Below are 57,382 nucleotides of genomic sequence, written 5' to 3'. Positions count from 1 at the left end.
GGACCGGTGAGGAGACCAGCGACGATCACCGGCAAGGCGTAGGAGAATCCGAAGCCCATGTTGGCCGGGCGGATCGGCCCGCTCAGCAGTCCCGGTTCCTGGAAACGGATAGTGCTCGCTGTGATGCCTGGCGGCCACTGCGCAGTGATCTTGATGGGACGGATGATGTCGGAGGCCCAGGTCTCCACCTGTGTGCGCAAGGTCGTGACGTTGTGGGTGTTACGGGTCGTCGGGTGGAGCAGCGGCTCACGCACCGCCCGGGTCTCGTGCAGGGCGAGTAACTGCGCGGTGTACTGCCCCTGCACACCGACTCCGATGAGGTCGGGATGCTCGGCGGAGACGCCGAGTTGGTCGCGGGGACCGAGGCGCTCGGCGCACAGATAGGTGAACGCGGCTCCTTGGCCTCGCAGTTCCGCCGGTGGTGGCCCGCTGTCATCGGCCACCCGCAGGTAGAGCGCCTGCTCGTCGGGGACCGTGAAGCGGTGCACACTCGGCACCTGCGTGCCGTCACCGCCGATCTGGATCTCGATGGTGGAGTCGGGAGCGTCGGGGTGAAGCACCTCGTGTGCTTCGCCCAGCGCGAGTCCGTAGGGTCCGTTGAGCTGTACCACCCGGCCGGCCGACGCGTCAGCGAGCTGGCGGGTCAGCAGCAGGCTCTGGATGGTGGTGCTCTTGCCCGTGCCGTTGAGTCCGGTCAGCACGGTGAGGGGGCGCAGGGCGAAGGACGCGTCGGTGAAGCGTTTGAAGTGCCGGACGCGCAGAGAGGTGATCACTTACCAGCCTCCGCAGCCTGGGCGGTGACGTCGAACCGGAGCATCACCCGGCGGACGTCACCCGTCGAGGAGGTGATGGCTTCCAGGTACTGGTAGTCGTTCGTCATCAGGAAACGCGCGGCATCCACGATCGCCTCGCGGCGCCGTTCGAGGTCTGCGGTCTCGTACTTGGCGAGGGTGATCGACCAAGCCTCGAAGAGTGCCCGGTTGATCGGGTTCCGGCCGGACGAGTCCAGCGGCCATTTACGGAACGCCTGCTCGTCGAAAACCAGACGGGCGTTCGCCATGGCCTTGCGGAACGCCTCCAGGAGGTCTCCTACCCTGGCGTCGTTCACGTCCTTCACATTGTCCAGCATGATGGTGGTGCGCTGGAGGAAGGGGTCCATCGCGGCATACTTCGCGTAGCCGTCCGTACCCATCAGCCAGAATGCGGCAAAGCGCAGGGCCATCTCCCGGTCGTTCATCCGGATGTGGCCGCCCATGTTGTTAGTCGCCGCATTGAACTCCGCGGTGGAGGTCATCACCCGCAGTATGGTCCGGCTGCGCTCCCTGCTCATGCAGTGCCGGATCTCCTGCGCGTTCAGCGGCGTACCGCCCGTGTTGATGCGCTTGAAGATGTCGTACATGACATCCGACGGCGTCGTCGGGTCGATGACGTTCGTGACGATTTGGGTGTTGTAGATGCGCCGCTTCCACGGGGCGGGAAGGTCCTCGAAACGCTTGCCCTCCACTGCGCTCTGGAGGTACTCCAGGCCCTTCAGCTCGAATCCGCGCTCGTCTCCCCCGCGGACGAAGTCGCGGATGGTCGACAGGCGCTGGAGGCCGTCGACCACGCGCATGAGCCCGTCCGTGTCCTCGGCGAAGTAGAAGGCGGGAAGCGGGATCTGCAGTAGCACCGACTCGATGAGCCGGGACTTCTGCACCGGCTTCCATACGATGCCGCGCTGGAAGTCCGGGGCCAGCTCAAGGGACCCGTCCTCGATCATGTCCAGTGCGTTACGCAGCGAGAACTGCTTGGTGTTGACCCGGATCTGTTCCGGATTCCACGGCCGGGCGATCTCCGGTGGCGCGTCCTCCGCCTCGGTCTCCGCCTCGACTCCGGTACCCGTGTCGAGGAAGTGTTCCTCCGTGATCTTCGGCGGCTTTGGGATGTCCGAGGTCGTCATGCGGCGATCGTAGCCGGGCGGCTCGCTCGGACGCGTGGGGAATCAGGCAGGGCCCCAGCCCATGTTCAGGCCCGTGGAGTCCTTGAGGACCTTGTTCAGCGCTTCAACCTCTCCGCGGTCCTCGAAATGGGCACGGGGAAGGTGTTCCGACGCGAGAGGGCCGGTGCCGTGCAGGACGTCGTCGTACGCCGACGCCGCGGCGGTGCCCAGCAGGAGGTCCGTGGCCTGGTCGAAGTGCACGTGCTCCGCCGGCCATCGGTAGTCTCCTCGACTCCCCTCGAACACGGGAAACAGCCATCACATGTCCCGGTCGGGGTCGAGGAACCTGACCGCCCGGTCGCCCAGGAAATTGACTAGGTGCAGCACGTCCGGGCGGGCATCTCCCTCAAGGCGCTTGGTGCGCAGTTGGGCTACTCCCGTTGCAGCATCGCCTCGTCCGGTCAGGGGGAGAGGCCGGCTTCGGAAGTGGGAGCCGCCTGGGACTTCCGGCCGCAGCAACGGGCACGATCGTGCAACAGTCGAAAGGTCATTCGCCCAGGTCAGCGACCCGCAGCTGCCCATCGACGCAGGTTACAGGACCAGCTGATCTCTCCCGGGACATCTGAGTCCCGGTCAGAACCGGAGCCGCCGTACGGCCTTGAGCTGCTGACATGCATGCCAGAAGGAAGTGCGGCGGCTCCAGGGATTCTGTGGGGCTTTGAGGCCTTCTTGCCCCATGCTCCGCCGCACGGGCGCCGTGCGAGATCGGCCTCGACGATCTCGTCCACACCCAGGTCGGCCACCCTTTGGCGCCCGGCCGGCCCGTGCACCACGGCTCGGACCCGCAGGGGCGCCCACCGAGAGGCCTCCAGCAGGGACGTACCGCAGATCCCGGCCGCGCCCCCACGACCGCGAGCAAGGGCAGCTCCTCACCGCGCACCGTTTCCGATCCGGACCATGCCTCGTCTCCTCTCACTGGCGCCGCAGGGAGTCGTCGGTCGGATCGACGGCTGGATCACGTGACGAGGACGATCTTCCCCGTGGTGCGGCCGGTCATGATCTGCCGATGGGCGGCAGCGGCTTCGCGCAGCGGGTGGGTGCCGGCGACGAGGACGCGCAGTCGCCCCGTCTCCGCGGCTTCGGTGAGCCGTAGGCGCGCGGCGGCGCGGATGTCCGTGCCGGGGTCCGCGCCGGGCCCACCGCCCAGGAGCTTGATGCCGGCCCGGGCCCCGCGTTCGAACGCCGCGACGGTCGCGACACGGGACCGGTCCGCCACGAACTCCACCGAGACGTCCACGGCCTCGTCGGTGCCCACCAGATCGGCCGCCGCGTGGACGCCCTCCGGCGCTGCCGCACGTACCCGGTCGGCCAGACCGGGCCCGTACGCGATCGGAATCGCCCCCAGCTCGCGCAGCAGGTCGTGCTTGGCCGGGCTCGCCGTGCCCAGCACCGTGGCGCCACGCTCGACGGCCAGTTGCACGGCCATCAGGCCGACGCCTCCCGCGGCGCCGTGGATCAGCACCGAGTCGTTCTCGCGCAGGCCGATGGCTTCGAGAACGTGCACCGCCGTGACGCCGGCGACCATCAGCCCGCCGGCCTGCTCCCAGGAGAGGCCGGCGGGCTTCGGCACCACAGACGTGGCCGGGACGACGAGTGCGGCGGCGTACGCGCCGGGCGCTCGGTAGGCGATCACTTCGTCGCCGACCTCGATCGGGCCGGCGGGACCGGTCGCGCCGGCGCCCACCGTGGTCACCACACCCGCGGCTTCGGCACCGAGTCGCATCGGCAGGTTCGCCGGATCGGTTCCGAAGGCGCCGCTGTACACCTTGTGATCGAACGGGTTGACGCCGGCGGCGCGGACCTCGATACGCACCTGGCCCGGCCCGGGCTCGGGTACGGAGACATCGGTCACCGACAGCACTTCGGGACCGCCGTAGGCACGCGCTATCACTGCTTCGCTCATGCCGGTGGACAACCCGGTGCCGGAGGGGCTTGATTCCCCCTCGCGGGTAAGTTTTTGAGCGGAGCGCTCCGCTCCGATAAGTTGGCGGAGGGGGATCACGCCGACACGGAGGACACATGAACGCCACGACGAAGCCGACGGCCCTGGTGAGCGGCGGCAGCCGGGGAATCGGCGCTGCCACCTCGCGGGAACTCGCGGCTCGCGGCTACCGCGTCGCCGTCAACTACTTCTCGAACCGTGAGGCGGCCGACCAGGTGGTCGAGCTCATCGAGGCCGACGGCGGTGAAGCCTTCGCCGTGCAGGCCGATGTGTACGACCCGGTTCAGGCGGCCGGACTGCTGGAGCGCTCGGCGACCGACGGGCGCCTGGACGTCCTGGTCTGCAATGCCGGTGCCCGCTTCACCCCCACCCCCGTGCAGTCCCTCGCCTGGGACGACTTCAGGGCGAAGGTGACGGACGAGCTGGCTTCCGTCTACACCCTCACCCAGCGGGCACTGGGGCTCATGGGCGCCCGGAGGCAGGGCCGCATCGTGTATGTCTCCAGCGCGGTGGCCGACGGTCCGCCCGCCCCGGGCATGGCCGCCCATGGCGCCGCCAAGGCCGCCCTGAACACCTTCGCGCGCTTCGTCGCGTACGAGGCAGGGCCGCTCGGCATCACCGTCAACGTCGTGGCGCCGGGGTACGTCCGCACCGAGAGCAGCGCGCGCATGCCGCAGGAGTTCCAGCGGCGGCTGGCGGAGAACACCCCTCTGGGGCGGGTCGCGGAACCGGACGACGTGGCCCGGGCGATCGCCATGCTCGTCGGTGAGGAAGCGGGCTTCGTCACCGGCGAGGTGCTCACCGTCGACGGTGGGCACGGCGTGGCACGACGGTAGGGGAGAATGCGTGTCCATGGGTGACACGCAGACCGGCAGGCCGCGCGGCCGACGACAGGAGGCGGACCGCAACGACGCCCGTCTCATGCGGGCCGCGCGCGAGGTCTTCGCCGAACTCGGCTGGGACGCCCCCGTCTCGGAGATCGCCCGTCGGGCCGGCATCGGCATGGGCAGTCTCTACCGGCGTTACCCGAGCAAGGAACTGCTGGCTCAGCGGATGCGCATCGCGGGGATGGAACAGCTCGTCGCCCAGGCACGCGCGGCCCTCGCCGAGGAGCCGGACCCCTGGGCGGCGTTCACCCGCTTCCTGCGGGACGCGCTCTCGGCCCAGGGTGCGGGCGGTCCGCTGCTCCCCCTGGTCGGCGGCCGGCTGCCGGCCACGGACGAGATCGTGGCCGCCGCCACCCAGCTCCGGGCCGCCCTCGACGACCTGGTGGACGGCGCGCACCGCGCCGGAGTCCTGCGCGCCGACTTCAGCTCCGCCGACATCCCCTTGCTGCTCGAACACCTCACCGCGCGCATCCCTGTCACCGACGAGCGCGCCACCGCGCTCCACCTGCGGTACCTGGACCTGGTCCTCGCCGGGCTGCACACCTCGGCCCCCGACCGAGCCGTCGCGTTGCCGGGCCCGGCACCGGACTGGGCCGAACTGCGCGGGTTGTGGAACGCGTCTGAGGAGTGAGGGCGCGGGGGCGACCCCGGAAGCGGCGCAGCAGAGAATGCGTGCAGCTTCCGGGCAATCACCCTCCAGCGTCTCCCCCCGTCAGCTCCGGAGGGGAAAGCGAGTTACGGCATGCTGCGGCCTCGCCCCCCGGCCCGCCCCCGTGCGCCTCGGAAGGGGTGCGGTGGCATTTCGCGGGGCATTCCGTGTGCGTTCAGTGGCCGGGGCCACGGGCGGTGGGCCGCCGTTCGGGTGAGCCGTCGGGGGCCGGGGGCGCGCGGAATCCAAAGGGATACGCGCCCGTGGCGGCTTTCTCGCGGGCGAGAGGACCGATGCGAAGTGGCAGCCTGCTGTCCGCCTCGCCAGACTGAAACCGATGGTTCCTGATCAGGAACGATCCGGTCGACCATTGGCGATCCATACGTCCTCAGGAGATGGAATGGTGGAGCAGTCCTCCGAGGTCCCCATATCCAGGCCCGACGAACCTGCCGTCACCCTGAGCGACACCGGGCCGGACAGGACGCGGACCGAGCTGAAACTCGCGGAAACACTGGCCGAGGTGACCGGCTGCGACGACGTTCCGGCCGAAAGTCACTTCTTCAACGACCTCGGTGCGAATTCCCTGGTGATGGCCCAGTTCTGCGCGCGGCTGAGGAAAAATCCGGATCTTCCCTCGCCGTCCATGCGGGACATCTACCGGCATCCCACGATTCGGAGCCTGACGGCGGCCCTCGTACAGGCCGCTGCCGCCGATACGGCCGCGCCCTCACCGGAGCCCACGGCGCCCCCCGCTCCGGTGGCGCGCGCGAGCCGCGCCCACCATCTGTTGTGCGGGACGGCCCAGCTACTGATCTTCCTGGTGTATTCCCTCGTCTGGGGATTCGTCACCGCCCGGGGGTACGACTGGATAGCGGCCGGTACCGGGTTCGTCGGCATCTATGTGCGGTCGCTGCTGTTCGGCGGCATCGGTTTCCTCACCCTGTGCATATTTCCGGTCATCGCGAAATGGCTGCTCGTCGGCCGCTGGAAACCGGGTGAGTTCCCCCTCTGGGGGCCGGCGTATCTGCGTTTCTGGTTCGTGAAGGTGCTGCTGCACGCGAATCCGATGGTGTTCTTCGTCGGGACCCCTCTGTATGTGCTGTATCTGCGGGCCCTGGGCGCGCGGATCGGCAAGGGCGTCACGATCCTCTCCCGTTCCGTCCCGGTCTGTACCGACCTGCTGACGATCGGCGCCGGGACGGTGATCCGCAAGGACTCGTTCTTCCTGTGCTACCGGGCCCACGCCGGCCGGCTCCAGACCGGCCGGGTCACGCTCGGCCGGGACGTGTACGTCGGCGAGAAGACCGTCCTGGACATCGACACCTCGCTGGGCGACGGCGCACAACTGGGCCACTCCTCCGCGCTGCACAGCGGCCAGGCGGTGCCGGACGGCGAGCGCTGGCACGGCTCCCCGGCGGAGCCCACCGAGGTCGACTACCTGCGGGTCGCGCCGGCCAGGTGCGGCACCGTGCGCCGGGCCTGGTTCGGCGGCCTCACGCTGGTGCAGACGATCTTCCTGTACATACCGCTCACCCTCGGCGGCGTGTACATGGTGTTCACCGAGATCCCGGCGATCGGCAAGCGGCTCGATCCGCAGACGGCGGTGCTGACCCGGCCGGAACTGATTCCGGACGCGCTCGGCGTCTCGCTGGCCCTGTTCTCCGGCTTCCTCGTCCTGGGCCTCGTCGCCCTGTACACCGTTCCCCGTCTGCTGGGTCTGTTCGTCAAACCCGACCGGGTGTATCCGCTCTACGGATTCCACTACACCCTGCACCGGGCGGCGGCGCGTATGACGAACATCAAGTTCTTCCCCTGGCTCTTCGGTGACAGTTCGTACATCGTGCATTATCTGCGCGGGCTCGGCTACAACCTGTCACGGGTGGAGCAGACCGGTTCAAATTTCGGCACCGAGATGCAGCACGAGACGCCTTTCATGGTCACGGTCGGCAGCGGAACGATGGTGGCCGACGGACTCTCCGTCATCAACGCCGACTATTCCAGCACGTCCTTCCGGGTGTCCCGGGTGGAGATCGGGCCGCGCAATTTCCTGGGAAACAACATCGCCTATCCCGTGGGCGGCAGGACGGGTGAGAACTGCCTTCTCGCCACCAAGGTGATGATTCCCCTCGACGGCAGGGTACGGGAAGGCGTAGGACTGCTCGGTTCGCCGTGTTTCGAGATTCCCCGCTCGGTGGAACGGGACGCCCGGTTCGATCATCTGCGGGAAGGCGACGAACTGCACCGCCACCTCAGCGCGAAGAACCGCTACAACCTGCGCTCGATGGCCCTGATGCTGTGCGTGCGCTGGTTCCTCGTCTTCGCGCTCACCCTGTTCGGACTCGTCTCCGTGGACCTGTACGGCGTGGTCGGACACGTGGTGATCGCCCTGTACCTGGCCATGACGCTCGCGTTCTCCACCGGCTATTACATCCTCGTGGAGCGCTGCCTGACGAGGTTCCGCGCACTCAGCCCCCAACTGTGTTCCATCTACCACCCGATTTTCTGGTGGCACGAGCGCGTGTGGAAAATGCCGAGCCATTATCTCAACATCTTCAACGGGACTCCTTTCAAGGCCTTGGTCTGGCGACTTCTGGGAGTGCGCATCGGCCGCCGCGTGTTCGACGACGGCTGCTACCTGACCGAACGCACCCTGGCCACCATCGGTGACGACTGCACGCTCAACGCCGGAAGCAAGATCCAGTGCCACTCCCAGGAGGACGGCACGTTCAAGTCCGACGTCAGCACGCTCGGCAGCGGCTGCACGCTCGGCGTCGGCGCCCATGTGCACTACGGCGTGACCATGGGCGACGGCTCGGTGCTGGCACCCGACTCCTTCCTCATGAAGGGCGAGGAAGTCCCCCCGAACGCGCAGTGGGGCGGCAACCCGGCCGTGGACATGCCGGGGATCGGCAGCCGGCCCGGCTGCGCGGGCCGGGCCCTGGAAACGAACGACGCCCCCGCGTCCGTCACGAGGTGAGGAAGGCCATTCGATGGAAACGCGCGTGGAAGCGGTGGAAGCGGACCGGGAGTTCTGGAGCCGTGTGCTGACCGCAGGCGGCGGCACCGCCGTACCGCGGTGGGTCCGCGAGCCGGCCCGGGGAGCCTCGGAGCAGGAGACGCCGGTCCCGGACGACGTGGTGACCTCGGTACGCGCACTGGTGCGGCGGTCGGGAATGCCGCTCAGCGCGCTGCTGCTGGCGGCGCACGCCAAGGTGCTGGCCGCGCTGTCCGGCGAGCCGGAGGTCGTGACGGGGTACACCGCCGGAGTGCGCGGCGAGCCGCTGCCGTGCCGCCTGACCGTGCCCCCGGGGTCCTGGCGGGCCCTGGTGTCGGCCGCCGAGCGCGTCGAGGCGGAGGTGCTGGCGCACCGGGAGTTCCCGGTGGCGGAGCTGCGGCGGGAGCTGGGGCTGACCGAGCCGTCGTACGAGGTCGTGTTCGGCGCGATGGGCGCCGAGGAGGACCACGCCGACGACGGTGTGCTGCATGTGCGCTGGTGCGACCGGGGCGGCCGGCTGAAGCTGCGCCTGCGGTACCGCACGGACGTGCTGGACGCGGAGAGCGCGGACCGTATCGGCGGCTACCACCTGAGGGCGCTCCGGCTGCTGGCGGCCGATCCGGACGCCGACCACACCCAGCAGAGCCTGCTGTCGGCCGAGGAGGTGCGGGAGCAGCTGGAAGGGCTGGCGGGGCCGCCCCGGGCGCTGCCGGACGCACGCGCGCACGAACTGTTCGAGCAGCGGGTGCGGGCGCGTCCAGAGGCGGTCGCCGCGGTGCACGGCGAGCGGGAGTGGACGTACGGGGAGCTGAACGCGCGCGCCAACCGGCTGGCCCGGGCGCTGCTGGCCCGCGGGCTGGGCCGGGAGGACGTGGTCGCCGTCGTCACCGAACGCAACCTCGACTGGCTGGCGGCGACGCTGGCGGTGTTCAAGGCGGGCGGGGCGTATCTGCCGATCGAGCCGCACTTCCCGGCCGGCCGTATCGCGGCGACGTTGTCGCGGGCGGAGTGCCGGCTGGTCCTGACCGAGTCCGGCAGCACCGAGACCCTCGACCAGGCGCTGGCCACCGTACCGGGAACCGAGAAGCTGCTGGTCGAGACGGCGTACGCGGAACCGCACGCCGATGACGACCTCGGTGTGCGGGTCGATCCCGGCCAGCTGGCCTACATCTTCTTCACCTCCGGCTCCACCGGCGAGCCGAAGGGCGCGATGTGCGAGCACGCGGGCCTGCTCAACCACCTGTACGCCAAGATCGACGACCTGGGGATCGGCGAGGGCTGCGTGGTGGCGCAGACGGCCCCGCAGTGCTTCGACATCTCCCTGTGGCAGCTGGTGTCCGCGCTGCTGGTCGGCGGGCGGACCCTGCTGATCGGCCAGGACGTCGTCGTGGACGTGGAGCGGTTCGTCGACACGCTGGTGCGGGGCCGGGTCGCCGTGACCCAGCTCGTGCCCTCCTACCTGGAGGTCGTGGTCTCGTATCTGGAGCAGCACCCGCGGGCGTTGCCGGACCTGCGGTGGGTGTCGGTGACCGGTGAGGCGCTGAAACGGGAGCTGGTGCAGCGCTGGTTCGCCCTCCAGCCGGAGATCAGGCTGCTGAACGCCTACGGACTCACGGAGACCTCGGACGACACCAACCACGAGGTCCTGGACGGCGTACCCGACCGGGTGCTGCTGGGGCGCGCGGTCAACAACGTGCGCGTGTACGTCGTGGACGAGCAGCTCGCGCTGGTGCCCCTGGGCGCTCCCGGGCTGATCGCGTTCTCCGGCGCCTGCGTGGGCCGGGGGTACGTCAACGATCCCGAGCGGACCCGGGAGGCCTACCGGACGGACCCGTACCGGCCCGGGGAACGGCTGTACCTGGGCGGTGACTGGGGCCGCTGGCACCCCGGCGGCAAGCTGGAGTTCCTCGGCCGCCGGGACAGCCAGGTCAAGATCCGCGGCTTCCGGATCGAGATCGGCGAGATCGAGAACACCCTGCTGCGGGTGGACGGGGTGCGGGACGGTGCGGTGGTCGTCGTCGAGCGGGGCGGCGGGAACACGCAGCTGATCGCCTTCCACACCGGCCGGCGTCACGAGCCGGACGTGCTGCGCGAGGCGCTCGCGGCGGCGCTGCCCGCCTACATGGTCCCCGCCGCCTTCCACTGGCGGGAGGGCCTGCCGCTGACCGCCAACGGCAAGATCGACCGGAAGGCCCTGACCGCCGAGGCCACGCGGACGGACACCGAACCGGGCGCGGCGGAGAGCGAGGACAGGGACGCGCTCAGCCCGACCGAGCGGCGGCTGGCGGCGGCCTGGGCCGAGCTGCTGGGCGTGCCCGAGCACCGGATCGGCCGGACGGACCACTTCTTCGACTCGGGCGGCACCTCCCTGTCGGCCGTCAAGCTCAGCATCGCCCTCGACCGCGCGGTCTCCCTGCGGGACATCACCCGGCACCCCGTGCTCGCCGACCTGGCCGCCCTCCTCGACGGCGCCGCCCGGCAGCGCCCGGAGCTGCTCCAGCCCCTGTCGGAGGCGGGCGGCACGCCGGAGTGCGCGCTGGTCTGCTTCCCCTACGCGGGCGGCAACGCGGTGAACTACCGGCCGATGGCGGCCGCCCTGGCGGGCAGCGGCCTGGCGGTCCTCGCGGTGGACCTGCCCGGCCATGACCTGGCGGCCCACCAGGAGCCGTTCGCGTCGATCGCGGACGTCGCCGGGCAGGTCGCCGACGAGATCACGGCGCGCGGCCTGACTCGGGTCATGCTGTGGGGCCACTCGTCGGGCGCCGCGCCGGCCCTGGAGACGGCCAGGACGCTCCAGGAGCGCGGTGTGCGGGTGACGCGGGTGTTCCTCGGGGCGCAGCTGCTCGGCACGGCCGCCGAGCGCGCCGCCGCCGTCGCCGAGCTGACGAGCCTGAGCGACGCGGAGATCGCGGCGCGGCTGACCGCGGACAGCGGCTACACCGAACTCGCCGAACTGAACGCGCGGCACGCCGAGCACATCGGTGCCGCCTACCGGCACGACTGCGTCTGTGCCCACCGCTACTTCCAGGCGGTCCTGGAAGCCCCGCCGCCGGTGAAGCTTTCCGCGCCGGTCTCGGTGGTGATCGCCGCCGACGACCCGCACACGACCGGCCACGCCGACCACCACCGTGACTGGCTGCTCCTGGCCGAGCACGTGGATCTGCACGAACTGGCCGACGGGGGCCACTACTTCCTCCGCACCCGTCCGGCCGAGGCCGCGCACGCCGTCCAGAGCGCGGCCGTCCCCCTGGCCTCCACCTGACCCGTACGTCCACGCGACGGGCGACCGAAAGGAAACCGAGATGCCGTCCTCATCCCTTGCAGCACCACTCGAGGTGGAGCTGCGGCCGGACAGACCCGCGCTGCTGCGCGTCGACCGGCCCACCGACGCCGCGAGCTGGGCGGCCGCGCACCGCGAGGCGTTGCGGGCACAGGTCACCGAGCACGGGGCGCTGCTCGTGCGCGGGCTCGGCCTGAAGGACGCGGACCAGGCCGGTGCCGTCTTCGCACGGCTGGCCGGCACGCTCATGCCGGAGCGGGAGGCGTTCGCCCCCCGGGAGTCCCACGGGCAGGGCCTGTACTCCTCCACGCCCTGGCCGGCCAACCAGCCGATGTGCATGCACCACGAGCTGAGCTACCAGCTGGAGGTGCCCGGCCTGCTGATGTTCGCGTGCCTGACCGCGCCGGAGCAGGGCGGGGCCACCGCGGTCGCCGACGCCGGGCAGGTGCTCGACGCCCTGCCCGCCGAGCTGACGGAGCGGTTCGAGCGGGAGGGCTGGCTGCTGACCCGCACCTACAACGAGGAGATCGGGGCGTCCCTGGCGGAGTCGTTCGGCACCGACGACCGCGCCGGGATCGAGCGCTACTGCCGGGCCAACGCCATCGACTGCCACTGGCAGGACGACGGGTCGCTGCGCACCGAGCAGCGCCGCCGCGCCGTCGTACGGCACCCGGTCACCGGCCGGCGGTGCTGGTTCAACCAGATCGCCTTCCTCAACGAGTGGACGCTGGCCCCGGAGGTGCGCGAGTACCTGGTGGACGAGTACGGCGCCGACAGCCTGCCGTTCAACACCCGGTACGGCGACGGCAGCCCGATCGGCGAGGACGTCGTCCAGCTCCTGAACGCCACCTACGAGGGGCACACCCGGCGCGAGCCCTGGCAGGCCGGTGACGTGATGCTCGTGGACAACATCGGCACCGCGCACAGCCGCGAGGCGTTCACCGGCGAGCGGCAGGTGCTGGTCGGCATGGCCGAGCCGCGACGCCTGGCCGACTCCTGCGCGACGGGGGAGGCGAGCCGGTGATGACCCACATGCTGTCGACCGCCACCGAACCCGCCACGCCCCACCCGGGATCGGCGCCCACCTTCGCGGTGATCTCCGGCAAGCAGGTGGACCAGGCGCTCAACGGGCGCGAGAAGGAGCTGGTGGAGCTGGTCGAGGCCACCTACCGGCTGCACGGCGCCGGGGACTCGGTCAACCCGCCCTCGTACTTCCTGCGCTTCCCCGACCGTCCGACCGCCCGGATCATCGCCCTGCCCGCCTCCATCGGCGGCTCGACGCGGGTGGACGGCCTGAAGTGGATCTCCAGCTTCCCGGACAACGTGCGGGCCGGGCTGCCCCGGGCCTCCGCGGTGCTGGTCCTCAACGACCACGACACCGGCTACCCGTTCGCCTGCCTGGAGAGTTCCGTCATCAGCGCGACCCGGACCGCGGCCTCCGCCGCGCTGGCGGCCGACTGGCTCAGCCGCACCCGCAGCCGCCCCCGCCGCGTCGGGTTCTTCGGCACCGGCCTGATCGCCCGGTACATCCACACGTTCCTGGCCGGGACCGGCTGGACCTTCGACGCCGTCGGTGTGCACGACGTGTCCGCCGACAGCACCGCCGGCTTCTGCGGCTATCTGCAACAGGCCGGCGCCACCGGGCGGGTCACCGTTCACGACAGCGCCGAGGACCTGGTCCGCTCCAGCGACCTCGTGATCTTCGCGACCGTCGCCGGCCGGCCCCATGTCACGGCCCCGGGCTGGTTCAACCACAACCCTCTGGTGCTGCACGTGTCGCTGCGCGACCTCGCGCCCGAGATCCTGCTCGCCTCGGCCAACTTCGTGGACGACGTCGAGCACTGCCTGAAGGCGGACACCTCGCCCCACCTGGTCGAGCAGCGCACCGGGAACCGCGACTTCCTCAACGGAACCCTCTACGACGTGCTGCAAGGACGGGCCGCCCCGCCCCCCGACCAGCCCGTGATCTTCTCGCCCTTCGGCCTCGGCGTCCTCGACCTGGCCGTCGGCAAGTACGTCTACGACCAAGTGGCCCGGGCGGGAGAACTCCGCCTCGTCGACGACTTCTTCCACGATCTGCGCCGGTACGGCTGAGGCCGTTGCAATCAGCCCTGGGACCAGGAGGCCTGCCGTGCCCGTCATCTCCGCTCCCCACTCCTTCAACGAAGGAAGTCTCTTCGTCGATCTAGAGTCGATTTTCGGTCACCGCCTCTACCTCAAGTGCGAGGGCTTCAACTTCGCCGGCTCCATCAAGTTGAAGGCCGCGAAGGAGATGGTGGAGAGCGCCGAGCGGGACGGATCCCTGACGCCGGATTCCATCCTCGTGGAGTCCTCGTCCGGAAACTTGGGCGTCGCGCTCAGCATGATCGCCGCCAGCAAGGGCTACCGGTTCCTGTGCGTGACGGACCCCCGGTGCAACCTGTCGACGAAACTGCTGATGGAGGCCCTCGGCAGCCACGTGCACGTCGTGACCGACCTGGACGCGGGCGGCGGCTTCCTGGGCTCGCGGCTCGAATACGTCCGCTCACTGTGCGCGTCCGACGACCGCTATGTGTGGCTCAGCCAGTACACCAACGCGGGGAACTGGCGAGCGCACTTCCGCACGACGGCACCCGAGATCGCCCTCCACTTCCCGCGCCTGGACGTGCTGTTCGTCGGGACGGGCACCGCCGGGACCCTGATGGGCTGCGCGCGCTACTTCCGCAAGTGGCACCGGCCGGTGCGGATCGTCGCCGTGGACAGCGTGGGCTCGGTGGCCTTCGGCGGCACGCCCGGCCGCCGGATGATCCCCGGCCTGGGCATGAGCATGCGTCCTCCACTGCTCGACGAGGAGTACGTGGACGAGGTGATCCGGGTGGAGGAGGCGGACACCATCCGCACCTGCCACCGCCTGGCCCGGCGGGGCTTCCTGTTCGGCGGCTCCACGGGGACCGTGGTGAGCGCCGCGGCGGACTGGCTCGCCCGGCACGGCACCCGTGACCTCACGGCGGTGGCGATAGCCCCCGACCTCGGTGAGCGCTACCTCGACACGATCTACCAGAGCAACTGGCTCCAGGATCTCTACGGCGAGCACCTGCTCGACTCCGCCGAGGTGCACACCGCCTGGGAGGAGAACTCCGCGTCGCGGGCGCCGGGCCGCCACCGAAGATCGTAGAGAAGAAAGGAGAGTTCAGGAGAGGTACGGCGCCGCCTTCGCCAGCGGTCCACGCACGGCTGACGGGGCGTCAGCCGACCGGTTCCGGAGTGCGGGACCGCCACGGGATCCGGAAGGTGGTCGCCGTGACGATCAGGGCCGAGGCCGCCACCGTGGCCATGCCCACGGTCAGGTTCGCCGCGCCGGCGACGAAGCCGATCAGGGCGGGACCGGCCAGCAGGCCCGTGGTGCCCATGGCGGCGACCAGCGCCAGCGCGTCCGCACCGTGGCCGGCCGCCGCCACGTACACGCACGGGGTGACGGCCGCCGCGCCGAGGCCGACGCAGGCGAAGCCCAGCAGCGTGGGCACCACTCCCCCGGCGAGCAGGGCCAGGGCGAGACCCCCGGCGGCCACCGCGCTCCCGGCGCGCACCACGCGTCCGTCGCCCCAGCGGGTGCGCCAGCGGTCCGCGCACACACGGGCCAGCAGCATCATCACGGAGACGACCGCGATGCCGAGCGGGGCGACGGTCGCCGACGCCTTGACGACGTCCTTCATGTAGAGCGTCGACCAGTCGTTCATCGCGCCCTCGGTGATCGTGCCGAAGGCCATGGCGCAGCCCATGAGGAGGGTCGTACCGGAGGGCAGGCCCCGGCGGCCACGGCGCTTCGGCTCGTCCGGGGTCGCGGGGTCGGGCTCCCGGTGGGTCAGCAGGCCCGGCCGGGCGCCGACGAGCAGGAGCAGCAACAGGGCCCCGGCGACGGCGAAGTGGGCCGGGACGGACCCGGTCAGCGTGGTCACGCCGGAGGTCAGCAGGGCGGCCCCGAGGAGCCCGCCGCTGAAGGTGGCGTGCAGCTGGGACATGGCCGTACGCCCGTGGGCGCTCTCCAGCGCGGCGCCCTGGGCGTTCATGGCCACGTTGAGACAGCCCACCGCGACACCGTCGGCGCACACGGCGAGCAGCGCGAGCGGGTAGTTCGGTACGGCGGACAGGGCGGCCAGTACGGCGATCAGGGCCGCGGCGGAGGCGAGGGACAGCAGGCGGGAGCCGAGCCGCCGCATCAGGACGGCGACCAGCGGGAAGGAGGCCGCCGCACCGGCCCCGCAGGCCATCAGCAGCAGACCCACCTCGCCGGCGCCCAGGTCCAGCCGGGTCTTGAGTGCGGGCAGCCGGGAGATCCAGGTGCCGTACTGGAAGCCGAGGAAGCAGAACAGCGCCGCGATCGACCACTTGGCGCGCTGGAAGGAGGGTGCGGTCATCAGCTCGCCTTCCGCAGGGCGGCGACCTGCGCCGACATGTAGACCGCGCCGCTGCCGTAGCCGGCCGGCACACGCGCCTCGTGGTGGGGGCGGTAGCCGTTGGCCCGCCAGAACGGCTCCTTGCCGGCGATCGCGACCAGCGACATGGTCGCGAAGCCCCGGGCGCGGGCCGCGTCCGTGAGGTGCCGGACCAGGCGGGTGCCCAGGCCCCGGCGCCGCAGGGGCGCGCTGACGACCAGGTCGTGCAGGTGGAGGTTGGTGGCGTGGTGGGCGACCTGTTCCGGGCGGGTCAGGTCGGGACAGTGGAACCGCCGGTAGGGCAGGGCGAGGACATAGCCCGCGATCCGGCCGTCGAGGTCCAGCACGAAGCTGGTGCCGGCCGAGGCCCGGGACCGCAGCCCGGCCTCGCCCTCCGTGAGCGAGGTGTCCGCGTACGCCCCGGCCTCCAGGGCGGCGACCTGGGGCCAGTCGGCCTCGGTGATGCCCCGTACGAGGCCTGTCATGTCAGTGGTGTCCTTCCTGGCCACGGGTGCACACGCACGGCAGCGGGCGGATGCCGTTGAACCCCTCGGTCATGTAGCTGCTGGCGTAGGCGCCGGCGGAGAGGATCCACACCGGGTCGCCGGAGCCGACGGACCGGGGCACGCGCACCGGGTACCGGCCGTCGCCGTAGGCGTCGTCGCTGTCGCAGGTGGGGCCGGCGACGATCGCGGGCACGTGCTCCTCGGTCTCCCGCCCCGGGAAGACCAGCGGGTGGGTCACCTGGTCCATCTCGTACAGGCCGTTGAACTTGCCCACGCTCAGGTACAGCCAGCGGGCACGCCCGCCGCCCGGCTGCGTCCGTTCGGTCAGCCGGACCACGTGGGCGCGGATCATGCCGTGATCGGCGACCAGGTGACGCCCCGGCTCCAGCACGAAGTCGAGCGGGGCGGCGGCCAGCGCGTTCAGGCGTTCCATGCCCTCGCGGAGCACGGTGAAGATCTTGTCCAGCGGCGGATCGAGCGGGTTGCCGCGCCGGTCGAGATAGCCGAGCGCGGGCAGGCCACCGCCGAGGTTGACGTGGTCGGGTACGATCCCCTGCCCGGCCAGCGCCGTCAGGGTCCCGGCGAGGGTGTCCACGGCCTGCTGCCAGGCCTCGCCGGTCATCTGCTGGGAGCCGACGTGCACGGACAGGCCCGCCGGGACGAGGCCGGCCGCGCGGGCCGTGCTCAGGACGCGGACGGCGTCGTCCGGTGCGCACCCGAACTTGCGGTTCAGGCCCCACAGGGCGCCCTCCCCGCTGGTGGCCAGGCGGCAGAACACGCGGGCGCGGGGCGCGTGCGCGGCGATGGCGGTGACGTCCTCGACGCTGTCGGTGGCGAACGTACGGACACCTAGGCGGTGGGCTTCGGCGATGTCCTGGTCGGACTTGACTGTGTTGCCGTAGTGGATGCGGTTCGGCGGCGCGCCGGCGTTGAGGGCCTGGGTGATTTCGGCGGGGCTCGCCGCGTCGAAGCCGGCGCCTGCGGCGGCCAGTGTGCGGAGGACTTCGTCGACCGGGCAGGCCTTGAGTGCGAACCGGATGCGGGTACCGGGCAATTCGTCGAGCAGGGTGGCGTATTGGTGCTCTATGCCGGTGAGGTCGTAGAGGAGGCGGTCCGTGGTGACGGTGCGGGTGCGTCGTGGTTGAGCGCGCAGTTCCCCGCGCCCCTTCAGGGCGCTCATGCGCGGGCCGCTTCCATGAGTGCGGGCCAGGCCTCGATCAGGTCGGCGAAGGATTCGATGTCCTGCTCGGCCTCGTCCAGTAACCCGGCCCGCTCCGCCGCGAGTTGGTCCGCGAAGGCCGCGTACCGGCCGCCCAGTTTGCGGTACGCCGTGTCGATGCGGTCCAGGCGCCAGATGTTCTCCGTGCGGTCCCGGGCCGTGCTCTCGCGCAGGAAGTCCACGATCCGGTCGGGGCGGACCTGGTGCCGGTCGTCCAGCAGACCCGCGCCCTCGGCCGCCATCCGGTCGTAGACGTCGTGGAAGTAGAGCATCGAGAGGAGGAACTTCACGAACCGGCGTTGGTAGGCCGGGAAGCCGGTGTCGGTGCGGCGTTCGGGGGTGTGGAAGTTCTCGATGTGGCGGTTGTGGAGGATGCCGGGCAGGCCCGCGTCGTGGACGAGGTGCAGGAGGAAGTAGTCGCTGCCGATGGTGTCGGTGGCGGGTGGGAGGGGGACGCGCTCGTACACCGCGCGGTCGAAGGCGACGTTGCACATGTCGACGCGCATGGGGTCGACCAGGGTGAGGGTCGAGTCGTCGCCGGTGAAGGGGGCGGTGCCCGCGCCGGTGAAGGACTCCTCGACCAGCGCGCGTGTGCGGTCCTCCGGCCAGTCGCCGGGTGCCCAGAGGCTGACCACGTCGTGGTAGACGCCCTCGTCCAGGCGCCGTATCTCCCCGATGTCCACGGAGAGTTCGCCGATGAAGGAGGCCCCGGCCAGGGAGACCGGGCGGTGGGACAGCGCCGGGGCGAGGTCGGTGCGGGTGACGGCGGCCGCGGCCGCGGCGGCGGGACGGCCGAGCCAGGGCAGCTCGTGGTGGACGGGGAACACCGGTCGTCCGGCGTGGAGTTGGTAGGTGCTGTCGGAGTCGCGGCGGTGCACCGAGTCGCAGCCGAGGGCGGCGGCCAGCAGGAAGGCGCGGTTGGTGCAGGCGCCGTAGGAGACGGCGGGCGGGAGCAGGAGGTGGAGCAGGCGGTCCCGGTCCGGCAGGCCGGTGCGCTCGATCGTGCGGCGCAGCCAGGCGCGTTGCCGTTGCTCGTCGTAGTGGTGGACGGTCACGCCCCGGTGTGCGGGCAGGGCGGCGACCGTGCGGGTGTGCTCGGCCCGGGTGCGGTCGTCGGCGGAGTCCAGGATCAGCAGCTGGACGTCGGCATCGAAGTGCCGGGCCGCGTAGGTGGCTTCGGCGTGCAGGGCGGTGATGGTGGCGGAGCAGGCCCGGTTGGTGGGCAGGGTGAGGCAGACGCGGTTCACCGGGCACCTTCCGCGGCGGCCCAGGAGTCGAGGCCGAGCAGCCTGCGCCCCAGGTCGTTCAGTTCGGCGGGGCCGTAGCGGAGGGCTTCGGGCCTGCGGGCGTCGCCGAGCAGGGTGGCGTTCCAGTCCGGGGTGGCGAGGGTGCGCCAGGACTCCACGCGGGAGTCGCGCAGGGCCGTGTGGTCCTCCAGCGCGGGCATCATCGACAGGTACTGGACGGCTCGGACAGCGTTGTCAGAGAGGTTGGGCGCGACGCCGTGGGCGAGCAGCCCGTTGAAGATCAGCAGGTCGCCGGCCTGGAGGTCGGGGCGGACGACCGGGAACTCGGCGCGGTCGGTGTTCGGGCGGACCGGGTCGCGGCCGGACGGCTGGGCGACGCGCCACTCCTCGAAGCGGCGGAAGAGTTCGGGCGCGCACTGGAAGCCGCCGAGTTCGGGGCGGGTGTCGGTGAGCGCGATGATGCCCTGCACGCGCTGCGGCAGCACGGCGAGGGTGGTGTCGACGTCCCAGTGCAGCTCGATGTCGAAGCCCTCGTCGGTGGGCTCGATCAGGGAGCGGGAACGGGTGTGCCTGTTGGGCGGGTTGAGGTTCAGGCGGTCCAGGGTGACCCACAGTTCCGGGCTGTCCCAGACGTCCACGAAGGCGTCGTGGACGCGCTGGCTCTGCCGGCTGTCCCAGATGAGCTGGTGGTGGTAGGCCTCGACGAAGCCGTAGATGTAGAGGTGCCGGTCGAGTTCGGAGCGGAACTCCGGTTCCTCGTACCAGGTGTCGGGGCGGTCGGGTTCGAGCCCCTGGAACTCCCAGGCGAAGTCGAGGAGGGCCTTGGCCTCGCCGGGGGTGATGGCCTCGCGTACGACGACGTAGCCGTACGTCTGCCAGAAGGCGAAGTCCTCCTCCGACAGCACGCGCAGCGGCTGGGTCTTCTGGAGGTCGCGCAGGGGGGTCGGGGCGAGGTAGGTCTCGCCGTCGGCGCTGAAGTAGGGGCGGCTGGTCGCCGCGCGGTGGAGGAAGGGGTGGGGCGTCTGCATGCGATTCCTCTGGAACTGGAACACAGGTGCGGTTGAGATCCGGGAAAAGAGCAAGATCGAGTGGGCCGCCCGCTGCGGCGGGCGGCCGGTGAGCCCGTGTGTCAGCCCGCGACGACGGCTTCCGCCGCCGCCACACCGCAGACCCGGGCGGCGCCGTACGTGGCGATGTGCGGGGCGCCGCGCGGCGGGGCCTGGGGCAGGCCCATCTCGACCACGACCGTGTCGGGCCGGGCGGCGAGCAGGGTGTCGAGCGCGGAGCGCATCCAGTCGTGCCGGTGCTCGTCGCGGACCACGGCGACGATCCGGCGGCCGCCGGCCGCGGCGAGGACGGCGGCACCGGCGCCCTCGCCGGTGAAGGAGCCGGAGGCACTGCCGGGCAGCAGCCGCTCCAGCTCGGCGGCGACACCCCAGGGGGTCTGGTCGCCGACGGCGATGTTCGGGGCCGGGTTGAACTGGGCGACGTACACCGGTGCGGTGACCGGTGCGGCGGCGCCCGCGCGGGTCACGGTCAGCGCGCGGCGGGCCGCGACCAGGCCGATCTCCGGGTCGGCCGGGGTCTTCTGCGCGTCGCCGCGGGCCGCGACGGTCCAGGCGGCCAGGTCGCGGACCCGGGCCGCCGCGTCGGCGAGCCGCTCCTCGGGCAGTTCGCCGGAGCGTACGGCGGCCACGAGCGCGTCCCGGAGCTTCAGCACGGTGCCCTCGTCGCACAGTCCGCCGCCCACGCAGATGGCGTCGGCGCCGGCCGCGATGGCGAGGACCACGCCGTGCTCCAGGCCGTAGGTGCCGGCGATCGCCCGCATCTCCATGCCGTCGGTGACGATCAGGCCCTGGTAGCCGAGTTCGCCGCGCAGCAGATCGGTGAGGACGCGCCGGGACAGGGTGCCGGGGCGGTCGGGGTCCAGGGCCGGGACGAGGATGTGCGCGCTCATGACGGCCCGGGTGCCGGCGGCGATGGCCGCGCGGAACGGGGGCAGTTCGCGCTCGTACAGCGTGTCGGCGTCGACGTCGATGCGGGGTACGGCGTGGTGGGAGTCGACGTTGGTGTCGCCATGGCCGGGGAAGTGCTTGGTGCAGGCGGCGACGCCGGTGGACTGGAGGCCCTCCACCCAGGCGGCGGTGTGCCGGGCCACCAGGTCGGGGCTCGCGCCGAAGGAGCGGACGCCGATGACGGGGTTGTCCGGGTTGGCGTTGACGTCGGCGGAGGGCGCCCAGTCGAAGGTGACGCCGCAGGCGGCCAGGCGCCGGCCCAGTTCGCGCGAGACGGCCCGGGTGAGGTCGGGGTCGTCGACGGCGCCGAGGGCGTGGTTGCCGGGGAAGGAGGAGCCGGTGCGCACGTCGAGGCGGGTGACGTCGCCGCTCTCCTCGTCGATGGCGACCAGCAGGTCGTCGCGTTCGGCGCGCAACTGCCGGGTGAGCGCGGTGACCTGCTCCTCGCTGACGACGTTGCGGCCGAACAGGGCGACGGAGGCGAGGCCCTCGCCGAGGCGGCGGCGCACCCAGTCGGGCGCGGTGGTGCCGTCGAACCCCGGTTGCAGCACCGCGAGGGCGTCCCGGGTCAGGGCGTCGCCCGCGGCGGAGCCGCTGCCGGATGCGGTGGTGGCGTGGGTGGTCATCGGGGGCGTCATCCCTTCACGGCGCCGTCGGTCAGACCGCTGACAGCCTTGCGTTGCAGGAAGATGAAGAGGATCAGGATGGGCAGCGCGAACAGGGACGAGGCGGCCATGGTGGCGCCCCAGTCGTCGCCGAAAGCGGTCTGGAACTGGGACAGCCACAGCGGCAGGGTCTGCTTCTCGACGTCCTTGTTGAGGATCAGGACGAGCGGGAACTCGTTCCAGGCGGTGATGAAGCCGAACAGCGAGGTCGCCATCAGGCCGGGCGCGAGCAGCGGGAAGATCACCTTGACGAAGGCCTGGGTGCGGGTGCACCCGTCGACCATCGCCGACTCCTCCAGCTCCTTGGGCACGGCGGCGACATAGCCGCGCAGGGTGAGGATGGTCAGCGGGAGCACCATCATCGTGTAGAAGACGGTGAGCGGGACGAGGCTGTCCAGCATGTCGTTGTCGCGGACGATCATGTAGATGGCGATGATCATGACCTCCCAGGGGGCCATCTGCGCCAGCATGAACGTCACGATGAGACCGCGCCGGCCCCTGAACCGCATCCGCGCGAGGGCGAAGGCCGCGAACAGGGCGATGACGAGCGAGAAGACGACCGACAGGACCGTGACGGTGACGGAGTTGAGGACCAGGGTCCAGAAGTGGTCGGCGTCGACGGCCTTCTTGAAGTGGTCGAGGGTGGCGTTCGTCGGGAACCACACCGGGTCGTCGGCGATGATGTCGCCGGTCGGCTTGAAGGCCGTGGCGAACATCCAGTAGACGGGGAACACGAAGCCGACGAAGAGGACGACGGCGGTCGCGTTGGGCCAGAGACGGCCGAAGAGCGAGCGCTTCACAGCTCGTCCTCCTCTTGCTTGAGCACCATGCGCAGGTAGTACGAGGTGATGACGAGCAGGACCAGGATGGTCAGGAAGGAGATCGCCGCGCCGAGTCCGAAGTGCTGGTTGCCGACGCCCTCGACGTAGGCGTAGATCGGCAGGGTCTCGGTGAGGTGGTCGGGGCCGCCCTCGTTCATCGCGAAGATCTGCGCGAAGGCCTTGAAGACCCAGATGACTTCGAGGAACGTCGTGGCGTACAGGAACGGCCGCAGGAAGGGCAGGGTCACCGAGGTGAAGCTCTTCCAGGCGCCGGCGCCGTCCAGGGAGGCGGCCTCGTACAGCTCTTTGGGGATCGTGGTGGTGGCCGCGTAGAGGTTGATCGCCACGAAGGGTATGGACTGCCAGACGATGAGCAGGGTGACCACGGCGAAGGTGGAGAACTGGGTCTGGAGCCAGTTGTGGTCGGCCATGGAGTGCCAGCCGAGCTTGTCCAGCACCCAGTTGACGACGCCGAAGCGCTGGGCGAACAGCCACTGGTAGACGGTGGTGGCCGCGACGACCGGCATGGCCCAGGCGAGGACGAGGCCCACCATGAGCAGCAGCCGCATCTTCTTGCCGAGGCGGGCGAGCAGCAGCCCGACCAGGGTGCCGACCGCCATGATCAGTACGACGTTGACCGCGGTGAAGACGACGGAGCGCTCGACGACGCGCCAGAAGTCCCCGCCGGTCAGTACCTCCCGGTAGTTGTCGACGCCGTTCCACTCGGTGAGGTGCTGGATGAGCTGGCGCGGGTTGAGGTTCTGGAACGACAGCATGCCGTTCTTGACCAGGGGCCAGCCGAGCAGCACCACGGTGGCCAGCAGCGCGGGCAGCAGGAGCAGGTAGGGGGCGGCGGCTCGGCGGCGGGACGGGCCGTCGGCGGTGCGGCTGTCACCGCGCGGCGGGGCCGGCACCCGGGCCTTGCGGACAGCGGGCTCCCCGGCCGTGTCCGTGCCTTCGGTCTGCACTGACATGAGTTGCCATCTCTTCCGTGGCCGTACGGACGACACAGGTGAGCCGGGGGCGCGAGCGCGGCGCCCCCGGCGCGGTCATCAGTTCTGCTGGGCCAGGCGCTTGTTGATCTCGTCCTCGACCTGCTTGGCGGCGTCCGCCGGGGACTTGCCGTTCAGCACGGCCGTCATGTACGACTTGATCGGGTTCGGGTTGTTCTCCACCGCGCCCCACTCGGGGATCAGCGGGGTGGTGCCACCGACGGCGGCGCCGGGAGCGGCGGCCTCGGCGACGGCGTTGCCCTTGAGGTTGGACTCCAGGGACTGCTTGTTCGGGATGACGCCGTTGAGCTTGGCCAGCTCGCCCTCGTACTGGTCGGACAGGGCGATCTTCAGGAACTCCTTGGCCAGGGCCTGCTTCTTGCTGCCCTCGGCGACGGCGAGGTTGGAGCCGCCGAGGAAGACGCCCTCGGGCTTGTCCGCGGCCTCACCGGGGATGGTGAAGTAGCCGAGGTCCTTCTCGATGGCCTTGTTGGCCTGGACGGCCGTACCGGCCTCCCAGCCCATGCCGATGAAGGCGCCGGTCTTGCCCTTGGCGAAGACCTCGGCCTGCTGCGGGGTGGCCTCGTCCTTGTCCTTGGGGGCCTTGGAGAAGGAGGCGTACTTCTTGTAGATCTCCATGGCCTTGGCGACCTTCGGGTCACCGAGGTTGGAGACGTACTTGTCGCCCTCCTTCTTCACCAGGTCGGCGCCCTGGCCGATGGTCAGGCCGTCGAAGAAGTACCAGTTCTGGCCGGGCAGGTAGATCGGCTCGGCGTCGGTCTTCTTGTCGATGGCCTGGAGGTCCTCGAAGAACTCGTCCCGGGTCTTCGGGGTGTCCTTGATGCCGGCCTCGGCCCAGATCTTCTTGTTGTAGATGACGACACGGTTGGCGAAATACCAGGGGGCGGCGTACTGCTTGCCGTCGTAGACGGAGGACTGCGAGACCGACGGCGTCCAGTCGGCGCCGATCTCCTTCTTCAGGTCGCTCAGGTCGGCGAGGCCGCCGGTGGCCGCGTAGGCCGGGGTCTGGGTGTTGCCGACCTCCAGCACGTCCGGCGGGTTGGACTCGGAGAGGGCGGTGGTGATCTTCTGCTGGATCCCGTCCCACTTCTGCGTCTCGAACTTCAGCTTGGCACCGGTCTTCTTCTCGAACGCGGCCGTGACGTCCTTGACCCACTGGTCCGGCGTGGAGCCGTCCATGGCCCAGACCGTCAGGGTCTGGCCCTTGAAGCTGTCCGGTCCCGCGTTCTTGCCGCTGTCGTCGCCGTCGTCCCCGCCGCACGCCGACACGGAGACCATCATGCCCGCGATCACGATCGCGGCCGCAAGCTTGCGCTTCACGCCACCCTCCTCAGGGATGCCACTAACCCCCCACGCCCTCGGCGGTGACCTGCGTACGACGCTGTTGCACGTAGGGCTCGGGACCTGGCCACTAATGGTGTAGACCAGTACGGTGGAGCTTGGCCTAGACCTTTTGGAGTGTCAAGGGTGGTTCGGAAGCCGGTCCCGGCCGTTACGAGAAAGTCACCGGAGTGCGTCCGTCCGCATTCCGTCCCTTTCGCCCGGACCGTTCAGTTGGACTAGACCATAGGGCAGTTGGTCGCTATAACGGGAGACCGTCGACACAGCCGGGAAGGCAGGCATGACCACCGACGTCAGCAGCGCCCAGCCGCACAGGGGGGCGTCCGGCCGCACCGCGCGCGTGCCGAAGTACTACCGGATCAAGCAGCACTTGCTCTCGATGGCCGAGGCGCTGCAACCCGGTTCGGCCATGCCGGCGGAGCGTCTGCTCGCCGTCCGGTTCGACACCTCCCGGACCACCGTCCGGCAGGCGCTCCAGGAACTCGTGGGCGAGGGCCGGCTCGACCGCATCCAGGGCAAGGGCACCTTCGTCGCCCAGCCGAAGCTGTACCGCACGCTCCATCTCACCTCGCACACCGAGGACATGCGGGCCCAAGGCCTCACGCCGGCCTCGCAGATGCTGGACATCGGGGAGGCCCCGGCCGACGAGAAGCTGGCGGGGCTGCTGGGCATCGGGATCGGCGAGAAGGTGCTGCGCATCGAGCGGCTGCGGCTGGCCAGCGGCGACCCGATGGCGATCGAGACGACCCATCTGTCCGTACGCCGCTTCCCGGGCCTGCGCCGGTCCCTCGCCACGTACCCCTCGCTCTACACGGCGCTCGCCGAGGTGTACGGCGTCCATCTCGCCGAGGCCGACGAGACCATCGAGACGTCGCTGTCGACCCCGCGGGAAGCGCAGTTGCTCGGCACGGACGTGGGGCTGCCGATGCTGCTGCTGTCCCGGCACTCGCGGGACGCGACGGGGACCCCGGTGGAGTGGGTGCGTTCGGTGTACCGGGGTTCCCGCTACAAGTTCGTGGCCGCCCTGCGCCGGCCGGGCACCCCGGTGGTCCGGCGGAGGACGGCTCCGCCGGACCGTGACGCCGGCCGCGCCTGAAGAAGGGGACGCGGGTACCGGTCGCGGATCAGCGAACGGGCATGGCCGGTACCTTCGCCGACGACTTGCCCGGCGCCTTCGGTGACGACTTGCCCGGCGCCTTCGGTGACGACTTGCCGGACTCCTTCGCCGACGGCGAGGACGTGTCGTTCCCGGCGAGCTCGATGTTCTGGTGCGACACCGCGTGGAAGGACGGCAGCACGATGATGCCGGACGGGCGCAGCTCCGTGAGGGTGGCCTCCACCCGTGCCGCCCCCGCCTTCAGCACCTCCGGCGAGGCCTTGCCGGAGTGCTCCCACCGGTGTTCGGCACCGTCGCACTGGGCGACACTGCCGCCGATGCCATGGTGGAGGCCGGGGTCGCTCTGGCTGACCGAGGAGCTGACGAGCACCGGTCCGGTGCCGCCGGTGCAGCGGTAGGTGCCGGAGAGCGTCACCATGCCGTCGGACGCGATCCGGCCGACCGGATCGACGGTGATCACCTCGGAGGGGTCGGCGGCGGCCGGGCCGATGGCAGCGAAGAGCAGGGCGGTGGCGCCGAGGGCCGTGGCGACGACGGGGCGTAGGGGCATGGGATACCTCCGGGTTCCAGGGGGTCGAGGGCTTCCACTCGTACCCGGCGGCCGGGTCGGCGGGCGTGACCGTCACCCCTTCGGTGGCGCGTCACGACACCGTCCGGGCCGGTCACGGCGGGCCGCGGCCGGAGGCACCGGGGGCTACGGCAGTACGGCGAAGCCGTCCAGCTCCACCAGCGCCCGCTCGTCCCACAGGCGTACGACCTCCACCACGGCCATCGCCGGATAGTCGCGGCCCGCCGACTCCTGCCAGATCCGGCCGAGTTGGCGCGCGTGGGCGCGGTACGCGGCGACGTCCGTGGCGTAGACGGTGACCCGGGCGAGGTCGGCGGGCGTGCCGCCGGCCGCGCGCAGGGCGGTGAGGAGGTTACCGAGGGCCTTCGCGAACTGCTCGGGCAGCGTGTCGCCGGTGATCTTGCCGTCGGCGTCCAGGGCGGTCTGCCCGGCGAGGAACACCACGCGGGAGCCGGCCGCGACGACGGCGTGCGAGAAGCCCGTGGGCGGGGACAGCTCGGGCGGGTTGACGCGCTCGGTCGTCACCGGGCCTCCTTCTGTGCCGTGGCGTACAACTCCTTGGCGATGATGCCGCGCTGGACCTCGCTGGCACCCTCGTAGATGCGCGGCGCGCGCACCTCGCGGTAGAGGTGTTCGAGGAGGTGGCCGCGGCGCAGGGCGCGGGCGCCGTGCAGCTGGACGGCGGTGTCGACGACGTACTGCGCGGTCTCGGTGGCGAGCAGCTTGGCCATCGCGGCGCGCCGGGGCACGTCGGCGGCTCCGGCGTCGTGGGCCGCGGCGGCCGCGTACACCATGAGCCGGGCCGCCTCGGTGCGCAGGGCCATCTCGGCGACCTGGTGGGAGACGGCCTGGAGGTCCATCAACTTCCCGTGGAACGCCTCGCGTCGGCTGGTGTGGCCGACGGTGGCGTCCAGCGCGGCCTGGGCCATGCCGACCGCGAAGGCGCCGACGCTGGGGCGGAAGAGGTTGAGGGTGCCCATGGCGACGGCGAAGCCGTGGTCGGGCTCGCCGAGCACATCGGTGGCGGTGACCGGCACGGCGTCGAAGTCGAGGGCGCCGATGGGGTGCGGCGAGATCATCTCCAGGGGGCTGCCGGTGAGTCCGGGCCGGTCGGCGGGGACGAGGAAGGCGGTCACGCCACGGGCACCGGCGCCGGGCGTGGTGCGGGCGAAGACGGTGTAGAAGTCGGCCTCGGGGGCGTTGGAGATCCAGCACTTGGCGCCGGTGAGCCGCCAGCCGTCGCCGTCGGGCTCGGCCGCGAGGGCCAGTGCCGCCGCGTCCGACCCGGCGCCGGGCTCGCTCAGCGCGAAGGCGGCGACCGCGCCGCCGTCGGCGACCCGGGGCAGCCAGCGCTCCCGCTGGGCCGGGGTGCCGTGGGCGTGCACCGGGTGGGCGCCGAGGCCCTGGAGGGCGAGGGCGGTCTCGGCCTCGGTGCAGGCCTGGGCGAGGGACTCCCGCATCAGGCACAGGTCCAGCGCACCGGAGTCGAACAGCCGGGCGAGCAGGCCCAGTCGGCCGAGTTCGGCGAGGAGGGGCCGGTTGACGCGGCCGGGTTCCCCCTGGTCGGCGAGCGGGCGCAGCCGTTCGGCGGCCAGCTCGCGCAGCTCGGCACACCAGGCGGTCTGCTCCGGTCCGAGCGAGAATGCGGACACAGCCGGTCCTCCCTCCGGGGGCGGGCCCGTGGCCGTCCCCACGCCCTTCCCTACCCACCTCCTGACGTTATCGCGCACAGTTGACTGCCGTCACCAACACGATACGCTCGATGCGCGAGCCCACCAGAAAGCCCGTTCGGACATCGGTCGCGGACATCGGTCACGGCAAGGGGGCGGACCACCATGCATCTCTCGGCCCACGTCGACACCTTCGCGCGCGACCATCTGCCCCCGCCCCACGAGTGGCCCGAGCTGCGGTTCGACCTGCCGGAGCTGCGGTACCCCGATCGGCTGAACTGCGCCGCCGAACTCCTGGACCACGCCGACCCGGCCCGCCCGGTCTTCCACACCCCGGACGGCCCCACCTGGACCTACGGCGAGCTGCGCGCGCGGGTCGACCGGATCGCGCACGTGCTCACCGGCACCCTGGGCGTGGTCCCGGGCAACCGGGTGCTGCTGCGCGGCCCGACCACGCCCTGGCTCGCCGCCTGCTGGCTGGCCGTGCTGAAGGCGGGCGCCGTCGCGGTCACCGTGCTGGCCCAGCAGCGCCCGCACGAGCTGGCGACCATCTGCGAGATCGCCCGGGTCGGACACGCGCTGTGCGACATCCGGGTGGTGGACGACCTGGCGAAGGCCGCGATACCCGGGCTGCGGATCACCACGTACGGCGGTGACACCCCCGACGACCTCCTGCGCCGCCCCGCCCCCGTCGACCCCTACCCGGCGGTGGACACCGCCTCCGACGATGTCGCCCTGATCGCGTTCACCTCCGGCACGACGGGTCGCCCGAAAGGGTGCATGCACTTCCACCGGGATGTGCTGGCGACAGCGGACACCTTCTCCCGGCATGTGGTGCGCCCCCATGGGGACGACGTCTTCGCGGGCAGTCCCCCGCTGGGCTTCACCTTCGGCCTCGGTGGACTGGTGATCTTCCCGCTGCGGGCCGGCGCCAGCTCCCTGCTGCTCGAACAGGCGGGCCCACGCCAACTGCTCCCCGCGATAGCCGAGCACCGCGTCTCGGTCCTGTTCACCGCGCCGACCGCCTACCGCGCCATGCTGGAGGAGCTGGACACGTACGACGTCTCCTCCCTGCGGCGCTGTGTGTCGGCCGGCGAGAACCTGCCCGTGGCCACCTGGCGGGCCTGGCACGACCGCACGGGTCTGCGCGTCATCAACGGCATCGGCGCCACCGAGTTGCTGCACATCTTCATCTCCGCCGCCGACGAGCAGATCCGGCCCGGAAGCACGGGCCTGCCGGTGCCGGGCTGGCAGGCGCGCGTCCAGGACGCCGACGGCAGGCCCGTGCCCGACGGCGAGCCCGGCCTGCTGGCCGTACGCGGCCCGGTCGGCTGCCGCTACCTGGCCGATCCCCGGCAGCGGGAGTACGTCCGGGGCGGCTGGAACATCACCGGTGACACCTACGTCCGCGAGGCCGACGGCTACTTCCGCTATGTGGCCCGCGCCGACGACATGATCATCTCTGCCGGCTACAACATCGCGGGCCCCGAGGTCGAGGAGGCGCTGCTGCGCCATCCCGACGTGACCGAGACGGCGGTCGTCGGCCACCCCGACGAGGCCCGCGGCCAGGTGGCGGTCGCCTACACGGTGCTGCGCGCCGGGGCCCGGCGCGACCCGGAGGCGCTGCGCGCGTTCCTCACCTCCCGGCTGGCGCCCTACAAATGCCCGCGCGAGTTCGTCTTCCTCGACGCGCTGCCCCGCACGGCCACCGGCAAGTTGCAGCGGTTCCGGCTGCGCACCGGAGGTGACCAGCAGTGATGCCGACGACCTAAAATGATCAACGTGTCCGAGCAACACGCCCCCAGGTCCCTCATCGTCACGCTCTACGGCGCGTACGGCCGCTTCATGCCCGGCCCGGTGCCCGTCGCCGAGCTGATCCGGCTCCTGGCCGCGGTCGGCGTGGACGCTCCCTCCGTACGTTCCTCGGTGTCCCGGCTCAAACGGCGCGGCCTGCTGCTGCCGGCCCGCACGGAGTCCGGCGCGGCCGGGTACGAACTCTCCGCCGAGGCACGCCAGTTGCTGGAGGACGGCGACCGGCGCATCTACGCAGGCGTGCCCGTCGCCGACGAGGGATGGGTGCTCGCGGTGTTCTCGGTCCCGGAGTCGGAGCGGCAGAAACGGCATGTGCTGCGCTCCCGGCTGGCCGGCCTGGGCTTCGGCACGGCGGCCCCGGGGGTGTGGATCGCCCCGGCCCGGCTGTACGAGGAGACGGAACACACCCTGCGCCGGCTGCGCCTGGACGCGTACGTGGACTTCTTCCGCGGCGAGCACCTGGGCTTCGCGGCCACGGCCGAGGCGGTGGGGCGCTGGTGGGACCTTGCCGCGATCGCCAAGGAGCACGAGCGTTTCCTGGACGCGCACGCGCCCGTGCTCCAGGCCTGGGAGCGCCGGCCGGGCACCCCGCCCCAGGAGGCGTACCACGACTACCTCCTCGCCCTCGACTCCTGGCGCCACCTCCCCTACACCGACCCGGGCCTGCCCACCCACCTCCTCCCGGCCAACTGGCCGGGCGTCCGCTCGGCGCGCGTCTTCCGCCGCCTGCACGAGCGGCTGCGCGACGCGGGGGCGGAGTTCGCGGGGCTGTGACACCCAGCGTTCCACGGACCGTACGCCGAGGCCGGGGAAGAGGACGGACGCACCGGCCGGCAACCGGGCAGCGGCGGACCGGCCGGGCTCACCGGCGCGGACGCCCCGGGCCGGATCACCCTGCGCACGGCGAGGCCGCCGGCCCTCGCCGCGTACGCCGTCTCCCGCCGTACCGGAACGCGCCACCTGATCGGCCCGGCGGACGGCGACCGACCGACGGCCCGGTGGGCCTCAGCCGCTGAGGGAGAGCCGGGGCCTCGGGGCGTCCGTGCGGCCGGTGCGCGGGCGCCGGCTGCCCGCCCGGTAGGGCGCGGGCCACACCGCGCCCGGGCCCTCGTAGCCCTGCTCGGCCGCCGCGTGCAGGGTCCAGTGCGGGTCGTACAGGTGCGGCCGGGCCAGTGCGCACAGGTCCGCGCGGCCCGCCAGGATCAGCGAGTTGACGTCGTCCCACGAGGAGATCGCGCCGACCGCGATCACCGGGACGCGGACCTCGTGCCGGATGCGGTCGGCGAACGGCGTCTGGTACGACCGCCCGAACTCCGGCCGCTCCTCGGCCACCACCTGCCCGGTGGAGACGTCGATGGCGTCGGCGCCGTGCGCGGCGAAGGCGCGGGCGATCTCGACGGCGTCCTCGGCACTCGTCCCGCCCTCCGCCCAGTCGGTCGCCGAGATCCGGACGGTCATCGGCCGCTCGGCCGGCCACACCGCGCGGACGGCGTCGAAGACCTCCAGCGGGAACCGCAGCCGCTTCTCCAGGGAGCCGCCGTAGGCGTCGGTGCGGTGGTTGGTGAGCGGGGAGAGGAAGCCGGAGAGCAGATAGCCGTGGGCGCAGTGCAGTTCGAGCAGGTCGAAGCCGGCCCGGGCGGCCCGCCAGGCCGCCGCCGCGAACTGCTCGCGGATGTCGGTGAGCTGGGCGCGGGAGAGCTGGCGCGGGATCTGGCTGTCCGGCCTGTACGGCAGCGGGGAGGGGGCGACGACGGGCCAGTTGCCGCTGGGCAGCGGCTCGTCCATGCCCTCCCACATCAGCTTCGTGGAGCCCTTGCGGCCGGAGTGCCCGAGCTGTACGCCGATCGCGGCGCCCGGTGCCTGGCGGTGCACGAAGTCGGTGACGCGCCGCCACGCCTCGGCCTGTCGGCCGGTGTAGAGGCCCGCGCAGCCGGGGGTGATCCGGCCCTCCTCGCTGACGCACGCCATCTCGGTCATCACGAGGCCGGCCCCGCCGAGGGCGCGGGCGCCCAGGTGGACGAGGTGGAAGTCGCCGGGGACGCCGTCGGTGGCGGAGTACATGTCCATCGGTGACACGACGACCCGGTTGCGCAGGGTGAGGCCGCGCAGCCGGAACGGCGTGAACATCGGGGGCGTGCCGGGCGGGCAGCCGAACTCGCGTTCCACGGCCTCGGTGAAGCGGGCGTCGCGCAGCCGGAGGTTGTCATGGGTGACGCGGCGGCTGCGGGTGAGCAGGTTGAAGGCGAACTGGCGGGGCGGCTGGCGCAGGTACAGCCGCAGGTTCTCGAACCACTCCAGGCTGGCCCGGGCGGCCCGCTGGGTGGAGGCGACGACGGGTTTGCGCTCCTCCTCGTAGGCCGCCAGCGCCCTGGGCACGTCCGGCTGTTCCGTCAGACAGGCGGCCAGGGCGAGGGCGTCCTCGACGGCGAGCTTGGTGCCGGAGCCGATGGAGAAGTGGGCGGTGTGGGCGGCGTCGCCGAGGAGGACGACGTTGCCGTGCGACCAGTGGTCGTTGACCACGGTACGGAAGGTGGTCCAGGCGGACTGGTCGGAGCGCAGGGGGCGTCCGCCGAGCGCGTCGGCGAAGACCTTGGCGCAGCGTTCGACGGACTCCTGCGCGGTGAGTTCGTCGTATCCCGCCGCCCGCCAGACCTCCTCGCGCATCTCGATGATCACCGTGGAGGCGTCCGCCGCGTAGGGGTAGCCGTGCAGTTGCATCACGCCGTGTTGGGTCTCGGCGATCTCGAAGCGGAAGGCGTCGAAGGCGAAGTCGGCGGCGAGCCAGATGTAGCGGCAGTGGTGTGCGGCCACATGGGGGCGGAACACATGGGCGTAGGTCTCGCGGGTGGTGCTGTGGACCCCGTCGGCGGCGATGACGAGGTCGTGGCTCTCCGAGAGCCGGTCGAGGGGCGGCGCCTTGGTGGAGAACCGCAGTTCCACACCGAGGGAGCGGCAGCGTGCGTGCAGGATCTCCAGGAGCCGGTGCCGGCCGAGCGCGGCGAATCCGTGGCCGCCGGAGCGGTGTCGTACACCGCGACGCACTATGTCGATGTCGTCCCAGCGGACGAAGTCCTGCCGCAGAGCCTCGTAGACCACGGGGTCGGCGTGTTCTATGCCGCCGAGGGTCTCGTCGGAGAGGACCACGCCGAAGCCGAAGGTCTCATCGGGGGCGTTGCGTTCCCAGACGGTGACGTCGCGGGTGGGGTCGAGGCGTTTCAGCAGGGCTGCCGCGTAGAGCCCGCCGGGGCCTCCGCCGATGATCGCCACGCGCAGGGGGCGGCTCGGCACCGTCGGCGACCGCGGGTTCGTTGTGGCTTCTCGCGCAGTTGCCCGCGCCCCTTCGGCCGGACCGGTCACCGTCCCCTCCATTTGGGAGGGCGCTTCTCCGTGAAGGCCGCGTGGAACTCGGCGTAGTCCTCGCCGTTCATCAGGAGGGCCTGGGTCGAGGCGTCCAGTTCCACCGAGGCCGCCAGGGGCATGTCCAGTTCGGCGGTGAGCAGGGCCTTGGTCTGGGCGTGGGCCAGGGCCGGGCCCTCGGCCAGGCGGCGGGCCAGCTCGGCGGCCGCCTGGTCCGCCCGGCCCTCCTCCGCCAGCTCGCTGATCAGGCCGATCCGCTCGGCCTCCGGGGCCCGTACCGGCTCGCCCAGCATCAGCAGGCGGGTGGCGTGACCGAGGCCGACGACCCGGGGCAGCAGGTAGGCCGCGCCCATGTCGCCGCCGGACAGGCCGACGCGGGTGAAGAGGAAGGCGAAGCGGGCCGAGGGGTCCGCGATCCGGAAGTCGGCCGCCAGGGCGAGGACCGCGCCCGCGCCGGCCGCCACGCCGTGCACCGCCGCGATCACCGGGAACGGGCATTCGCGGAGCGCCCGGACGACCTGGCCGGTCATCCGGTTGAAGTCGAGCAGCTGGGCCGTGTCCATGGACAGCGTGGCGCCGATGATCTCGTCCACGTCGCCGCCGGAGCAGAAGCCGCGGCCCTCCCCGGCCAGGACGAGGGCGCGCACCGAGCGCTCCCGGGACAGCTCGGCGAGCAGATCGCGCAGGTCGGCGTAGGCGCCGAAGGTGAGCGCGTTGAGTTTCTCGGGGCGGGCGAGGGTGACGGTGGCCACCCCGTCGGCGATCCGCACCCGTAGGTGTGCCCAGTCGGCGGTGCGGGCGGCGGAGCCGGTGAAGGGACTCATGACGTGCGGCCTCCTAGCGCGGCGGTGCCGTACGTTGCTCTACCCCATGAAGTTATCACCTGTTTGTGACTGTCGTCACCGGGGCGCGACATACCCGTCGGCCGCCTGCCACGATCGGCCGGGTCCCGTCGCATCGGTCACCGGTTGTCGACAGCGCCGTAACAGTGGGGACGCGCGGGCGAGGCGGGCCGTTCGCCTGGGTAGGTCGGCTGGTGCCGGGGCCGGGGGGTCCCGGGCGAAGCCCGGCGACGGCCTTGAGTGGCCGGGCCCGTACCATTCCTACAGTCGAAAGCAGGACAGCCTGCTCCATGAACGGACTCGCCTTGCACGAACGCCCCGCCGAATCGGCCTCCTGGCGCATCGCGCTGCCGCACACGGCAGCGGCGGTGCCCGTGGCGCGCGCCCTGGTGCGCACGGCTCTCACCGAGGTGGAGCACGTGGCCGACTGCGACACGGCGGAGCTGCTCACGGCCGAGCTGGTGGCCAACGCGGTGGAGCACACCGCCGGGCGCGGCCCGATAGAGCTGGTGGTGGAGCTGGCGCCGACCGGCTGCCAGGTCGAGGTGCACGACCCGGACCCGGCGCCGCCCGGGCACCTGACCCGGCCCGTGATCGAGGAGCCCGACGTCTGGCAGGAGGGCGGGCGCGGGCTGCTGCTGATCCGCGCCCTCAGCTCGTCCTGCGGTCACCGCCCCACCCCGTCGGGCAAGGCGGTGTGGTTCAGACTGCCTGTGGTTCCCGCTCAGCGTCGGCCGGCGTGACCTCGGCGGCCGGTCGCGCCAGCGTGGAGTGCCGGCGGCCGTAGCCGCCGTAGACGAGCAGGCCCACCGCGAGGAACACGGCGAACTGGAGCCAGGTCTGCCAGCCCGTCTCGTACATCAGGTAGAGGCAGAAGGCGACGCCGAGCAGCGGGGCAACCGGGTGGAACGGCACCCGGAAGCTGCGGGCGAGGCCCGGTTCGCGTCGGCGCAGGGCGATCACCACGATGTTGACGACGGCCATGATGGCGAGCGTGCCGATGGTGCACAGGTTCATCACGGCGTCGAGGGAGGCGAAGGCCGCCGGGAGCGCGAAGACGACCGCGACGATCAGGGTGCCGGCGACCGGCGTGGAGGTCTTCGGGTCGACCTTCTCGAAGACGCGCGGGATCAGGCCGTCCCGGGACATCGACATCAGGATGCGGGTCTGGCCGTACATCACGGCGAGGACCACGGAGGCGATGGCGACGACCGCGCCGAAGGCGATGACACCGCCGCCGACGGTGGAGCCGGTGACCTCGCCCACGACGTAGGAGAGGGCGGCGGGGCGGGCGGCGACCTGGTCGCCGCCGATGGCCCCGATCGCGGCGAGCGCGACCGCGCAGTACAGCAGGGTCACGAGGCCCATGCACACCATGATCGCGACCGGGATGTCCCGGCGCGGGTTCTTCGCCTCCTCGCCGGCTGTGGTGATCGCGTCGAAGCCGATGTAGGAGAAGAACGCGGCGGTGGTGCCCGCGCCGATGCCGCCGAGGCCCGCCGGGGAGAACGGCGTGAGGTTGCCGTGCTTGAAGGCGCTGTAGCCGATGGCGCAGAAGGCGAGGAGGATCGCGAGCTTCACGGCGGCCATGGCGGCGGTGGCCCGGGCGCTCTCGCGCACCCCGCGCACCAGCAGCACGGAGGCCATGGCGATGACGAGCACGGCGGGGAGGTTGACGAGGCCGCCGTCGCCGGGGCCGGCGGACAGGGCGGCCGGGAGCTGGAGGCCGGTGAGGCTGTGCAGCAGCTCGTTGACGTACTCGCTCCAGCCGACCGCGACGGCCGAGATGGAGACGCCGTACTCCAGCAGCAGGCACCAGCCGACCAGGAAGGCGGTGGACTCGCCGAGGCCGGCGTAGGCGAAGGAGTACGAGGAGCCGGAGACCGGGATGGCGCCGCCCAGCTCCGCGAAGGAGAAGGCGGTGAAGACGCAGGTCAGCGCGGCGAGGAGGAAGGAGATGACGACGGCGGGACCGGCCTGGGCGACGGAGTCGGAGAGGCCGACGAAGATGCCGGTGCCGACGATGGCGCCGACGCCGAAGCAGATGAGCTGGAAGAGGCCCATGGTGCGCTTCAGGCCGTGTCCCTCGCGGTCGGCGCCGGATTCGGCGACGAGCAGGTGCGGGGACTTGATGCGGGGAGCGGGCATTGCGGGTGGTGCTCGTTTCTGGTGGTGCGGGCGCCCGTCGTAGGGGCGCGGCGACGGCTCCGAAAAGGGGTGGCTCGGGGCCGCCGGTCAGGATAAGGCCTGGTGAGGCGGGTCAGGCAAGGCTTTCCCGGGCGAGTGTGGCGACCAGCACCGCCTTGATGGTGTGCAGGCGGTTCTCGGCCTCGTCGAAGACGATCGAGTGGGAGGACTCGAAGACCTCGTCCGTCACCTCCAGCGACGCGAGGCCGTGGGCCTCGTGGATCTGCTGGCCCACGGTGGTGCCGAGGTCGTGGAAGGCCGGCAGGCAGTGCAGGAACTTCACGTCCGGGTTGCCGGTGGCGTGGAGCACGTCCATGGTCACCGCGTAGGGGGCGAGGGCAGCGATCCGCTCGTCCCACACGTCCTTCGGCTCGCCCATGGAGACCCAGACGTCGGTGGCGACGAAGTCCGCGCCCAGGACGCCCTCGGCGATGTCCTCGGTGAGGGTGACGCGGGCGCCGCTGGCCACGGCGAGCGCGCGGGCGCGGTCGACGATCTCCTGGGCGGGCCAGTAGGACTTCGGGGCGACGATCCGTACGTCCATGCCGAGCAGGGCGCCGGTGACGAGGTAGGAGTTGCCCATGTTGAAGCGGGCGTCGCCGAGGTAGGCGAAGGCGATCTTCCGCAGCGGCTTGGCGCTGTGCTCGGTCATGGTGAGCACGTCGGCGAGCATCTGGGTGGGATGCCAGTCGTCGGTGAGGCCGTTGTAGACGGGCACACCGGCGTGCGCGGCCAGTTCCTCGACCTTGGCCTGGCTGTCGCCCCGGTACTCGATGCCGTCGAACATCCGGCCCAGCACGCGCGCGGTGTCCTTGACCGACTCCTTGTGTCCGATCTGCGAGCCCGAGGGGTCGAGGTAGGTCGTGTGGGCGCCCTGGTCGGCGGCGGCGACCTCGAACGCGCAGCGGGTGCGCGTCGAGGTCTTCTCGAAGATCAGCGCGATGTTCCTGCCCCGCAGGTACGGGATCTCGGTCCCGGCCTTCTTGGCGGCCTTCAGCTCGGCGGCCAGCTCGACCAGGCCCCGGAACTCCTCCTCGGTGAAGTCCAGCTCCTTGAGGAAGTGGCGGCCGGCGAGGGCGGTCGGGACTGTCGCCATGGGGGGCGCTCCAGATGTACGACTACAGGGGACCCTGGAAGTCTATACGACCCTTCACATTTCTATGCGATCTCATACGGGGTCCCGCTGCACGGGACAGCTCATGCACCGGGGGCCGCCCCGGCCCCGGCCCAGCTCGCTGCCCGGGATCTCGATCACCTCGATGCCCTGCTTGCGCAGGTGCGTGTTGGTGGTGGAGTTCCGCTCGTAGGCGACGACGACACCGGGCTCGACGGCGAGCACGTTGCAGCCGTCGTCCCACTGCTCGCGTTCGGCGGCGTGCACGTCCTGCGTGGCGGTCAGCACCCGGATCTCGCCGAGGCCGAGCGCGGCGGCGATCGCGCGGTGCATGTGCTCCGGCGGATGGTCGGTGACCTTCAGCTCGCGTTCGCCGACGCCCGGTTCGATGCTGTACGAGCGGAGCATGCCGAGGCCGGCGTACTGGGTGAAGGTGTCGCCGTCGACCATGGTCATCACCGTGTCGAGATGCATGAAGGCACGCCGCTTGGGCATGTCGAGCGCGACGATCGTGCGCGCCGAGCCGGCCGCGAACAGCTTGTGCGCCAGCATCTCCACCGCCTGCGGGGTGGTGCGCTCGCTCATGCCGATCAGCACGGCGCCGTTGCCGATCACCAGGACGTCACCGCCCTCGATGGTGGAGGGGTAGTCCGCCTGTCCCCGGGACCACACGTGGAACGTTTCGTCACGGAACAGCGGGTGGTGGCGGTAGATCGCCTCGAAGTGGACGGTCTCCCGCTGCCGGGCCGGCCAGCGCATGGCGTTGATGGAGACACCGTCGTAGATCCACGCCGAGGTGTCGCGGGTGAAGAGGTGGTTGGGCAGCGGGCGGAGCAGGAAGTCGTCCAGCTCCATGACATGGAAGCGGACCGAGGTCGGTTCCGCGTGCTCCGCCAGGAACTCCCGCTTGGTCATGCCGCCGACCAGGGCCTCGGCCAGCTCGCCCGGGGTCATCCGGTCGAAGGCGGCACGCAGGTGGTCGGTGGCGAGGGGGCCGTACTCCTTCTCGTCGAAGACCCGGTCCAGGACGAGCGCGCGGGCCTCGGACAGGGCCAGGGTCTCGGTGAGCAGGTCCCCGAAGAGGTGGACCTCGACCCCGCGGTCGCGCAGTACGTCGGCGAAGCCGTCGTGCTCGGCGCGCGCCCGGCGCACCCAGAGCACGTCGTCGAAGAGCAGGGCGTCCTTGTTGCTGGGGGTGAGCCTTTTGAGCTCCAGATCCGGCCGGTGCAGGATGACGCGGCGCAGCCGCCCGGCCTCGGAGTCGACATGGAATCCCATGCCTCCATCCTGACCACCGGGGCCGCGCTTCACCCGCCGCTCGGCGGTTTCCGCGCCCGCCGATTTCCGCCCCCGGTGCCGAGAAGCGGAGCCCGGAAGCGTTCCGGAAGCGGACGGTGACTGTCGGCGGAAGCGGGTGCGGAGCTTTGCTGGGGGGTGTGAACAGGTCAGACCGTGCCGGTCGGCGGGAGTGCCGGGCCCCGCTCGTCCGCGCCGCGCAGGAACGCCTCGACCGCCGAGAGGTCGGTCCGCTCCAGCTCCTCGTCCCGGACGACGATGCGCAGCTCGGGGCAGACGGCCGGGTCCTGGCGCAGGCTCTCGGTGAAGGTCTCGACGATCAGCGACAGCAGCTGGGTGTGGTCGAGTTCGACGATGCGGGACAGGCCGGCGCCGATCAGCGGTATCGCCACCGGTTTGAACAGGCCGTGCAGGGCGACCGAGGGCCACAGGCGTTCCAGGCTCAGCCGCAGGTCGGCCGGGGCGGACCGGGCGCGCAGGTCGTTGCCCAGCCGGGAGTAGGCGAGGGCGAAGACCCGGCGTCTGCCGACCGGGACGGGTACGGCCGTGCCGATCGGGTAGCGGGTGCGCCGGCCGCGCGGCTTGGCGCGAACGCTCTCGGTGGCCAGCGGGGTGACCTCCCTGAGCCCGCGGCGCAGTTGGTCGTCCAGCAGCCGGTGCCGACCCCCGAAGAGGCGGTCGACCAGCTGGCCCTGCACGCTCTCCCGGCTGATCACGATGTCGTCGGTGGAGGTGTCGAAGGTGTCGGAGAACCCCACGACCAGGTTGGCGTCCTCCTGGTCGAACAGGTCGCCGCGCACCACGACGACGTCGACCCGCAGCCCGCGCAGGGTGTGCCGCAGCAGTTCGTCGCCGTGCCGCTCGCGCAGCCGGGCGTTCAGGCGGGCGAGGGCGGCGGCGGCCTCGGGGTCGTCCGGCCGTTCCCGGGCGGTCTGTTCGGCCACCGGGAGGGCGAGGTCGTAGCGGCCCAGCGCGGTGTGGCCGGCGATCAGCTCCCGCAGCGCGGTCTCCCTCAGCTGGGTCAGCCGCCGGGCCGGCGCGCGCGCGAACTCCTCGTCCCGCACCTCGGTCAGCGGCCGGCCGCGCCACAGCCGCAGGGCGTCCGTGAGCAGCCGGACGGCCGAGGCCGGTGCCGCGCGCAGCGCGTCACCCACCAGGCGCGTGAACTCGGCGCTGTCCAGCTCGTCGTCGGACAGGTCGAGCCGGTAGGTGCTCTCGGCGCCGCGCGCGGTCGGCAGCCGGCCGGTGCGCACGATCCGGGCGCCGTGTCCCGGGCCGGCCCGGTCGAACGCGCGCCGCAGCTCCAGAATCCGTTTCTGCACCTCGTTGCGGTTGCGCAGGTCCTGGTGCGGCAGCTCCACGGTCGGCTGCCAGACGTCCAGGTACAGCCGGCGCGCGGTGACGGCCTCGCCGTCGGCGGCGACCAGCCGGGCCAGCAGCCGGGCGGTGAGCGGGGTGAGGCGTACGGCGGTACCGTTCACGTCCAGCCGGACGGGGCCGAGAACGCTCACCCGTATGCACGGTGCAGGGGTCTGCACGCGCCTCGCCCCCTCCGCCGCGTGACGTCCCGTCAACAGCGCGGTCAGGGTACCAAGATGACCTGGAGGCAAGCATGCGGTTGACCGGTCCGCGCCCGTCGCCGCGGCCCGCGCGGCTTCGTCTGCTGCGGTCGTGGCGCGAGCGGCGGGTGTTCGCGGGCAGCGTGCTGGCAGCCTTCGGCGGGGTGTCGGCCGTCGTGCAGTTCACCGGCCAGCTGTTCCCGGACGTCGTGTCCCGGCCCGGCCTGGTGCTGGCCGGCTCCGTGACCCTGTGCCTGGCCTGGGGGCTGACCCGGGCACGCCCGCAGGCCGCCGTACGGCAGGAGTTCACCCGCCCGGGGATGACGGTGGTGGTGGAGGAGGGTGATCTCTTCGAGCAGCCCGGCCACCTGGTGGTGGGGTTCACGGACACCTTCGACACCGTCGTGGACGACGGTGTCGTCATCAACGACGGCAGTGTGCAGGGGCAGTTGCTCGCCCGCCGCTACGCGGGGGACGTCCGGCGGCTGGACGCGGAGCTGGCCGCCGCGCTGGCGGGAGTGACCCCGGTGGCGTGGGAGAGCGTGCGGGACAAGCCGCGGGGCAAGCGTGCCCGGTACCCGGTCGGCACGGTCGCCGTCCTCGGCACCCGGCCCGACCTGGTCTTCGCCGTCGCCTACAGCCGGATGGGCAACGACTGTGTCGCCTCCTCCAAGGTGCAGGACCTGTGGCTCGGCCTGGACCGGCTGTGGGACGCCGTCCACCGGCACGGCCAGCTGGAACGCCTCACCATGCCGCTGACCGGTGCGGGCCTGGCCCGGCTGCACGACATGGACGAGGACAGCCTGCTGCGGCTGATCCTGCTGTCCTTCGTCGTGCACTCCTGGGAGCGGCGGATCTGCCGCGAGCTGCGTGTGGTGGTCCGCCCCGGTGAGCTGGGGCGGATCGACCTGCCGGAGACCGGCGCGTTCCTGGCCGGCCTGGCGGCGGGCGCCCGGCGCCATGTCTGACGCCGGGGGCCGCCCGCCCCGGTGGCGGGGCGCTGAGCGGTACGGGCCCGTCCCCCGACCGTGGACGACCACCGGGCCCGTACCGCGGCTCAGCGGGCCGGCGGTGTCGCCCGCCCGGTGCGGCCGTACGCCGACAGATGGCGGTACGGCCAGGTCTGGAGCCAGTCGGTGCGGGTGTCGTCGACCGCGCAGCCCGCAAGCTTCAGCCGCTCGGCGATCTTGCGCAGGGCGGCCTCCGTGCCGTCGAACCGGATGACGTTGCGGCCCGCGATGTCGGCGATCGTGCGCAGCTCCCCGACCTCCACCATCAGGGTGCGCTCCGGGTAGGCCATCAGCACCATGCCCAGCTCGATGAGCACGTTGGGCCGGGGCTGACCGGTGGGCTCGGTCTCGTACGGCGGCTCGTTCCTGCCGCGCAGGTCCGGGTGGAGCTGGACGATGTCGTCCGGGGTGAGCAGCACGAGGGCCGCCTGGGCCAGCTCGGGGGCACCGGCGACGACCTCGCCGAGGAAGGGTGCCGTCTTGCCGGTGGCCTTGACCAGGTCCTCCCACTCCAGCGGGCGCAGATCGAGCAGGCGCAGCAGGTCGAACATCCTGAGGCGCACCTCCTCGTCGCGGCCGTGGACGACGAAGACGTTGCGGCGGCGGTCCGGGGACGGGGCGGAGCCGTCCTGGTCCGGGCGGACGGGCCGGGCGGGGACATGGACGTTCTGCGTCCCCGAGTTGGTGGTGTTGTTGTTGCCGGTGACGAAGCTGTTGTTGCGCCCGAAGTCGTTCCTGCTTCCGTAGTCGCTGCTGTTGCCGCCCGTGGAGGTGTGCGTCATGCGGGTCCCGCCCCCTGACCGCCGTTCGGGCCGCCGAAGTGCTGCGTGCCCGAGTTCGTGGTGTTGTTGTCGCCGTTCACGAAGCTGTTGTTGTGCCCGTAGTTGTTGAGGATGTTCGTCTGGCGGGCCTCGTGCTCCGTCAGGTCCACGTTGTGCTCGTACAGGAAGTCACGGACGACGTGGAGGAACTGGCGTTCCACGATCTGGGTGTACTTGATGGTGTCGGTCTCCTGGAAGAAGACGTGGAAGTGGGGGCTGGTCGCCATCTCCCGGACGCTGGTGACCGCCCCGCGGTTGAGCAGGGCGTCCGCGTAGCGGCCGAGGCCGAACTCGCTGGTGTCGGCCGGCTGCGGCACCCGGATGCGCTCCTTGGTCCACGGCAGCCGCGGGAGCAGCTGGGCACCCGCCGCCTTGGCGGCTGCCGACCGCACCGCGGAGTGGGGCGTGCCGCGCAGGGTGTGCCAGGCCAGCTTGAGCAGCAGCCGCTCGTCCAGGGTGGCGGGGAGCCGGTCCACCAGCTGGAAGCTCGCCCGGACGGGGGCCAGCACGTACGAGTAGAACTCGGTGTGCAGGGTGTTCCCCTTGAGGTCGAAGCCCACGAACGCCGTGGTGACCAGCTCCTGGTCCCAGGACCCCACCCGGACGCACAGATAGCTGCGTCCCGTGTCGTGGACGTCCTGCCAGTCGCCGTCGAGCTGTTCGGGGGTCGGCTCCGCCACCCCCCGCAGCGTCGTGACGGCCGTGGTGAAGGTGCTCCGCTCGACGGCGAGGCCCTCGATCCGCTGCGACGGGCGGGCCTGGGCGCGCAGCCGGGCGGTCATGCGGTCGGCGACGTAGGCGGTCAGCTCCTCGACGGTGAAGGGGACGACCTCCTTGCGCTTGGGCTCCTGGCCGGTGGCGCCGGGTGGCGCGGGCGCCACCGCGCCGGGCCGGCCGTCGAACACCCCGAGCGGCGCGCCGATCAGCAGTTCCGCGTTGGACCAGCGGCGCACCTGCGCGCCCGCGCCGACGAACGGCTTGTAGCCGCCGTAGCGGATCACCGTGCCGTCCGAGGTCTGCTCCCGCTTGATCTTGCCCACCAGCTCGGGGGTCAGCTCGGGGTGCTCGGGGTACGAACCGTCGAACCCCCGGCCCCCGCGTCCCTCGCCGGTGGGAGGGGCCAGCCGGCGCGCCAGCGTCTGAAGGGTGACGACCCGCCGCAGGAAGGCGGTGACCCACAGCAGCCACAGCACCGCCAGCAGCACGGTGAACCCGTTCAGCGCGCCGGTGACCATGAGGACCAACGTGACGGCGGCGCCCGCGGCCAGCACGGCCAGCCGGATGCGTTGCAGTCGGCGCGCCGCCAGCGCGTGCGCGAGCACGGGCACGGCGTCGTACCCGTACGACGGTGCCACCACCCGGTACCGGTGGGTCAGCAACTCGCGGATGACTCCGGCCCGGTAGACCGGGTCGAGGTAGGTGCCCGCGCACAGCAGCCGGGTGGCGTTGCTCGTCGCGTCGGCGGCCGGGCGGGCCGCGACCGGCCGGTCCGGTTCCGGCGGCGGAGCGGGCACGGTGAGGAAGTCACTCGCCATTGTCTTCTCGCTCCGCTCTGTTCAGCCGGTGGGGGTCATGGAGGCGTCGGTGATGACACCGTCGACCACGGTGTACCGGCCGCTGTACGACTTCTGCGTGCCGTCGGTCTGCCGGGCGAGGAGATCCACCCAGACCGTTCCGCCCTGGACGGACTCGATGGTGACGTAGTCCCGATCGGTGGTGGCGAAGCCCGACACGAAGGAGGTGTAGGACGCGTCGAGGTTCTTGCCGCCCAGGTCCCAGGCGGTCCGGAAGTCGTGCTCGTTGATGGCGTCGAAGAAGCGGGTCACCGTGCCGGCGGGGCTGTCGGCCGCCTCGGTGCTCTCGGTGCCGGCCGGGCTGGAAGCGGTGTCGGTGGGGTCGGCGCTGTCGGTGGCCGTCCAGGTCGGCGTCTCGTACGCCGTGGAGATGTCCGGTGCCGGCGCGTCCGGGGACGACGGGTCGTCACCGCCGGAGTAGCCGCCCGAGTAGCTGCCGGAGTAGCCGCCCCGGCCGTCGATGGACGGGGTCCCGGATCCGCCGCCGTCCTCCGAGCCCAGGTGGGGCGCGATGCCCATGAGCAGGATCAACAGAAAGGGGACACCACCGATGAGCAGTGCGTGCGTCCGCTCCCTACCGCCGGCGGGTAAGAGGCTCGGCGGCTCGTAGGTGTGGTTCATGGGTCCTCGCAACTCCCGGCAGACAGCCGGGATCTCGCTCGTTCCGTCGCTATGACGACAGTCACTCTGCCCGACATCCGTCGGGCGGGCGCCGGTTTCGCGCTTCCGATGCGCTTCCGATCCGGCACGCGCGGGGCGGGTGCGCCGGAGAGAGGTTCAGATCGCGGTGCAGGGGACCGGCCACTGCCGGATGCGCGGGGGCAGCGTCACCGCCCAGCCGCCGCCTGTCAGGACCAGCCGCTCGGCCGTGAGCAGCCCCAGCGCCTCCCGCTCGACGGCGTCCAGTGCCGCGACGGGCGTGGGCTCCAGGAGCCGGAGGAACGTGGCGTGCAGCGCGGGGTGGTCCAGGGTCAGCCGGACGGCCGTGCCCCGCTCCCTGCGGTCCAGGACCGTGACGAAGTCCGGGCCGCGCCGGTGGTAGAGGGTGCCGTGGGCGTGACCGGCCCGCCAGGACGCCAACACGCCCGGATCGGCGGGTAGTTCGGTGGGCGGCGGAAGGTGGCGCAGTACGCGGGGGTCGTACGACGGTGTGCCCGTCGCCCGCCAGTTCACGCCGAGTCCCAGGCCCTGGCACTCGCGCAGGAACCGCACCGCCTCCGCCGTCGCGCGGCCCGTGCCGCTCATGTCCAGGGGTACGGCGGCTTCGACCCGGCGCCCGGTGCGCCGGTGCGGCACGCCGCCGGGCAGCCCGCTCACCCTGTGCTCCTCGGTCGGCCCGCTCATCCCGCCCCCTCGGGCAGCCGGACCGGCTCGCCCCAGGTCGGCAGGGAGACGTAGGTGGCGCCGTCGCGGAAGAGCAGGCCCAGGGAGAACGCGTGGTCGACCCATGTGTCCAGGGTCCGCGCCGGCACCTCGTGGCCGTCGGCGGTCAGCAGGCGGTGCAGCGCGGGGACGGTCCGGCCGTCCTCCAGCCGGCGCAGGGCCGCGGCCCGCCAGCCGGTGAAGCGGTGGGTGGCGGGCGGGTGGCCGTGCCGGCGGTCGTGCACCAGCAGCTCCGCGCCGTCCTCCTCGAACAGCAGCCGGGAGTCCGCGTGCCCGGCCCGCCAGGCCGCCACCGCCTCCTTCAGCCGCCGCTCGACCGGGCCGCCGACACCCGCCGGATCGGTGTCGAACAGGTAGACCAGATCAGCTAGTTCGTCCTCGGGCAGGTCGTAGACGTGCCGGTACATCGCGGCCGGGCGGCGCTTGCCGAAGCCGAGGCCGGGGTCGGTGAAGTGCGGGCTGAACCGCTCCAGCTGGATGCGGTGGGCTCCGCTCGGCGGCTGGAGGTGGACCAGCGCGGGGAGCTGGTCGATGACGGGCGTGTAGTCGTCGTCGCGCTCGCCGGGGAAGCCGTACAGCAGGTTCCAGGAGCAGGTCAGGGCGTGGTTCTCGCACTCGCGCAGGGTGCGGACGTTACGGGCGCCGGTGACCCCCTTGTCCATGAGGTCCAGGACGCGGCTGCCCAGGCTCTCGATGCCGGGCTGGATGTGGACCGTGCCGGAGGCGCCGAGGAGCCGGAGCTGGTCGGGGGTGAGGTTGGACTTGACCTCGTAGTGCAGCCGCAGGTCCCAGCCGCTCTCGACCACCCGGGGCAGGAAGTCGCGGAAGTAGGCCATGTCGATGATGTTGTCGACGGTGACCACGTCGAGGAGGCGATGGCGGCGCACGAGCCGGTCGATCTCCGTCCACAGCCGCTCCCCCGGCTTGGCGCGGAAGGCCATGGCCGTGCCGTTCAGCCCGCAGAAGGTGCAGTGGTGCTTCTCGCCCCACCAGCACCCCCGGGCCCCTTCCACCACCAGTTTCGGGTGGATGTGCTCCTGGACCGGGGAGGCGTCCAGGGCGTCCTGCCACTGGTCGTAGTCGGGCGAGGGTATGTCGGCCGGGGCCACGGTCCGCCGGGTTTCCGTGTTGGCCCGCGACACCGTGCCGTCCCACCAGCACAGTCCGGGCACGTCCGCCGGGGCGGTGCCCGCGTCCAGGTGGCGCAGCAGCGCCGGGAAGGCGTACTCGGCCTCGCCGCGGACCACGTGGTCGACGAAGGGGTGGTTGCGGTGCAGGGCGTGACCCATCGGGCCGTCGCAGTTGCTGCCGCCGAAAACGACCCTCACCTCGGGGCGCCTGCGCTTGAGTTCGCGGGCGAGGGCGAGGGACGGCACGTTCTGCATGAAGGTGCTGGTGAACCCGACCACGTCCGGTCCGGCCGCCAGCACCTCGGTGGCGCAGGCGTCGATGAAATCGGCCGCGTACGGGCGCATCGCGAGGGCCGTGTCGATGAAGACGCCCCGGCCGGCCGCGTACTCCTTCAGCCGGGCCTCGCCCCAGCCGGGGTCGTCGTACAGGACGCCGGAGAAGACCCAGTCGCCGAGGCCGTGGAAGATGGCGTCACTGCCCACCTCGACACAGTCGCCCGGGCGGAGCCGGCCGCCGGAGCGCTCCAGCAGGAACTCCGCCCAGCGCAGGGAGCCGTGGAACTCGGTCACCTCGTCGCCGGGGCGGGACCGCCGCACGATCCGGTGGAGCAGGCCCAGTTGCAGCGAGGGCAGGTCGAGCGGATGCCACGGCATGGTGACCAGGTGGACGCGCATGCTCAGCGGGTCGGCCGCTTCTCCAGGATCGCCGGCCGGCGGGTGGTGCTCTGCTGGTCCTCACGGACCACGATCTTCTTGATCTCCACGCTCGCCACTCCCCTCACGGCATGCGAACACCCTTGCGCCGCACGACTGTCCACCATATGGACAGATGTGTGTGCGGCACAAGGGCGTTGTGTGACCGGCGCGTCGAGGAGCGGTGTGCCGGCGCTCGATGAGCGTGTGCCGGGCGGGCCTACAGCCGCGGGTCCACCGGCTCCGACTCCAGCGCCAGCACTCCGAACACCGCCTCGTGCACCCGCCACAGCGGCTCCCCGTCCGCGAGCCGGTCCAGGGCCTCCAGGCCGAGGGCGTACTCGCGCAGGGCGAGGGACCGCTTGTGGTTCAGGAACCGCTGCCGCAGCCGGGTCAGGTTGTCCGGCCGGGTGTACTCGGGACCGTAGATGATCCGCAGGTACTCGCGGCCCCGGCACTTGATGCCGGGTTGCACCAGCCGTCCCTCCGGGGTGCGGACCAGCGCCCCGACCGGCTTGACGACCATGCCCTCGCCGCCCCGGCCGGTCATCTCCAGCCACCAGTCGACGCCCGCGCGGACCGACTCCGGGTCACCCGTGTCGACGTACAGCCGCCGGGTGGTCCGCAGCAGTCCGGTGCCGTCGTGCTCCACCATCCGGTCGATCAGGGCCAGTTGCTCGTCGTGCGGCAGCGCGGCGAGGCTGCGGCCCTGGGCGGCCAGGAGCTGGAAGGGGGCCAGCCGGACCCCGTCCAGGCCCTCGGTGGTCCAGCAGTAACGGCGGTAGGCGGCGGTGAAGGCGCCCGCGTCGGCGGCGCGTTCACGCTGCCGGGCGAGCAGGCCCCCGACGTCGGCCCCGCGCGCCGCCGCGGCCTCCAGGGCGGCGATCGCGCCCGGGAACACCGCGCCGGACGCGGCGCCGACGGCCGCGTACTGGCCGCGCAGCAGCCCCGTGGCCTTCAGCGACCACGGCATCAGCTCGGCGTCCAGCAGGAGCCAGTCCGTGGCGAGTTCGTCCCACAGACCGGCGTCCCCGATCGCCGAGCGCAGCCGGCCGAGGATCTCCTCGGTCACCTCCGCGTCGTCGAAGAACGGCCGCCCGGTACGGGTGTACAGCGAACCCGTGGGTCCTCCCCCACGCTCGGCTTCGCTCGCGCGGGAGGTACCCCCAGCCCCGAACCGCTTCCGTGCCGTCTCCGCGTCCCGGCAGACCAGGGCCACGGCCCGCGAGCCCATGTGCTTCTCCTCGCACACGACCCGCGCGACGCCGTCCCGCGCGTACTGCGCGAAGGCCTCCTGAGGGTGCTCCAGGTAGCCCTCGACCTCCGATGTCGCCGTCGGTGCCATGGTCGGCGGCAGGTACGGCAGCAGGCGCGGGTCGGTCGCGAAGCGGCTCATGACCTCCAGGGCCGCCGCCGCGTTCTCCTCGCGGACGGCCACCCGGCCCGCGTGCCGGGTCTCCACGGCCCGGCGGCCGTGCACGTCCGCCAGGTCCAGCGGCCGGCCGTCCTGCCCGCCGGGCGCCTCGGCGCGCAGCGGCCTCGCCGGCTCGTACCAGACCCGCTCGGCCGGTACGTCGACCAGCTCCCGCTCCGGCCAGCGCAGCGCGGTCAGCTTGCCGCCGAAGACAGCACCGGTGTCCAGGCATATGGTGTTGTTGAGCCATGTCGCCTCGGGCACGGGTGTGTGGCCGTAGACCACCGCGGCCCGGCCCCGGTAGTCCTCCGCCCACGGGTAACGCACCGGCAGCCCGAACTCGTCGGTCTCGCCGGTGGTGTCCCCGTACAGGGCGTGCGAGCGGACCCGGCCGGAGGTGCGGCCGTGGTACCTCTCCGGCAGGCCGGCGTGGCAGACCACGAGCCGGCCGCCGTCCAGGACGTAGTGGCTGACCAGTCCGTCGATGAACTGCCGTACCTCGGCCCGGAACTCCTCGCTCTCGCCCTCCATCTGCGCGATGGTCTCGGCGAGCCCGTGGGTGTGCTGGACCCTGCGGCCCTTGAGGTGGCGGCCGTACTTGTTCTCGTGGTTGCCGGGGACGCACAGGGCGTTGCCCGACTTCACCATGGACATCACCCGGCGCAGCACGCCGGGGCTGTCCGGGCCGCGGTCGACCAGGTCGCCGACGAACACGGCGGTACGGCCCTCCGGGTGCGCCCCGTCCACGTAGCCCAACTCGGCCAGCAGCGCCTCCAGTTCGCCGGAGCAGCCGTGGACGTCACCGATGATGTCGAAGGGGCCGGTGAGGTGGGTCAGGTCGTTGTAGCGCTTCTCGGTGACGACGGTGGCGCTCTCCACCTCCTCCGTCCCGCGCAGGACGTGCACCTTGCGGAAGCCCTCGCGCTCCAGGTGGCGCAGCGACCGGCGCAGTTCGCGGATGTGCCGCTGGATCACCCGGCGGGGCATGTCGGCGCGGTCGGTGCGGGCCGCGTTGCGCTCGGCGCACACCTCCTCCGGCACGTCCAGCACGATCGCGATGGGCAGCACGTCGTACCGCTTGGCCAGGTCGATCAGCTGACGCCGGCCGTCCTGCTGCACGCTGGTGGCGTCGACGACGGTGCGGCGGCCGGCGGCCAGCCGCTTGCCGGCGATGTAGTGCAGGACGTCGAAGGCGTCCCGGCTGGCGCTCTGGTCGTTCTCGTCGTCGGAGACCAGACCCCGGCAGAAGTCGGAGGAGATCACCTCGGTGGGCTTGAAGTGCCGCCGGGCGAAGGTGGACTTGCCGGAGCCGGAGGCGCCGACGAGGACGACAAGGGACAGGTCGGTGACGGGGAGTTCCCGTCCCGGCTCGCGGGTCCCGGTCATGCGGCCTTCGCCTCCTTCTCGGTCTCGTCGCGGTGGAACACGGCCATCTGGGTGGGCGGGCCGACCTCGGGGTCGTCCGGGCCGACGGGGACGAACTCGACGTCGTAGCCGTGGCGTCCGGCCACGGTCGCCGCCCAGGCGCGGAACTCCTCGCGGGTCCACTCGAAGCGGTGGTCGCCGTGCCGGACGTGTCCGGCGGGCAGGCTCTCCCAGCGGACGTTGTACTCGACGTTCGGGGTGGTCACGACGACCGTGCGCGGGCGGGCGTGCCCGAACACGGCGTACTCCAGGGCGGGCAGCCTGGGCAGGTCGAGGTGTTCGATCACCTCGCTGAGCACGGCGGCGTCGTAGCCCTTGAGCCGGTTGTCCGTGTAGGCGAGGGAGCCCTGGACGAGCTTGACGCGGGACGCCTGCCGCTCCCCCATCCGGTCGAGCCTGAGCCGCCGTGCCGCGATGGTCAGGGCCCGCACGGACACGTCGACGCCGACGATCTCGGTGAACCGGGCGTCCCTGAGCAGCGCCTGCACCAACTGGCCCTGGCCACAGCCCAGGTCGAGGACGCGTGCGGCGCCGGACGCGTGCAGCGCGGTGAGGATGGCCGCCCGGCGCTGCTCGGCGAGCGGGGTCGGCCTCTCCTCCGCCTCGGTCTCCTCCGCGACGGCGTTGTCGATGTCCTCGACCTCGCTGTCGTCGGCCTCGGCCAGCCGCACCAGCTCCAGCCGCTCGCGAGCCTGCCGGGTCAGCGACCAGCGCCGGGACAGATACCGGTTGGTGATCAGCTGCTGCTCCGGGTGGCCGGCCAGCCAGCCCTCCCCGGCGCGCAGCAGCTTGTCGACCTCGTCGGCGGAGACCCAGTAGTGCTTGGCGTCGTCCAGCACCGGCAGCAGGACGTACAGGTGGCGCAGCGCCTCGGCGAGGGTCAGCCGCTCCGACTCCAGCACGAGCCGGACGTACCGCGAGTCGCCCCACTCCGGGAACGCGGTGTCGAGCGGGACGGGGTCGACGGTGACGGTCCAGCCCAGCGGTGCGAACAGCCGTCGTACGAGGTCCGGGCCGCCACGGGCGGGCAGCGCCGGGACCTCGACGCGCAGCGGCAGCGGGGCCGCCGCCCGCTCGGGGCGGGCGTTGCACACCCCGCGCAGGGCGCTGGAGAACACGGTGCTCAGCGCGACCGCGAGCAGCGAGGAGGCCGCGTAGGGACGGTCGTTGACGTACTGCGCGAGGGCCGCGTCGGGTGCGCCGCCACGGCCCTTGCCCTTGCTCCGGCGGACCAGTGCGAGGGTGTCGGTCTCCAGCAGCAGGGCGGCCGTGCAGCGCTCGGCGTCCGCCTCGGGGTAGAAGACGTGCGCCGTGCCGTACGACGTGGAGAACGCCTGCGCCTTGTCGGGGTGCTTGTGCAGCAGGTACCCCAGGTCGGTGGCCGGGCTCCCGGCCGTACCGGTGGTGGAGATCGTCACGAACATGCTGTCGAGTCTCCCTGGCCGGACCCCTGCTGACCACAGGTTTTCCGCGCGGATGTGGCCGGCCACGCGGACGGGGCTTCCCCGCTCAGGACTCGTCGTCGACGATCTTCCGGGCCTTCGCCATGGCCCGCTGGTCGTCGGCGCGTCGTGCGTCCAGCGCCTTCTTGTTCTTGCTGATGGCGGTCTTCTGCGCGCGGCTCTCGACGGTGTGCACGGCCTGGATGAAGCCCGTGTCGAGTTTGCACCGGGCGTCCGCGACGGCGGTCTTCTTCTCCTTCTCCGACGGCTCGTCACCCCGAAACCAGTGGGAGTCGGTCGACGCCTGGTCCGGGTCGGAGTAGCGGAAGCCCTTGTCCTTCATGCAGTCCGACCACTCGCGTTCGGCCTTCTTCCAGGCGGGGTCCTTCCGCGCTTGCTTGTGCGCCTGGTACCAGTACTGCGCGGGGAGCGAGTAGTAGCCGCTGAGCCGCACGCCACCGATCTTCGTCGGCTTGGGCTCGGGGCCGTAGATCTTCCGGACCGCCTCGCCCATGCACCCCTTCTTGGGAATGGGGTGGCCGTGCGACTGGTGGCTGTCGCCGGACTCGAAGGTGCCGGTGAGCGCCGCGTACTGGTCGGAGGGCCACTCCATGGGCTGGCTGTCGGACTCGTCCCGCCGTGCGTTGTGGTAGCCGTGCTCGGCCGCCAGGTCCGGGTCGTCCACGCCGTACGGGCTGTCGTCCCCGACCTTGCTGCCGCCCGCGAGGGTGCCCTGCCGCACCGGGTAGGTCGACTCGACGGTCCTGATGTCGAGCGACTTGAACCCGGTGAACCCGAGCCGGACCATGCACCGCTTGGCGAGGATCCACTGGGCGGTGCCGACGGCCTTGCCGTCGCGGGACGTCGCGTCCGGTATGTAGGCGTTCAGCGGGAACGACTTCATGGCGTTGAGGCGGCGGGCCTCGTCGCCGGGGTCGTCGTCACCGACGAACTGACAGGCCGACACGGCGAGCAGGCCGGTGAGAGCGAGGGGGAGGATTTTACGCACCCGGTCATACGACCAGGCAGGGATCATGTGCGCCGTGATGGAAGCCACAGTTCCGGCACACGGTGTTCACAGAAGACCCATGTGATCTCCGTTACGGCCGCCCCGGCCCCGCGTCTGATGGAGTGAGCCCCCGTCAACTGACCACTGACAGAAGGGGGAACCATGACCAACGGCCAGGGAACCCGGGTACGCGGAAGAGCCGCCGTCGCCGTGGCGGCCGGTGCCGTCCTCGGCGCGGGCGTCCTCGCGACCGCTCCGGCCCAGGCGGCCACGGCGCCGGCCGCGGCCTCCGCCGCGCGCTCCGCCACGGCGGCACCGCAGGTGTCGGCCCAGGGCGCGTACGCCATGAACCCGGCGACGGGCAAGCAGCTCTTCGGCAAGGCGCCGGACGGACGGCTGCGGACCGGCTCCACCACGAAGATCATGACCGCGCTGGTGGTGCTGTCGCAGCGGAACGTGAACCTCGAGAAGAAGGTGAAGATCAAGAGGGAGTACACCGACTACGTCATCGACCCGGTGACGCACGTCCAGCGGTACTCCAGCGCGAACCTGATCCTCGGCGACTCGATGAAGGCGGGCGACCTGCTGTACGGCCTGCTGCTCCCCTCGGGCTGCGACGCGGCCTACGCGCTGGCGGACACCTACGGCACGGGCTCGACGACGGCCCAGCGGACCAGGTCGTTCATCGGCAAGATGAACGCCAAGGCGCGCGAACTCGGCCTGAAGAACACCCACTTCGACTCCTTCGACGGGGTGTCCAACGGGAAGAACCACTCCTCGCCGCGCGACCTGGCCAAGCTGGCCGGGGCCGCGCTGAAGAACAAGACGTTCAAGAAGGTCGTCGGCACGAAGGTCTACGACGACATGCGGTCGTACCGGCCCGGCGGCGGAACGCACGCCATGAAGCCGTGGAACAACTCGAACAAGCTCCTGACCTCCTACCGGGGCGCGTTCGGCGTCAAGACCGGTTCCGGGCCGGAGGCGAAGTTCTGCCTGGTGTTCGCGGCCACCCGTGGCTCGAAGACGGTCGTGGGCACGATTCTCGCGGACACGTCGGCGGACCAGCGCTTCAAGGACGCGACGAAGATCCTCGACTACGGCTTCACCCAGCGGGGCTGAGCCGGGGCGGGGGAACCTGCGGGTTCCCCCGGCACCCCCGGGTCGGATCAGCTCCCGCGCAGGCAACCCTTCCGGCGCGCGGGCCCTCTCACCGAGCGGACAGCGAAGGACCTTGAGGGGGAAGGCACCGTGCTCGTGACCGACCGGACCGTCAGACGGCGGGCGTGGGCGCCGGCCGCACTGGGAGTGCTCGCGCTGCTCACGGTGTCCTGCGACACCGGCGCGCGGCGGCAGCCGTCCGCCGCCCACCCGACCGTACCGGCCCATGTCGCGGCCTACGACGCCGGCTGGCGGACCGGGAAAGGGATCTACCAGTCCGGCGGCAAGGGCATGGCGATCCGCGAAGTGGTCTGGGGAGGCTGTGTGCGCCGCTCGCTCACGGCCCGGCCGCGGGAGGTCGTGGACCGGGACCGCGGTGCCTGGATCCTCGGCTGCGTGCAGGGGGTCTCCGGAGCACCGCACCGGCGTCCCGCCCGCCCGCAGACCCGGCGCGAGACGGACCCGGGCCTCCTGGCCGACTTCCGGTCCTGGGCCGCGTGGCACGGCGCGAAGGAATCCGCGGCGAGGGCGACCCGGGTCGTCCTGGTCCACCTCGGCGACCGCGACTACGACGTCGAACTCACCAGTACTGACGACGCCGGCGACCGCGCGGCTGGCGCGGCTGGCGCGGCGGACCTCGCCGACACCTTCGCCGAGTGGTGGGACGGCGACGACGGGGACGAGGGCGTCGCCTGGAACCTGCTCGTCCTCACCCGGGACGGCGAACGTCTTCTGACCCGGGATCTGTGACCCGCCCATCCGGCTCCGGCCGGCGCTCGGAGATCGCTCCGGCGAGAATCCCGAGGGTCACGGCGGCCAGGCCGAGCCCGGCGACGCCCGTGTTGACCCAGAAGTAGCCGGGGCTGCTCGGGCGGGTGCTGCCGTCGGCCAGGACACAGTCGAAGCGGAGCGGCACCCAGGAGGCCTCCTGGCCCACCAGCACGCCGGGCGGGAAGTCGTCGCGGCACTCGTGGGCCGGCGTGGAGTCCGCGCCGGAGGACGACTCGTGCACGGAGAGCGCGACCGATCCCGCGCCCAGCAGATAGAGGACGACTGCGGCCCAGCCCGCCATCCACGCCGACCAGCGCACCAGGTCGAGCCGCCAGTCCGGGCGCCTGCCGGGCAGCACCACGGACAGGACCTTGACCATGACGGCGATCAGCCAGGCGGGGATCGCGAGAACGGCCGGGAAGAGCAGGAAGCCGAAGAGGATGCCGAGTGCGGAGTCGTCGTCCATCGGGTGATCCCAGCAGGGCCACCCCGACCGGACCATGACGGAAGCCACACCTCCGGCCACAGCCTCGTCACAGCCTTGGGGGGGGAAGGTCCCGGGGCTCGGGGGGCGGGCTGTTGGGCGAGGGGGCGGGGCTCTTGGGCGCAGCTCGGGGCGGGGGCCGGGGCTCTCGGGCGCTGGCCCGGGGCAGGAGCGGGGGCCTTTGGGCGCAAGTCGGGGCAGGAGCCGGGGCCCGGGGGCTGGGGCCCTTGGGCGCAAGCCGGGGCAGGAGCCGGGGCCCGCAGGCTGGGGCCCTTGGGTGAAGGGCTGGGCCTTTGGGCTAGGGGCTGGGGCCTTGGGCTGAAGCCCTTGGGCGCGGCCCCGGGGCAGGGTCGGGGCCTTTGGGCTGGGCCCCTTGGGCGAGGAGCCGGGGCTCTTGGGCGCAGGCCCGGGGCAGGGTCGGGGCCCTTGGGCTGGGCCCCTTGGGTGAGGAGCCGGGGCTCTTGGGCGCAGGCCCGGGGCAGGGTCGGGGCCCTTGGGCCGGGGCCCTTCGGCGACGAGCCGGGGCTCTTGGGCGCAGGCCCGGGGCAGGCTCGGGGCCCTTGGGCCGGGGTCCTTCGGCGAGGGGACGGGGCTCATTGGGCGCGGCCCCGGCTCAAGGCCGGGCTCTTGGGCTGGGCCCCGGCGTGAGTCCCGGGGCTCTTGGGCTGGGCCCCGGGACGGGAGGGACGGGTCGCCGGCGGCTACGACAGCTGGGCCTGGACCTGGCTGGAGATCAGCTCCAGGTGGTCCAGATCGCCGAGGTCCAGCACCTGGAGATAGATCCGCCGGGAGCCGATCTCGGCGTACCGGCCGATCTTGTCGACGACCTCGGCCGGGGAACCGGCGAGCCCGTTGGCCTTCAGCTCGTCCACCTCACGGCCGATCGCGGCGGCGCGCCGGGCCACCTCCTGGTCGTCCTTGCCCACGCAGACGACGAGCGCGTTGGAGTACGTCAGGTCGTCCGCGTCACGGCCCGCCTCCACCGCGGCGGCCCGCACCCGGCCGAACTGCCGCTCGCTGTCCTCGATCGAGGCGAACGGGATGTTGAACTCGTCGGCGTACCGGGCGGCGAGCCGCGGGGTGCGGGTCGCGCCGTGGCCGCCGATGAGCACCGGGACCTTCTTCTGCGCGGGCTTGGGCAGCGCCGGGGAGTCGGTGAGGTCGTAGTACGTGCCGTGGAAGTCGAAGGTCTTGCCGACCTCGGTCGCCCACAGCCCGGTGACGATCGCGAGCTGCTCCTCCAGCCGGGCGAACTTCTCCTTCGGGAAGGGGATGCCGTACGCCTTGTGCTCCTCCTCGAACCAGCCCGCGCCGAGGCCGAGTTCCACCCGGCCGCCGGACATCTGGTCGACCTGGGCGACCTGGATGGCGAGCACGCCGGGCAGGCGGAAGGTGCCGGCGGTCATCAGCGTGCCGAGGCGGATGCGCTTCGTCTCGCGGGCGAGGCCGGCCAGGGTGATCCAGGCGTCCGTCGGGCCGGGCAGGCCGTCCACGCTGCCCATGCGGAGGTAGTGGTCGGAACGGAAGAAGGCGTCGAAGCCCAGGTCCTCGGTGGCCTTGGCCACGGCGAGCAGGGTGTCGTAGGTAGCCCCCTGCTGGGGCTCGGTGAAGATTCGAAGGTCCATACACCTATCCTGCACGGCGCCGCCCGCGTCAACCGCGCCGGTACCGTCCGGCACGGCCGTCCCCGGTCGGGTGAAATTCCCCCACCCCGCGCGCGGGCCTCGCTCCGGGCCAGTGACCGGCCCCGGCGGTGATCGTTGGGCCGTCGGAGCCGGACCGTCCGGCGCCCGCGCCGGACGGTGGCTTCCGTCGCGCGTCACCGCGCCGGCCCCGGCGGGCCGGGCGCCGAGGAGGCCGTCATGTCCGAAGAGTCCGTTCCCGAGCAGGGAGGCTCCGCCGGTCGGCCGAAGGGGTTGCTGGAGCAGATGGAAGAGCTGATGGCGGCACTGAACGCGGACCTGTCGGCCCTGGCAGACCTTCAGTCCGGGGCGCCGGGGAGGGGCGCGGCCGACGAGGCGGAATGAGGCGTACGGCTGGGCGATACGCGGGGTGCCGGCTCAGGGCGTCGACCGCCACGAGACCGAAACCGCGCACGCACACGGCCGTGGTTCAACAGCGGCCCGAACCGGCGACGCCCCCGCCGCACCACCGCCCGGAGGGGCAAGGTAGATCTGCCACCCACGCATGGCCGTGGCTCAACAGCGGCCCGAACCAGAGGCACCCCCGCCGCACCCCGCCCGGAAGGGCAACGTACATCTGCCACCCACGCACGGTCGAGACTCAACAGCGGCCCGAACCAGAGACCCCCCGGCACCCCGCCCGGAAGGGCAACGCACATCTGCCACCCACGCACGGCCGAGACTCAACAGCGGCCCGAACCAGAGACCCCCCGGCACCCCGCCCGGAAGGGCAACGCACATCCGCCACCCACGCACGGCCGAGACTCAACAGCAGCCCGAACCAGAGACACCCCCGCCGCACCCCGCCCGGAAGGGCAACGCACATCCGCCACCCACGCACGGCCGAGACTCAACAGCAGCCCGAACCAGAGACACCCCCGCCGCACCCCGCCC

At 71.8% G+C, this 57,382-nt stretch carries 47 protein-coding genes (1 of these 47 running past the window's edge); 15 read left to right on the top strand and 32 right to left on the bottom strand.

The window, feature by feature from the left end; all coding sequences use genetic code 11:
* From ACZ4WH_RS29455 to ACZ4WH_RS29440, 4 genes are all read right to left on the bottom strand, one after another.
* A protein-coding gene (locus tag ACZ4WH_RS29455; protein WP_468186226.1) for an AAA family ATPase crosses the window boundary here: on the bottom strand, positions 1-773 show its 5' portion. 340 nt of this gene lie to the left of the window's left edge; 773 of the gene's 1,113 nt are visible here — the first part of the coding sequence; the start codon lies at positions 771-773; the stop codon falls past the left edge of the window.
* Positions 770-1,939 (bottom strand): GmrSD restriction endonuclease domain-containing protein, encoded by a 1,170-nt coding sequence (locus ACZ4WH_RS29450; protein ID WP_468186223.1) that lies wholly within the window; start codon positions 1,937-1,939, stop codon positions 770-772. Before ACZ4WH_RS29450 ends, ACZ4WH_RS29455 begins: the two co-directional genes overlap by 4 nt.
* A gap of 42 nt (positions 1,940-1,981) precedes the next feature.
* On the bottom strand, positions 1,982-2,179 hold the full coding sequence (locus ACZ4WH_RS29445; protein WP_468186220.1) for a hypothetical protein: 198 nt from the start codon (positions 2,177-2,179) through the stop codon (positions 1,982-1,984).
* Positions 2,180-2,933: 754 nt separating this feature from the next.
* Entirely contained in the window at positions 2,934-3,866 is a 933-nt protein-coding gene (locus ACZ4WH_RS29440; RefSeq protein WP_468186234.1) for a quinone oxidoreductase family protein, read from the bottom strand.
* A 131-nt stretch (positions 3,867-3,997) separates the two neighbouring features.
* On the opposite strand from ACZ4WH_RS29440, the gene ACZ4WH_RS29435 reads away from it, so the two are divergent.
* From ACZ4WH_RS29435 to sbnA, 7 genes are all read left to right on the top strand, one after another.
* Positions 3,998-4,756, top strand: coding sequence for an SDR family oxidoreductase (locus ACZ4WH_RS29435; RefSeq protein ID WP_468186217.1), 759 nt, complete (start codon positions 3,998-4,000; stop codon positions 4,754-4,756).
* 16 nt (positions 4,757-4,772) lie between these two features.
* A complete protein-coding gene (locus ACZ4WH_RS29430; RefSeq protein ID WP_468186214.1) occupies positions 4,773-5,438 on the top strand; it encodes a TetR/AcrR family transcriptional regulator in 666 nt (221 codons plus the stop codon).
* A 418-nt stretch (positions 5,439-5,856) separates the two neighbouring features.
* Entirely contained in the window at positions 5,857-8,433 is a 2,577-nt protein-coding gene (locus tag ACZ4WH_RS29425; RefSeq protein WP_468186212.1) for a Pls/PosA family non-ribosomal peptide synthetase, read from the top strand.
* 13 nt (positions 8,434-8,446) lie between these two features.
* Positions 8,447-11,713: a non-ribosomal peptide synthetase gene (locus ACZ4WH_RS29420; protein ID WP_468186209.1), complete on the top strand. Its 3,267-nt coding sequence runs from the start codon at positions 8,447-8,449 to the stop codon at positions 11,711-11,713.
* A 40-nt stretch (positions 11,714-11,753) separates the two neighbouring features.
* On the top strand, positions 11,754-12,755 hold the full coding sequence (locus ACZ4WH_RS29415; RefSeq protein ID WP_468186206.1) for a TauD/TfdA family dioxygenase: 1,002 nt from the start codon (positions 11,754-11,756) through the stop codon (positions 12,753-12,755).
* Entirely contained in the window at positions 12,755-13,825 is a 1,071-nt protein-coding gene (gene sbnB, locus ACZ4WH_RS29410; RefSeq protein WP_468186203.1) for a 2,3-diaminopropionate biosynthesis protein SbnB, read from the top strand. Before ACZ4WH_RS29415 ends, sbnB begins: the two co-directional genes overlap by 1 nt.
* Positions 13,826-13,862: 37 nt before the next feature.
* Positions 13,863-14,885: a 2,3-diaminopropionate biosynthesis protein SbnA gene (sbnA, locus tag ACZ4WH_RS29405; protein WP_468186201.1), complete on the top strand. Its 1,023-nt coding sequence runs from the start codon at positions 13,863-13,865 to the stop codon at positions 14,883-14,885.
* A gap of 70 nt (positions 14,886-14,955) precedes the next feature.
* Here sbnA and ACZ4WH_RS29400 read toward each other — a convergent pair whose 3' ends face one another.
* The 9 genes from ACZ4WH_RS29400 to ACZ4WH_RS29360 form a co-directional block, all read right to left on the bottom strand.
* Positions 14,956-16,125, bottom strand: a complete 1,170-nt coding sequence (locus ACZ4WH_RS29400; protein WP_468186198.1) for an MFS transporter — start codon at positions 16,123-16,125, stop codon at positions 14,956-14,958.
* Positions 16,125-16,628 carry a GNAT family N-acetyltransferase gene (locus tag ACZ4WH_RS29395; RefSeq protein ID WP_468186196.1) on the bottom strand — a complete coding sequence of 168 codons (504 nt, stop codon included), beginning with the start codon at positions 16,626-16,628 and terminating at the stop codon, positions 16,125-16,127. Before ACZ4WH_RS29395 ends, ACZ4WH_RS29400 begins: the two co-directional genes overlap by 1 nt.
* Position 16,629: 1 nt before the next feature.
* Positions 16,630-17,829, bottom strand: a complete 1,200-nt coding sequence (locus ACZ4WH_RS29390; protein WP_468186193.1) for an alanine racemase — start codon at positions 17,827-17,829, stop codon at positions 16,630-16,632.
* Positions 17,826-19,115: a DUF6271 family protein gene (locus ACZ4WH_RS29385; protein WP_468186190.1), complete on the bottom strand. Its 1,290-nt coding sequence runs from the start codon at positions 19,113-19,115 to the stop codon at positions 17,826-17,828. Before ACZ4WH_RS29385 ends, ACZ4WH_RS29390 begins: the two co-directional genes overlap by 4 nt.
* Positions 19,112-20,143 (bottom strand): phytanoyl-CoA dioxygenase family protein, encoded by a 1,032-nt coding sequence (locus ACZ4WH_RS29380; protein ID WP_468186187.1) that lies wholly within the window; start codon positions 20,141-20,143, stop codon positions 19,112-19,114. Before ACZ4WH_RS29380 ends, ACZ4WH_RS29385 begins: the two co-directional genes overlap by 4 nt.
* Before the next feature lie 101 nt (positions 20,144-20,244).
* Positions 20,245-21,756, bottom strand: coding sequence for a glycoside hydrolase family 3 protein (locus ACZ4WH_RS29375; protein ID WP_468186184.1), 1,512 nt, complete (start codon positions 21,754-21,756; stop codon positions 20,245-20,247).
* Positions 21,757-21,764: 8 nt separating this feature from the next.
* Positions 21,765-22,595, bottom strand: a complete 831-nt coding sequence (locus ACZ4WH_RS29370) for a carbohydrate ABC transporter permease (protein WP_468186181.1) — start codon at positions 22,593-22,595, stop codon at positions 21,765-21,767.
* Positions 22,592-23,590 carry a carbohydrate ABC transporter permease gene (locus tag ACZ4WH_RS29365; RefSeq protein ID WP_468186179.1) on the bottom strand — a complete coding sequence of 333 codons (999 nt, stop codon included), beginning with the start codon at positions 23,588-23,590 and terminating at the stop codon, positions 22,592-22,594. Before ACZ4WH_RS29365 ends, ACZ4WH_RS29370 begins: the two co-directional genes overlap by 4 nt.
* 78 nt (positions 23,591-23,668) lie before the next feature.
* The gene (locus ACZ4WH_RS29360; RefSeq protein ID WP_468186176.1) at positions 23,669-24,949 is read right to left on the bottom strand and encodes an extracellular solute-binding protein; all 1,281 of its coding nucleotides are present in this window, start codon (positions 24,947-24,949) and stop codon (positions 23,669-23,671) included.
* Positions 24,950-25,250: 301 nt separating this feature from the next.
* Here ACZ4WH_RS29360 and ACZ4WH_RS29355 point away from each other — a divergent pair, with 301 nt between their 5' ends.
* Positions 25,251-26,066 carry a GntR family transcriptional regulator gene (locus tag ACZ4WH_RS29355; protein ID WP_468186173.1) on the top strand — a complete coding sequence of 272 codons (816 nt, stop codon included), beginning with the start codon at positions 25,251-25,253 and terminating at the stop codon, positions 26,064-26,066.
* Between the two features lie 28 nt (positions 26,067-26,094).
* Here the strand turns inward: ACZ4WH_RS29355 and ACZ4WH_RS29350 are convergent, their stop codons facing one another.
* The 3 genes from ACZ4WH_RS29350 to ACZ4WH_RS29340 form a co-directional block, all read right to left on the bottom strand.
* The gene (locus ACZ4WH_RS29350; protein ID WP_468186170.1) at positions 26,095-26,637 is read right to left on the bottom strand and encodes a DUF6299 family protein; all 543 of its coding nucleotides are present in this window, start codon (positions 26,635-26,637) and stop codon (positions 26,095-26,097) included.
* Between the two features lie 144 nt (positions 26,638-26,781).
* Positions 26,782-27,180, bottom strand: a complete 399-nt coding sequence (locus tag ACZ4WH_RS29345; RefSeq protein ID WP_468186167.1) for a RidA family protein — start codon at positions 27,178-27,180, stop codon at positions 26,782-26,784.
* Complete coding sequence (locus ACZ4WH_RS29340; protein ID WP_468186164.1) at positions 27,177-28,307, bottom strand: acyl-CoA dehydrogenase family protein; 1,131 nt, start codon at positions 28,305-28,307, stop codon at positions 27,177-27,179. Before ACZ4WH_RS29340 ends, ACZ4WH_RS29345 begins: the two co-directional genes overlap by 4 nt.
* A gap of 183 nt (positions 28,308-28,490) precedes the next feature.
* On the opposite strand from ACZ4WH_RS29340, the gene ACZ4WH_RS29335 reads away from it, so the two are divergent.
* Both ACZ4WH_RS29335 and ACZ4WH_RS29330 read left to right on the top strand, forming a co-directional pair.
* Positions 28,491-30,083: an AMP-binding protein gene (locus tag ACZ4WH_RS29335; RefSeq protein ID WP_468186161.1), complete on the top strand. Its 1,593-nt coding sequence runs from the start codon at positions 28,491-28,493 to the stop codon at positions 30,081-30,083.
* A 15-nt stretch (positions 30,084-30,098) separates the two neighbouring features.
* A complete protein-coding gene (locus ACZ4WH_RS29330) occupies positions 30,099-30,911 on the top strand; it encodes a PaaX family transcriptional regulator (protein ID WP_468186158.1) in 813 nt (270 codons plus the stop codon).
* 231 nt (positions 30,912-31,142) lie between these two features.
* On the opposite strand, the gene ACZ4WH_RS29325 is transcribed toward ACZ4WH_RS29330, so the two are convergent.
* Together ACZ4WH_RS29325 and ACZ4WH_RS29320 are read right to left on the bottom strand one after the other, a co-directional pair.
* Positions 31,143-33,506 (bottom strand): bifunctional salicylyl-CoA 5-hydroxylase/oxidoreductase, encoded by a 2,364-nt coding sequence (locus tag ACZ4WH_RS29325; RefSeq protein WP_468186155.1) that lies wholly within the window; start codon positions 33,504-33,506, stop codon positions 31,143-31,145.
* On the bottom strand, positions 33,491-34,318 hold the full coding sequence (locus ACZ4WH_RS29320) for an enoyl-CoA hydratase family protein (protein WP_468186152.1): 828 nt from the start codon (positions 34,316-34,318) through the stop codon (positions 33,491-33,493). The genes ACZ4WH_RS29325 and ACZ4WH_RS29320 overlap by 16 nt, the downstream gene beginning before the upstream one ends.
* Positions 34,319-34,626: 308 nt before the next feature.
* On the opposite strand from ACZ4WH_RS29320, the gene ACZ4WH_RS29315 reads away from it, so the two are divergent.
* Positions 34,627-35,079, top strand: a complete 453-nt coding sequence (locus tag ACZ4WH_RS29315; protein WP_030645169.1) for an ATP-binding protein — start codon at positions 34,627-34,629, stop codon at positions 35,077-35,079.
* Here the strand turns inward: ACZ4WH_RS29315 and ACZ4WH_RS29310 are convergent.
* The 4 genes from ACZ4WH_RS29310 to ACZ4WH_RS29295 form a co-directional block, all read right to left on the bottom strand.
* On the bottom strand, positions 35,039-36,484 hold the full coding sequence (locus ACZ4WH_RS29310) for an amino acid permease (protein WP_468186148.1): 1,446 nt from the start codon (positions 36,482-36,484) through the stop codon (positions 35,039-35,041). The genes ACZ4WH_RS29315 and ACZ4WH_RS29310 overlap by 41 nt on opposite strands.
* A gap of 112 nt (positions 36,485-36,596) precedes the next feature.
* A complete protein-coding gene (argF, locus tag ACZ4WH_RS29305) occupies positions 36,597-37,619 on the bottom strand; it encodes an ornithine carbamoyltransferase (protein WP_468186145.1) in 1,023 nt (340 codons plus the stop codon).
* A gap of 72 nt (positions 37,620-37,691) precedes the next feature.
* Complete coding sequence (locus tag ACZ4WH_RS29300) at positions 37,692-38,915, bottom strand: arginine deiminase (RefSeq protein ID WP_468186142.1); 1,224 nt, start codon at positions 38,913-38,915, stop codon at positions 37,692-37,694.
* A 167-nt stretch (positions 38,916-39,082) separates the two neighbouring features.
* Entirely contained in the window at positions 39,083-40,444 is a 1,362-nt protein-coding gene (locus tag ACZ4WH_RS29295; RefSeq protein ID WP_468186139.1) for a macro domain-containing protein, read from the bottom strand.
* Between the two features lie 101 nt (positions 40,445-40,545).
* Here ACZ4WH_RS29295 and ACZ4WH_RS29290 point away from each other — a divergent pair, with 101 nt between their 5' ends.
* The gene (locus ACZ4WH_RS29290; RefSeq protein WP_468186136.1) at positions 40,546-41,460 is read left to right on the top strand and encodes a macro domain-containing protein; all 915 of its coding nucleotides are present in this window, start codon (positions 40,546-40,548) and stop codon (positions 41,458-41,460) included.
* 89 nt (positions 41,461-41,549) lie between these two features.
* Here the strand turns inward: ACZ4WH_RS29290 and ACZ4WH_RS29285 are convergent, their stop codons facing one another.
* The 8 genes from ACZ4WH_RS29285 to ACZ4WH_RS29250 all read right to left on the bottom strand — a co-directional run bounded on the left by ACZ4WH_RS29285 (position 41,550) and on the right by ACZ4WH_RS29250 (position 52,393).
* The gene (locus ACZ4WH_RS29285) at positions 41,550-42,284 is read right to left on the bottom strand and encodes a TIR domain-containing protein (RefSeq protein ID WP_468186133.1); all 735 of its coding nucleotides are present in this window, start codon (positions 42,282-42,284) and stop codon (positions 41,550-41,552) included.
* Positions 42,281-43,858 (bottom strand): hypothetical protein, encoded by a 1,578-nt coding sequence (locus ACZ4WH_RS29280; protein ID WP_468186130.1) that lies wholly within the window; start codon positions 43,856-43,858, stop codon positions 42,281-42,283. Before ACZ4WH_RS29280 ends, ACZ4WH_RS29285 begins: the two co-directional genes overlap by 4 nt.
* A gap of 21 nt (positions 43,859-43,879) precedes the next feature.
* Entirely contained in the window at positions 43,880-44,518 is a 639-nt protein-coding gene (locus ACZ4WH_RS29275; RefSeq protein ID WP_468186129.1) for a hypothetical protein, read from the bottom strand.
* 156 nt (positions 44,519-44,674) lie between these two features.
* Positions 44,675-45,241, bottom strand: a complete 567-nt coding sequence (locus ACZ4WH_RS29270; protein WP_468186126.1) for a DUF5825 family protein — start codon at positions 45,239-45,241, stop codon at positions 44,675-44,677.
* Positions 45,238-47,085, bottom strand: coding sequence for a RiPP maturation radical SAM C-methyltransferase (locus ACZ4WH_RS29265; protein ID WP_468186123.1), 1,848 nt, complete (start codon positions 47,083-47,085; stop codon positions 45,238-45,240). Before ACZ4WH_RS29265 ends, ACZ4WH_RS29270 begins: the two co-directional genes overlap by 4 nt.
* Before the next feature lie 238 nt (positions 47,086-47,323).
* A complete protein-coding gene (locus ACZ4WH_RS29260) occupies positions 47,324-49,903 on the bottom strand; it encodes a polynucleotide kinase-phosphatase (RefSeq protein WP_468186120.1) in 2,580 nt (859 codons plus the stop codon).
* Positions 49,900-51,366, bottom strand: coding sequence for a 3' terminal RNA ribose 2'-O-methyltransferase Hen1 (locus ACZ4WH_RS29255; RefSeq protein WP_468186118.1), 1,467 nt, complete (start codon positions 51,364-51,366; stop codon positions 49,900-49,902). Before ACZ4WH_RS29255 ends, ACZ4WH_RS29260 begins: the two co-directional genes overlap by 4 nt.
* 85 nt (positions 51,367-51,451) lie before the next feature.
* Positions 51,452-52,393, bottom strand: coding sequence for a hypothetical protein (locus tag ACZ4WH_RS29250; RefSeq protein ID WP_468186117.1), 942 nt, complete (start codon positions 52,391-52,393; stop codon positions 51,452-51,454).
* A 162-nt stretch (positions 52,394-52,555) separates the two neighbouring features.
* Here ACZ4WH_RS29250 and ACZ4WH_RS29245 point away from each other — a divergent pair, with 162 nt between their 5' ends.
* Both ACZ4WH_RS29245 and ACZ4WH_RS29240 read left to right on the top strand, forming a co-directional pair.
* Positions 52,556-53,512, top strand: a complete 957-nt coding sequence (locus ACZ4WH_RS29245; RefSeq protein ID WP_468186114.1) for a D-alanyl-D-alanine carboxypeptidase family protein — start codon at positions 52,556-52,558, stop codon at positions 53,510-53,512.
* Positions 53,513-53,641: 129 nt separating this feature from the next.
* Positions 53,642-54,301 (top strand): hypothetical protein, encoded by a 660-nt coding sequence (locus ACZ4WH_RS29240; RefSeq protein WP_468186111.1) that lies wholly within the window; start codon positions 53,642-53,644, stop codon positions 54,299-54,301.
* Here the strand turns inward: ACZ4WH_RS29240 and ACZ4WH_RS29235 are convergent.
* Together ACZ4WH_RS29235 and ACZ4WH_RS29230 are read right to left on the bottom strand one after the other, a co-directional pair.
* A complete protein-coding gene (locus ACZ4WH_RS29235) occupies positions 54,261-54,788 on the bottom strand; it encodes a hypothetical protein (protein ID WP_468186109.1) in 528 nt (175 codons plus the stop codon). The genes ACZ4WH_RS29240 and ACZ4WH_RS29235 overlap by 41 nt on opposite strands.
* Positions 54,789-55,507: 719 nt before the next feature.
* Positions 55,508-56,431 carry an LLM class F420-dependent oxidoreductase gene (locus ACZ4WH_RS29230; RefSeq protein WP_468186106.1) on the bottom strand — a complete coding sequence of 308 codons (924 nt, stop codon included), beginning with the start codon at positions 56,429-56,431 and terminating at the stop codon, positions 55,508-55,510.
* Between the two features lie 237 nt (positions 56,432-56,668).
* Between ACZ4WH_RS29230 and ACZ4WH_RS29225 the strand changes: the two genes are divergently transcribed.
* Entirely contained in the window at positions 56,669-56,833 is a 165-nt protein-coding gene (locus tag ACZ4WH_RS29225) for a hypothetical protein (protein WP_468186104.1), read from the top strand.
* Positions 56,834-57,382 lie beyond the last annotated feature (549 nt).

This window comes from Streptomyces sp. NPDC029138, assembly GCF_055564375.1.
The sequence above is the reverse complement of the archived record's forward strand: the minus strand, read 5'-3'. Positions and strand labels throughout refer to the sequence as shown.

Coding starts and splice junctions, on each gene's coding strand:
- ACZ4WH_RS29450 (WP_468186223.1), bottom strand. CDS start 1,939: ATGACGACCTCGGACATCCCAAAGCCGCCGAAGATCACGGAGGAACAC.
- ACZ4WH_RS29435 (WP_468186217.1), top strand. CDS start 3,998: ATGAACGCCACGACGAAGCCGACGGCCCTGGTGAGCGGCGGCAGCCGG.
- ACZ4WH_RS29430 (WP_468186214.1), top strand. CDS start 4,773: ATGGGTGACACGCAGACCGGCAGGCCGCGCGGCCGACGACAGGAGGCG.
- ACZ4WH_RS29425 (WP_468186212.1), top strand. CDS start 5,857: ATGGTGGAGCAGTCCTCCGAGGTCCCCATATCCAGGCCCGACGAACCT.
- ACZ4WH_RS29420 (WP_468186209.1), top strand. CDS start 8,447: ATGGAAACGCGCGTGGAAGCGGTGGAAGCGGACCGGGAGTTCTGGAGC.
- ACZ4WH_RS29415 (WP_468186206.1), top strand. CDS start 11,754: ATGCCGTCCTCATCCCTTGCAGCACCACTCGAGGTGGAGCTGCGGCCG.
- sbnB (WP_468186203.1), top strand. CDS start 12,755: ATGACCCACATGCTGTCGACCGCCACCGAACCCGCCACGCCCCACCCG.
- ACZ4WH_RS29400 (WP_468186198.1), bottom strand. CDS start 16,125: ATGACCGCACCCTCCTTCCAGCGCGCCAAGTGGTCGATCGCGGCGCTG.
- ACZ4WH_RS29395 (WP_468186196.1), bottom strand. CDS start 16,628: ATGACAGGCCTCGTACGGGGCATCACCGAGGCCGACTGGCCCCAGGTC.
- ACZ4WH_RS29390 (WP_468186193.1), bottom strand. CDS start 17,829: ATGAGCGCCCTGAAGGGGCGCGGGGAACTGCGCGCTCAACCACGACGC.
- ACZ4WH_RS29380 (WP_468186187.1), bottom strand. CDS start 20,143: ATGCAGACGCCCCACCCCTTCCTCCACCGCGCGGCGACCAGCCGCCCC.
- ACZ4WH_RS29375 (WP_468186184.1), bottom strand. CDS start 21,756: ATGACCACCCACGCCACCACCGCATCCGGCAGCGGCTCCGCCGCGGGC.
- ACZ4WH_RS29365 (WP_468186179.1), bottom strand. CDS start 23,590: ATGTCAGTGCAGACCGAAGGCACGGACACGGCCGGGGAGCCCGCTGTC.
- ACZ4WH_RS29355 (WP_468186173.1), top strand. CDS start 25,251: ATGACCACCGACGTCAGCAGCGCCCAGCCGCACAGGGGGGCGTCCGGC.
- ACZ4WH_RS29350 (WP_468186170.1), bottom strand. CDS start 26,637: ATGCCCCTACGCCCCGTCGTCGCCACGGCCCTCGGCGCCACCGCCCTG.
- ACZ4WH_RS29335 (WP_468186161.1), top strand. CDS start 28,491: ATGCATCTCTCGGCCCACGTCGACACCTTCGCGCGCGACCATCTGCCC.
- ACZ4WH_RS29330 (WP_468186158.1), top strand. CDS start 30,099: ATGATCAACGTGTCCGAGCAACACGCCCCCAGGTCCCTCATCGTCACG.
- ACZ4WH_RS29325 (WP_468186155.1), bottom strand. CDS start 33,506: ATGGAGGGGACGGTGACCGGTCCGGCCGAAGGGGCGCGGGCAACTGCG.
- ACZ4WH_RS29320 (WP_468186152.1), bottom strand. CDS start 34,318: ATGAGTCCCTTCACCGGCTCCGCCGCCCGCACCGCCGACTGGGCACAC.
- ACZ4WH_RS29315 (WP_030645169.1), top strand. CDS start 34,627: ATGAACGGACTCGCCTTGCACGAACGCCCCGCCGAATCGGCCTCCTGG.
- ACZ4WH_RS29310 (WP_468186148.1), bottom strand. CDS start 36,484: ATGCCCGCTCCCCGCATCAAGTCCCCGCACCTGCTCGTCGCCGAATCC.
- argF (WP_468186145.1), bottom strand. CDS start 37,619: ATGGCGACAGTCCCGACCGCCCTCGCCGGCCGCCACTTCCTCAAGGAG.
- ACZ4WH_RS29300 (WP_468186142.1), bottom strand. CDS start 38,915: ATGGGATTCCATGTCGACTCCGAGGCCGGGCGGCTGCGCCGCGTCATC.
- ACZ4WH_RS29290 (WP_468186136.1), top strand. CDS start 40,546: ATGCGGTTGACCGGTCCGCGCCCGTCGCCGCGGCCCGCGCGGCTTCGT.
- ACZ4WH_RS29285 (WP_468186133.1), bottom strand. CDS start 42,284: ATGACGCACACCTCCACGGGCGGCAACAGCAGCGACTACGGAAGCAGG.
- ACZ4WH_RS29280 (WP_468186130.1), bottom strand. CDS start 43,858: ATGGCGAGTGACTTCCTCACCGTGCCCGCTCCGCCGCCGGAACCGGAC.
- ACZ4WH_RS29275 (WP_468186129.1), bottom strand. CDS start 44,518: ATGAACCACACCTACGAGCCGCCGAGCCTCTTACCCGCCGGCGGTAGG.
- ACZ4WH_RS29270 (WP_468186126.1), bottom strand. CDS start 45,241: ATGAGCGGGCCGACCGAGGAGCACAGGGTGAGCGGGCTGCCCGGCGGC.
- ACZ4WH_RS29265 (WP_468186123.1), bottom strand. CDS start 47,085: ATGCGCGTCCACCTGGTCACCATGCCGTGGCATCCGCTCGACCTGCCC.
- ACZ4WH_RS29260 (WP_468186120.1), bottom strand. CDS start 49,903: ATGACCGGGACCCGCGAGCCGGGACGGGAACTCCCCGTCACCGACCTG.
- ACZ4WH_RS29255 (WP_468186118.1), bottom strand. CDS start 51,366: ATGTTCGTGACGATCTCCACCACCGGTACGGCCGGGAGCCCGGCCACC.
- ACZ4WH_RS29245 (WP_468186114.1), top strand. CDS start 52,556: ATGACCAACGGCCAGGGAACCCGGGTACGCGGAAGAGCCGCCGTCGCC.
- ACZ4WH_RS29235 (WP_468186109.1), bottom strand. CDS start 54,788: ATGGACGACGACTCCGCACTCGGCATCCTCTTCGGCTTCCTGCTCTTC.
- ACZ4WH_RS29230 (WP_468186106.1), bottom strand. CDS start 56,431: ATGGACCTTCGAATCTTCACCGAGCCCCAGCAGGGGGCTACCTACGAC.
- ACZ4WH_RS29225 (WP_468186104.1), top strand. CDS start 56,669: ATGTCCGAAGAGTCCGTTCCCGAGCAGGGAGGCTCCGCCGGTCGGCCG.